Source organism: Pseudomonas sp. Root329 (genome assembly GCF_001424925.1).
GTDB lineage: Bacteria > Pseudomonadota > Gammaproteobacteria > Pseudomonadales > Pseudomonadaceae > Aquipseudomonas > Aquipseudomonas arabinosi.
On the sequence record NZ_LMCV01000002.1, the window covers coordinates 340,413 to 396,779 of the forward strand.

General features: G+C 59.2%; 55 protein-coding genes and 2 pseudogenes (2 of these 57 running past the window's edge). 36 read left to right on the forward strand and 21 right to left on the reverse strand.

Annotated features, from left to right (window positions below):
• Window positions 1-83, reverse strand: the 5' portion of a protein-coding gene (locus ASC74_RS04570; protein ID WP_056739565.1) for an IclR family transcriptional regulator. 676 nt of this gene lie to the left of the window's left edge; 83 of the gene's 759 nt are visible here — the first part of the coding sequence; its start codon is at window positions 81-83; its stop codon lies beyond the left edge, outside the window.
• A 248-nt stretch (window positions 84-331) separates the two neighbouring features.
• Between ASC74_RS04570 and ASC74_RS04575 the strand changes: the two genes are divergently transcribed.
• The 15 genes from ASC74_RS04575 to ASC74_RS30790 all read left to right on the forward strand — a co-directional run bounded on the left by ASC74_RS04575 (window position 332) and on the right by ASC74_RS30790 (window position 15,487).
• A complete protein-coding gene (locus ASC74_RS04575) occupies window positions 332-1,873 on the forward strand; it encodes an acetolactate synthase large subunit (RefSeq protein ID WP_056739567.1) in 1,542 nt (513 codons plus the stop codon).
• A gap of 11 nt (window positions 1,874-1,884) precedes the next feature.
• Complete coding sequence (locus ASC74_RS04580) at window positions 1,885-3,375, forward strand: aldehyde dehydrogenase family protein (protein WP_056739568.1); 1,491 nt, start codon at window positions 1,885-1,887, stop codon at window positions 3,373-3,375.
• Window positions 3,376-3,401: 26 nt separating this feature from the next.
• A complete protein-coding gene (locus ASC74_RS04585) occupies window positions 3,402-4,196 on the forward strand; it encodes an SDR family NAD(P)-dependent oxidoreductase (protein WP_056739570.1) in 795 nt (264 codons plus the stop codon).
• A gap of 12 nt (window positions 4,197-4,208) precedes the next feature.
• A complete protein-coding gene (locus ASC74_RS04590; RefSeq protein WP_056739572.1) occupies window positions 4,209-5,249 on the forward strand; it encodes a VPS10 domain-containing protein in 1,041 nt (346 codons plus the stop codon).
• Window positions 5,250-5,260: 11 nt separating this feature from the next.
• Complete coding sequence (locus ASC74_RS04595; protein ID WP_056739574.1) at window positions 5,261-5,728, forward strand: VOC family protein; 468 nt, start codon at window positions 5,261-5,263, stop codon at window positions 5,726-5,728.
• 10 nt (window positions 5,729-5,738) lie between these two features.
• Window positions 5,739-6,341, forward strand: a complete 603-nt coding sequence (locus ASC74_RS04600) for an amino acid synthesis family protein (RefSeq protein WP_056739576.1) — start codon at window positions 5,739-5,741, stop codon at window positions 6,339-6,341.
• Window positions 6,342-6,403: 62 nt separating this feature from the next.
• Window positions 6,404-8,011 (forward strand): bifunctional 3-(3-hydroxy-phenyl)propionate/3-hydroxycinnamic acid hydroxylase, encoded by a 1,608-nt coding sequence (locus tag ASC74_RS04605; RefSeq protein ID WP_056739577.1) that lies wholly within the window; start codon window positions 6,404-6,406, stop codon window positions 8,009-8,011.
• Window positions 8,008-8,787, forward strand: coding sequence for a 2-keto-4-pentenoate hydratase (locus ASC74_RS04610; protein ID WP_056739579.1), 780 nt, complete (start codon window positions 8,008-8,010; stop codon window positions 8,785-8,787). The genes ASC74_RS04605 and ASC74_RS04610 overlap by 4 nt, the downstream gene beginning before the upstream one ends.
• Window positions 8,788-8,862: 75 nt before the next feature.
• Window positions 8,863-9,804, forward strand: coding sequence for a helix-turn-helix domain-containing protein (locus ASC74_RS04615; protein ID WP_056739581.1), 942 nt, complete (start codon window positions 8,863-8,865; stop codon window positions 9,802-9,804).
• Window positions 9,805-10,017: 213 nt separating this feature from the next.
• Complete coding sequence (locus ASC74_RS04620; RefSeq protein ID WP_056739583.1) at window positions 10,018-10,845, forward strand: AraC family transcriptional regulator; 828 nt, start codon at window positions 10,018-10,020, stop codon at window positions 10,843-10,845.
• A 337-nt stretch (window positions 10,846-11,182) separates the two neighbouring features.
• Window positions 11,183-12,322: a tyramine oxidase subunit B gene (locus ASC74_RS04625; RefSeq protein ID WP_056739585.1), complete on the forward strand. Its 1,140-nt coding sequence runs from the start codon at window positions 11,183-11,185 to the stop codon at window positions 12,320-12,322.
• A 34-nt stretch (window positions 12,323-12,356) separates the two neighbouring features.
• Window positions 12,357-12,779: a RidA family protein gene (locus tag ASC74_RS04630; RefSeq protein ID WP_056739587.1), complete on the forward strand. Its 423-nt coding sequence runs from the start codon at window positions 12,357-12,359 to the stop codon at window positions 12,777-12,779.
• 57 nt (window positions 12,780-12,836) lie between these two features.
• A complete protein-coding gene (locus ASC74_RS04635; RefSeq protein WP_056739589.1) occupies window positions 12,837-14,150 on the forward strand; it encodes an NAD(P)/FAD-dependent oxidoreductase in 1,314 nt (437 codons plus the stop codon).
• A 12-nt stretch (window positions 14,151-14,162) separates the two neighbouring features.
• Window positions 14,163-15,011: an alpha/beta fold hydrolase gene (locus tag ASC74_RS04640; RefSeq protein WP_056739591.1), complete on the forward strand. Its 849-nt coding sequence runs from the start codon at window positions 14,163-14,165 to the stop codon at window positions 15,009-15,011.
• 71 nt (window positions 15,012-15,082) lie between these two features.
• Entirely contained in the window at window positions 15,083-15,487 is a 405-nt protein-coding gene (locus ASC74_RS30790) for an MFS transporter (RefSeq protein WP_269084613.1), read from the forward strand.
• A 37-nt stretch (window positions 15,488-15,524) separates the two neighbouring features.
• On the opposite strand, the gene ASC74_RS04650 is transcribed toward ASC74_RS30790, so the two are convergent.
• Window positions 15,525-16,526, reverse strand: a complete 1,002-nt coding sequence (locus tag ASC74_RS04650) for an aminotransferase class III-fold pyridoxal phosphate-dependent enzyme (protein ID WP_236713225.1) — start codon at window positions 16,524-16,526, stop codon at window positions 15,525-15,527.
• A gap of 117 nt (window positions 16,527-16,643) precedes the next feature.
• Between ASC74_RS04650 and ASC74_RS04655 the strand changes: the two genes are divergently transcribed.
• The 10 genes from ASC74_RS04655 (at window position 16,644) to ASC74_RS04700 (ending at window position 26,923) form a co-directional block, all read left to right on the forward strand.
• Window positions 16,644-18,143 (forward strand): aldehyde dehydrogenase family protein, encoded by a 1,500-nt coding sequence (locus ASC74_RS04655; RefSeq protein WP_056739595.1) that lies wholly within the window; start codon window positions 16,644-16,646, stop codon window positions 18,141-18,143.
• Between the two features lie 29 nt (window positions 18,144-18,172).
• Window positions 18,173-18,580 carry a hypothetical protein gene (locus ASC74_RS04660; RefSeq protein ID WP_056739596.1) on the forward strand — a complete coding sequence of 136 codons (408 nt, stop codon included), beginning with the start codon at window positions 18,173-18,175 and terminating at the stop codon, window positions 18,578-18,580.
• 60 nt (window positions 18,581-18,640) lie between these two features.
• Window positions 18,641-19,627, forward strand: a complete 987-nt coding sequence (locus tag ASC74_RS04665; RefSeq protein WP_056739598.1) for a fumarylacetoacetate hydrolase family protein — start codon at window positions 18,641-18,643, stop codon at window positions 19,625-19,627.
• A 34-nt stretch (window positions 19,628-19,661) separates the two neighbouring features.
• Complete coding sequence (locus tag ASC74_RS04670; protein WP_056739600.1) at window positions 19,662-20,210, forward strand: VOC family protein; 549 nt, start codon at window positions 19,662-19,664, stop codon at window positions 20,208-20,210.
• A 235-nt stretch (window positions 20,211-20,445) separates the two neighbouring features.
• On the forward strand, window positions 20,446-21,483 hold the full coding sequence (locus ASC74_RS04675; protein WP_056739602.1) for an ABC transporter substrate-binding protein: 1,038 nt from the start codon (window positions 20,446-20,448) through the stop codon (window positions 21,481-21,483).
• A gap of 32 nt (window positions 21,484-21,515) precedes the next feature.
• Window positions 21,516-22,754, forward strand: a complete 1,239-nt coding sequence (locus ASC74_RS04680) for an ABC transporter permease (RefSeq protein WP_056739733.1) — start codon at window positions 21,516-21,518, stop codon at window positions 22,752-22,754.
• 8 nt (window positions 22,755-22,762) lie between these two features.
• On the forward strand, window positions 22,763-23,581 hold the full coding sequence (locus ASC74_RS04685) for an ABC transporter permease (protein WP_056739604.1): 819 nt from the start codon (window positions 22,763-22,765) through the stop codon (window positions 23,579-23,581).
• A gap of 58 nt (window positions 23,582-23,639) precedes the next feature.
• Window positions 23,640-24,731, forward strand: coding sequence for an ABC transporter ATP-binding protein (locus ASC74_RS04690; protein WP_056739605.1), 1,092 nt, complete (start codon window positions 23,640-23,642; stop codon window positions 24,729-24,731).
• A 133-nt stretch (window positions 24,732-24,864) separates the two neighbouring features.
• On the forward strand, window positions 24,865-26,229 hold the full coding sequence (locus tag ASC74_RS04695; protein ID WP_156400791.1) for an aminotransferase class III-fold pyridoxal phosphate-dependent enzyme: 1,365 nt from the start codon (window positions 24,865-24,867) through the stop codon (window positions 26,227-26,229).
• 64 nt (window positions 26,230-26,293) lie between these two features.
• The gene (locus ASC74_RS04700; protein WP_236713228.1) at window positions 26,294-26,923 is read left to right on the forward strand and encodes a malonic semialdehyde reductase; all 630 of its coding nucleotides are present in this window, start codon (window positions 26,294-26,296) and stop codon (window positions 26,921-26,923) included.
• 64 nt (window positions 26,924-26,987) lie between these two features.
• Here ASC74_RS04700 and ASC74_RS04705 read toward each other — a convergent pair whose 3' ends face one another.
• Window positions 26,988-27,812, reverse strand: a complete 825-nt coding sequence (locus ASC74_RS04705) for a helix-turn-helix transcriptional regulator (RefSeq protein ID WP_162247429.1) — start codon at window positions 27,810-27,812, stop codon at window positions 26,988-26,990.
• A gap of 426 nt (window positions 27,813-28,238) precedes the next feature.
• A complete protein-coding gene (locus tag ASC74_RS04710; protein ID WP_236713229.1) occupies window positions 28,239-28,649 on the reverse strand; it encodes a class I adenylate-forming enzyme family protein in 411 nt (136 codons plus the stop codon).
• A gap of 46 nt (window positions 28,650-28,695) precedes the next feature.
• Between ASC74_RS04710 and ASC74_RS32530 the strand changes: the two are divergent.
• The 5 genes and pseudogenes from ASC74_RS32530 to hpaR (ASC74_RS04730) all read left to right on the forward strand — a co-directional run.
• A pseudogene (locus tag ASC74_RS32530) lies at window positions 28,696-28,878 on the forward strand (MaoC/PaaZ C-terminal domain-containing protein); the annotation flags it as partial.
• 27 nt (window positions 28,879-28,905) lie between these two features.
• Window positions 28,906-29,070: pseudogene (locus ASC74_RS31755) on the forward strand (GDSL family lipase); the annotation flags it as partial.
• Between the two features lie 611 nt (window positions 29,071-29,681).
• Window positions 29,682-30,851 carry a p-hydroxyphenylacetate 3-hydroxylase oxygenase component gene (locus tag ASC74_RS04720; protein WP_056739612.1) on the forward strand — a complete coding sequence of 390 codons (1,170 nt, stop codon included), beginning with the start codon at window positions 29,682-29,684 and terminating at the stop codon, window positions 30,849-30,851.
• Between the two features lie 76 nt (window positions 30,852-30,927).
• The gene (locus ASC74_RS04725) at window positions 30,928-31,869 is read left to right on the forward strand and encodes a p-hydroxyphenylacetate 3-hydroxylase reductase component (RefSeq protein ID WP_056739614.1); all 942 of its coding nucleotides are present in this window, start codon (window positions 30,928-30,930) and stop codon (window positions 31,867-31,869) included.
• 135 nt (window positions 31,870-32,004) lie between these two features.
• Window positions 32,005-32,427 (forward strand): homoprotocatechuate degradation operon regulator HpaR, encoded by a 423-nt coding sequence (hpaR, locus tag ASC74_RS04730; protein WP_056739617.1) that lies wholly within the window; start codon window positions 32,005-32,007, stop codon window positions 32,425-32,427.
• 63 nt (window positions 32,428-32,490) lie between these two features.
• Here hpaR (ASC74_RS04730) and ASC74_RS04735 read toward each other — a convergent pair whose 3' ends face one another.
• The 9 genes from ASC74_RS04735 to ASC74_RS04775 form a co-directional block, all read right to left on the reverse strand.
• Window positions 32,491-33,951 carry an NAD-dependent succinate-semialdehyde dehydrogenase gene (locus tag ASC74_RS04735; protein WP_056739618.1) on the reverse strand — a complete coding sequence of 487 codons (1,461 nt, stop codon included), beginning with the start codon at window positions 33,949-33,951 and terminating at the stop codon, window positions 32,491-32,493.
• A 17-nt stretch (window positions 33,952-33,968) separates the two neighbouring features.
• The gene (hpaI, locus tag ASC74_RS04740) at window positions 33,969-34,769 is read right to left on the reverse strand and encodes a 4-hydroxy-2-oxoheptanedioate aldolase (protein WP_056739620.1); all 801 of its coding nucleotides are present in this window, start codon (window positions 34,767-34,769) and stop codon (window positions 33,969-33,971) included.
• Between the two features lie 15 nt (window positions 34,770-34,784).
• Window positions 34,785-35,588 (reverse strand): 2-oxo-hept-4-ene-1,7-dioate hydratase, encoded by an 804-nt coding sequence (hpaH, locus tag ASC74_RS04745; protein WP_056739622.1) that lies wholly within the window; start codon window positions 35,586-35,588, stop codon window positions 34,785-34,787.
• A gap of 12 nt (window positions 35,589-35,600) precedes the next feature.
• Entirely contained in the window at window positions 35,601-36,890 is a 1,290-nt protein-coding gene (locus tag ASC74_RS04750) for an MFS transporter (protein ID WP_056739624.1), read from the reverse strand.
• A gap of 50 nt (window positions 36,891-36,940) precedes the next feature.
• Window positions 36,941-37,333 (reverse strand): 5-carboxymethyl-2-hydroxymuconate isomerase, encoded by a 393-nt coding sequence (locus ASC74_RS04755; protein WP_056739626.1) that lies wholly within the window; start codon window positions 37,331-37,333, stop codon window positions 36,941-36,943.
• Between the two features lie 44 nt (window positions 37,334-37,377).
• Window positions 37,378-38,235, reverse strand: coding sequence for a 3,4-dihydroxyphenylacetate 2,3-dioxygenase (hpaD, locus tag ASC74_RS04760; protein ID WP_056739628.1), 858 nt, complete (start codon window positions 38,233-38,235; stop codon window positions 37,378-37,380).
• A 141-nt stretch (window positions 38,236-38,376) separates the two neighbouring features.
• Window positions 38,377-39,837 (reverse strand): 5-carboxymethyl-2-hydroxymuconate semialdehyde dehydrogenase, encoded by a 1,461-nt coding sequence (hpaE, locus tag ASC74_RS04765; RefSeq protein WP_056739630.1) that lies wholly within the window; start codon window positions 39,835-39,837, stop codon window positions 38,377-38,379.
• Between the two features lie 5 nt (window positions 39,838-39,842).
• Window positions 39,843-40,613: a fumarylacetoacetate hydrolase family protein gene (locus ASC74_RS04770; RefSeq protein WP_056739632.1), complete on the reverse strand. Its 771-nt coding sequence runs from the start codon at window positions 40,611-40,613 to the stop codon at window positions 39,843-39,845.
• 11 nt (window positions 40,614-40,624) lie between these two features.
• A complete protein-coding gene (locus ASC74_RS04775; protein ID WP_056739634.1) occupies window positions 40,625-41,284 on the reverse strand; it encodes a fumarylacetoacetate hydrolase family protein in 660 nt (219 codons plus the stop codon).
• A gap of 180 nt (window positions 41,285-41,464) precedes the next feature.
• On the opposite strand from ASC74_RS04775, the gene hpaA reads away from it, so the two are divergent.
• Window positions 41,465-42,370: a 4-hydroxyphenylacetate catabolism regulatory protein HpaA gene (hpaA, locus tag ASC74_RS04780; RefSeq protein ID WP_056739637.1), complete on the forward strand. Its 906-nt coding sequence runs from the start codon at window positions 41,465-41,467 to the stop codon at window positions 42,368-42,370.
• Between the two features lie 250 nt (window positions 42,371-42,620).
• Window positions 42,621-43,043 (forward strand): homoprotocatechuate degradation operon regulator HpaR, encoded by a 423-nt coding sequence (hpaR, locus tag ASC74_RS04785; protein ID WP_056739639.1) that lies wholly within the window; start codon window positions 42,621-42,623, stop codon window positions 43,041-43,043.
• A 218-nt stretch (window positions 43,044-43,261) separates the two neighbouring features.
• Here the strand turns inward: hpaR (ASC74_RS04785) and ASC74_RS04790 are convergent, their stop codons facing one another.
• Genes ASC74_RS04790 through ASC74_RS04805 form a run of 4 tightly spaced genes read right to left on the reverse strand, consistent with a single transcriptional unit; the run spans window position 43,262 to window position 46,475 of the window.
• A complete protein-coding gene (locus ASC74_RS04790; protein WP_056739640.1) occupies window positions 43,262-44,311 on the reverse strand; it encodes a dihydroorotate dehydrogenase in 1,050 nt (349 codons plus the stop codon).
• Window positions 44,312-44,336: 25 nt separating this feature from the next.
• Window positions 44,337-45,269, reverse strand: coding sequence for a DUF6282 family protein (locus ASC74_RS04795; RefSeq protein ID WP_056739740.1), 933 nt, complete (start codon window positions 45,267-45,269; stop codon window positions 44,337-44,339).
• Window positions 45,270-45,315: 46 nt separating this feature from the next.
• A complete protein-coding gene (locus ASC74_RS04800; protein ID WP_056739642.1) occupies window positions 45,316-46,086 on the reverse strand; it encodes an HpcH/HpaI aldolase family protein in 771 nt (256 codons plus the stop codon).
• Entirely contained in the window at window positions 46,083-46,475 is a 393-nt protein-coding gene (locus ASC74_RS04805) for a cupin domain-containing protein (RefSeq protein WP_056739644.1), read from the reverse strand. The genes ASC74_RS04800 and ASC74_RS04805 overlap by 4 nt, the downstream gene beginning before the upstream one ends.
• Window positions 46,476-46,738: 263 nt before the next feature.
• Between ASC74_RS04805 and ASC74_RS04810 the strand changes: the two genes are divergently transcribed.
• The 4 genes from ASC74_RS04810 to ASC74_RS04825 all read left to right on the forward strand — a co-directional run bounded on the left by ASC74_RS04810 (window position 46,739) and on the right by ASC74_RS04825 (window position 52,218).
• On the forward strand, window positions 46,739-48,169 hold the full coding sequence (locus ASC74_RS04810; RefSeq protein ID WP_056739645.1) for an NAD-dependent succinate-semialdehyde dehydrogenase: 1,431 nt from the start codon (window positions 46,739-46,741) through the stop codon (window positions 48,167-48,169).
• 31 nt (window positions 48,170-48,200) lie between these two features.
• On the forward strand, window positions 48,201-49,793 hold the full coding sequence (locus ASC74_RS04815) for a GMC family oxidoreductase (protein ID WP_056739647.1): 1,593 nt from the start codon (window positions 48,201-48,203) through the stop codon (window positions 49,791-49,793).
• A 70-nt stretch (window positions 49,794-49,863) separates the two neighbouring features.
• Window positions 49,864-51,207, forward strand: a complete 1,344-nt coding sequence (locus tag ASC74_RS04820; RefSeq protein ID WP_056739649.1) for an MFS transporter — start codon at window positions 49,864-49,866, stop codon at window positions 51,205-51,207.
• A gap of 189 nt (window positions 51,208-51,396) precedes the next feature.
• On the forward strand, window positions 51,397-52,218 hold the full coding sequence (locus ASC74_RS04825) for an IclR family transcriptional regulator (protein ID WP_056739651.1): 822 nt from the start codon (window positions 51,397-51,399) through the stop codon (window positions 52,216-52,218).
• A 39-nt stretch (window positions 52,219-52,257) separates the two neighbouring features.
• Here the strand turns inward: ASC74_RS04825 and ASC74_RS04830 are convergent, their stop codons facing one another.
• The 4 genes in view from ASC74_RS04830 to ASC74_RS04845 are tightly spaced (at most 9 nt apart) and all read right to left on the reverse strand, a layout consistent with a single transcriptional unit that may run on beyond the window.
• On the reverse strand, window positions 52,258-53,886 hold the full coding sequence (locus tag ASC74_RS04830) for an AMP-binding protein (protein ID WP_082555762.1): 1,629 nt from the start codon (window positions 53,884-53,886) through the stop codon (window positions 52,258-52,260).
• A gap of 9 nt (window positions 53,887-53,895) precedes the next feature.
• Window positions 53,896-54,654, reverse strand: coding sequence for an enoyl-CoA hydratase/isomerase family protein (locus ASC74_RS04835; RefSeq protein ID WP_236713231.1), 759 nt, complete (start codon window positions 54,652-54,654; stop codon window positions 53,896-53,898).
• Window positions 54,651-55,892 carry a CaiB/BaiF CoA transferase family protein gene (locus tag ASC74_RS04840; protein ID WP_056739653.1) on the reverse strand — a complete coding sequence of 414 codons (1,242 nt, stop codon included), beginning with the start codon at window positions 55,890-55,892 and terminating at the stop codon, window positions 54,651-54,653. The genes ASC74_RS04835 and ASC74_RS04840 overlap by 4 nt, the downstream gene beginning before the upstream one ends.
• Window positions 55,889-56,367 carry the 3' portion of an enoyl-CoA hydratase/isomerase family protein gene (locus ASC74_RS04845; protein WP_056739655.1) on the reverse strand. Its footprint extends 268 nt past the window's final position, so the window shows 479 of its 747 coding nt (coding positions 269-747); the start codon falls outside the window, past its right edge; the stop codon is at window positions 55,889-55,891. Before ASC74_RS04845 ends, ASC74_RS04840 begins: the two co-directional genes overlap by 4 nt.

Below are 56,367 nucleotides of genomic sequence, written 5' to 3' on the forward strand. Positions count from 1 at the left end.
TCGGCAATGGTGTCGGGGTCGATCTTCAATGTCTGTGGACCGAACAGGTCCAGGATACTCAGCAATTTGCTCAGGCTGCTCATTTCGTTCCTAAAGACGGGGGGAGGGCGCGTGCTTCGTTCCGGCTTAGACCAGACATCCCGCCGCAGCGCCAAGCGCTGGCGCAACACTACCTCAGTGAGAGAAAAACGCAATCTCGGAAGCCATTCTGGTTCGATTAAGTGTGCATAAATCTCAATAAATGAGATAAACACTATTTTAAAGCTTGTTAAAATAATCTTTGCATGCGATAAATCTCACTACTGCAAATGCTCAAGCAAGAGGGCTGAAAATGAATGGTGCGCAACTGATAGTGAATGCGGCAGCGGCAAGCGGTATCGAATACTGCTTCGCCAACCCCGGAACCACCGAGATTCCTCTAGTGGCCGCCATGGCCAGCGCACCTGCTCTCAAGCCGGTGTTGTCGCTATTCGAAGGGGTCTGCACGGGCGCGGCGGACGGCTATGGCCGGATCGCCGGAAAGCCGGCGATGACCCTGACCCACCTGGGCCCTGGGTTTGCCAATGGCATCGCCAACCTGCACAACGCGCGTCGTGCCAATACCCCCATCGTCAACGTGATCGGCGATCACGCGTCATGGCATGTCAACTACGATCCGCCGCTGGCCAGTGACATCCAGGCCTTGGCCGGGACTGTCTCCGGTTGGGTGCGCACCTCGCGCACGGCGTCGGGTATCGGCGAAGATTTGCAGGAAGCGGTGCGGGCGGCTTGGCAGGCCAAAGGGCAGATCGCCAGCCTGATTTTGCCTATGGACTTGCAAGCCAGCGCAGTGACGCACAACGGTGTGTTCGCCCCGATGCGGGCGCCGGTTCGCCGGTTTGCTGGTGACCGGGTCGAGACGGTGGCGCAGGCACTGCGTGACGGGCAGCGCCTGGTGTTTATTGTTGGGGACGAGGGGTTGTCGGTCGCCGGTCTTGAAGCCGCTGGGCGCTTGGCCCAACTGCCTGGCGTACGAATGTTTGCCGAGACCTTTCCACGGCTCAGCTACCGTGGCGGTGGTTTGCCGGACCTGGATCGCCTGCCATATTTTCCAGAAGTGGCTATTGAAATCCTCGAGCAGTACGACCAAGTCGTGTGTGCCGGGGTGACGGAGCCCATCAGTTATTTCGGCTACGAAGGCATACCGTCGCGCCTCGCCGAGCGCGAGCGTCTGCTGACGTTGGCGGATGTCGGTGACGATGTAGCCGGCGCGCTGACGGCATTGGCCGATGCCCTCAATGCACCGGCTTACGTGCCGACACCGATGGGCATCGAACTGCCGCCGGGTCATGCCGAGCTCACACCTCAGTCCATCGGCCAGGTGCTGGCCGCATCGCTGCCGGACGACAGCATTGTCTCCGTGGAAGGCGGCACCTGTGGCTATCCGTTTTTCACCGCGTCCGCTGGCGCCGCACGGCACCGGGTGTTGACCAATACTGGTGGCGCGATCGGCCAGGGCATCCCTGTCGGGTTCGGCGCCGCCTTGGCGGAGCGGGGCAATCGTGTGTTTTGCCTGCAATCCGACGGCAGTGCCCAGTACACCATTCAAACCCTGTGGAGCATCGCCCGTGAGCAGTTGCCGGTGGTGATCCTGATTGCCGCTAACCATCGCTATGCGATTTTGCAGAACGAGCTGCGTCGTTTCGGCATGACCGAAATGGACCCGCAAGCCCTGCGTCTAACTGTGCTCGACAGCCCGCGCATTGACTGGAAGGCCCTGTCCAAAGGCTACGGCGTGCCGGCCTGCACGGTGCAAACCAATGCCGAACTGCAACGGGCGCTAGCCAATGCCAATGCCGACGGTGGCCCGTGCCTGATCGAAATGGCGCTGTGAAGGAGTCGATGATGAAACAGTTCGAAGTGCTACCTGCTGTGCAACACTTTTTGTCTCAGCCCGGACGCCTGTTTATCGGTGGCAGTTGGCAGGACGCCGCCGCTGGCCGGCGGTTTGCCGTTGAAAACCCGGCGACTGAAGAAACCCTGACGGAAGTGGCCCAAGGCGACGCACGTGACGTAGATGCGGCCGTTGCGGCAGCCCGCACAGCGTTCAACGGCGCCTGGGCACTGCAGTCACCCGCCCAGCGAGGTCTGCTGCTGTTTCGACTGGCGGATCTGCTGGACCAGCATCGCGAGGAGCTGGCGCAGTTGATCACGCTGGAGAACGGCAAACCCATCTCAGCCGCTCGAGGTGAAGCGGCCAGCGCGGCGACCATCATTCGCTACTTCGCCGGCTGGCCGACCAAGATCGAAGGCAGCACGCTGCCCGTATCGCCGGCCAGCGGTGCGCCCATGCTCAACTACACCTTGCGTGAGCCGGTGGGTGTGTGCGCGCTGATCGTGCCGTGGAACTTCCCGTTGAACATGTGCGTGTGGAAGCTTGGCCCAGCGTTGGCGACGGGCTGTGTCGCGGTGCTCAAGCCCGCCGAACAAACGCCGCTGGTCGCGATTCGACTGGTGCAGTTGATCGAGGCCGCCGGGTTTCCAGCGGGGGTGGTCAACCTGATCACCGGTCTTGGCGCGGAAACGGGCGGACCGCTGGCGCAGCATCCCGACGTGGACAAGATCGCCTTCACCGGCTCGACCCATGTCGGCCGGCTGATCGCTCAGGCGGCCACCAGCAACATGAAAAAGGTCTCGCTGGAACTGGGTGGCAAGTCGCCAAACATCATCTTGCCGGACGCCGATATCGTGCGCGCCGCCAAAGGCGCGGCCGATGGCATCTTCTACAACCAGGGCCAGGTGTGCACGGCTGCCTCGCGGTTATACGTGCATGCCAGCGTGCTTGATCAGGTGTTGGAAGAACTTGAGCGGCATGCCACCGCACACGTGCTCGGTAATGGTTTGGACCCGGCCACCAGCATGGGCCCACTCGTGTCGGGCCGCCAATTGAGCACGGTCAAAGGCTACCTGCAACGAGGCCAGGAGGAGGGCGCCGAACTGATCTGCGGTGGCGGCCGTCCCGACCACCTGGAACGCGGCCACTTCATTGCGCCCAGCGTGTTCCTTGATCGCGCCGAGCGTGCCTGTGTCGCCCGCGAAGAGATCTTCGGTCCGGTGCTGACCGTCATGAGCTGGACCGAAATCGACGACCTGGTGCTGCGCGCCAACGATTCGCCTTATGGCCTAGCGGCGGGTCTTTGGACCCGCGACCTGCGCTCGGCGCATCGCGTGGCGGCGCAACTCAAGGCGGGCTCGGTCTGGATCAACTGCTGGAATGTGGTCGACGCGGCTTCGCCGTTCGGCGGGTACAAGCAATCCGGCTGGGGCCGGGAAATGGGTAAAAACGTGATCGATGCCTACACCGAGACCAAGAGCGTCTTCGTCGATCTGGCCTGATTCGAATAATCAAAAGAGGAAATGCTATGGATCTGGAATTGAAAGGCCGCGTGGCCATCGTCACCGGCGGCGGTATGGGTATCGGCAAGGAAGTCGCACGTTTTCTGTCCGAAGAGGGCTGCAAGGTGGTGATCTGCGCACGCCGCATGGAGTTTCTCCAACAGGCTGCCGAAGAGATCACGGCTCAGACCGGCAACGAAGTATTGCCGCTGTACTGTGACACCAATCAGATGTCGGCCGTGTCTGACATGGTCGAAGCGGCGCACAAACACTTCGGCCGCATCGACATCCTGGTCAACGGTGCCGCAGCGCCATCCGGAGTGGTGCGCAATGACATCGAACATGCCGGCGACGATGAGTTGCTGTCGGATCTCAACACCAAGGTGATCGGCTACTTCCGTTGCGCCAAGGCTGTGACTCCGCACATGAAGGCCGGCGGTTTCGGTCGCATCATCAACATCGGCGGCCTCACCGGGCGCAGCAGCAAAGTCCTCTCGGGGATGCGCAACCTGGCGATCGCCCACATGACCAAAACCCTCTCCGACCAGTTGGGCCCTTCGGGCATCACGGTCAACCTGATCCACCCCGGTGTGGTGGACACCCCGCACATTCAGGAGCTGTACGAGCGCGAAGCGATCAAGCAAGGCAAGACCGCTGAACAGGTTGAGCAGGCCTACATCGACGCGACGCCGATTCGCCGCACCCTGGCACCGATAGAAATGGGCTGGCTGATTGGTTTCCTGGCGTCGCCCAAGGCGAGTGCAGTGACCGGCGAATCCATCGGCATTGATGGTGGACTGACCCGTGGCATCTTCATCTGAGGAGCAACAGCGATGAGTAACGGAACCCTTTTAGTGGCCACCGTAGGTCAAGCGGTGATCCGCAGCGCCGACGATGGCCGTACCTGGCATCGCCTGGGCCTCGGGCAGGATCTCGAGTTCGACGCGATCACCCGATCCTTGAGTGTGCACCCCGACGAGCCTGAGGTGATCTACGCCGGTACGGACGTAGGTTTGTGTGTCAGCCGCGACACTGGCGGCCATTGGCAGCGGGTCGATTCGCCGTTCAACGGGCAGACGGTCTGGAAAGTCGCCGTCGATCCGCAGGACGCGCAACGGATTTTCATCGGCACTGGCGCACCTTCGCGCGCCGTACTGTGGCGGACCCTGGACGGCGGTCTCAGTTGGGATCGTGCACCGGTGGAGATTCCGGAGTTCTGCGACGGGGTCAGCCGCCCACGGCTGCTGGCTTTCGCCTATGACCCGACCGACCGCAACCAGCTATGGTTCGGCCTTGAAGAGGGTGGGTTATTCCACTCCCGTGACGGTGGCGACAGCTGGACGCGCGTCGATGATCGGCTGCTGTGGGACTACAACTCGGATGTCCACAACATTCTGGTACTGCCCAATCACGGCCAGAAAGTCATCGTGGTGGTCTGCGTCAACGCCGTCTACCGCAGCCTGGATGAAGGGCTGACCTGGACCGGCATTATCGGTCGAGAAGTGTTCGGCCTGTATTACATGCGCGCCATGAACGCGCCGTTGGGCACGCAAAGCGACCTGTACCTGAGTATTTCCGATGGCACGCCCGGTACCACCAGCAAGATCCTGGTGTCCCGTGATGCTGCGCTCAGCTGGGAAGTGCTGCCCCTGTCGCAACAACCCAATTCCTGCGTCTGGGCCCTTGCCTTCAACCCAAAAAATCCGCGACAGATCGTTGCGGGGACCAAGTATGGGCATTTGTTCACCTCCGATAATGGCGGTGATGGCTGGCAGAAACAGTGGCGCGAATTCAGTGAGATCGCTGACGTGCTCTGGACCCCCGCCGTGGCGCAGATCAAGGCAGGGCATCAATCCGTGGTCAAAAAAAGCTGAGGTATCACGCGATGAAAGTCGAAATCCTTCGTACTCACTTATCGCTCTCGGTAAGTGATCCTGATGTGTCGGCACGTTGGTACGCCGACATCCTGGGCATGCATGAAAGTGCCCGAGGCGAAAGCTGGGTCATGATGGCGTTTGGCACCAAACATCACGACATCGCCTTGCTTCGTGCAGAGCCCGGCGCCCATCAGGGCGGGCTGGGGTTGCAACACTATGGATTGGAAATCGCCGGGGACATGACCACCTTGCGCCAGCTCTACGGCATGTTGCTGGGCAAGGGCGTCGAGGTGGTGAAGATCACCGATCACGAAATCGGCCATGGTGTGTATTTCAACGATCCTGACGGTAATCGCATGGAATTTTTCCTTGAGACCGAACACGACGATGCGCGCGGCAAGGCCCGGTTCAAGGCCGCTGGCGCGCCAAGCCGACATTTCAATCTGGATCCACTAGATCCACCAGACCCGCTCTGAGGCAACCCTGATGAAAACCGCGAATTTTGCTTCGTATCACATCCGCAAGTGGTACAGCTTTGTCGAAGAAACCCTGGCCAATGAAAGTGGCCAGTTGGCCGATGGCGAGCCGCTGTTCAAATATGCCGTCGCCGCCGTGATCGCCAACCCCTTTGCCGGTCGCTACAGCGTGTCGCTGACAGAGTTGGTAGAACCGTCGCCGCTGTTGGGCGAAGAGTTCGGTCGTCGCATTCAGGCGCTGGCCGGCTCGCGGGATATTGTCAGCTACGGTAAAGCTTGCATGGTGGGCAGCCAGGGCGAGTACGAACACGGCAATGCGTTCCTGACCAACCCGGCTGCCGATCCGGTGCGCCTGGCGCTGGGCGGGGGCAAGTCCTGGGTGCCGTCCACCGGCAAACGGGGCGGCCCGGGTTCAACCATCGATGTGCCGTTGGCCCACAAGGATGCACTGTATGTGCGCTCCCATTACGACAGCATGTCCCTGATGTTTGGCGACGGCCCTGCGCCGGATGAGGTGATCGTGATCTGGGCCTTCGCCACGCGTGGGCGCTTGCATGCGCGACTGGGCGGTCTGCAGGCAGCGGACGTCAAAGGTATTGATGGGTTGCACTGATTTCAGGCGTATGGCATTAGCGGCGTCGGATTAAAAACACAACAAGAAAGCGGTGAATAGTGATGAAGCAGGAGAAGACCCAAGTTGTCATTGTCGGCGGCGGTCCTAACGGGATCACGGCCGCGCACTATATGGGGATGTACGGTATCGACTGCGTCGTCCTTGAACTTGCCGACGGCGTACTGCCTTACCCGCGCGCAGTGGGCATGGATGATGAAGCACTGCGCGTGCTGCAGGGGATCGGCATTGCCGAACTCGCTGTGCGCGACATGATCTGCGATGTACCGCTGCGGTATTACAATGCTCGCGGTGTGTGTTTCGCCGAGGTCAAGCCGAGTACCGCCCATTACGGCTGGCCAATGCGCAATATCTTCATGCAGCAATTGCTGGAAGGTACGTTGCGCGAAACCCTTGGGCAGCGTGCCAGCGTTGTGTTGCGCCAAGGCCATGAAATGCTCGAACTCGAGCAGGACGGGCAGGGCGTGACATTGCAGGTGCGCGATGCTCAGGGCGAGATTTATCAATTGCGGGCTGACTATGTAATCGGCGCCGATGGCGGACGCTCTACTGTGCGTAAAAAGCTCGGTATCGAGCTGTCGGGGCTGACACATGCGCGCAAATGGGTGGTGGTCGATACGGCCAATGACACCCTCGATGCACCCTACACCGCACTGCATGCCGACCCGGAACGGCCCTTCGTGTGCATCTATCTGCCGTACCAGCAACGCCGCTGGGAGTTCATGCTCCTGGAGGGCGAAGATGAGGCGAGGATGTGTGAGGAGGGCACCATTCGCGACTTGATCCGTGGGCACATCGGCAACGCGGTCGATCAGTTGAACATCATCCGCATCCGAGCCTATACCCACCACTCCCGGGTCGCGGCGCGGTTTGTCGAAGGGCGTGTGGCCCTGGTGGGCGATGCCGCGCATATTTCTCCACCCTGGGCCGGGCAGGGCCTCAATTCCGGGCTGCGGGACGTGGCCAACGTGGCCTGGAAACTGGCGGCGATCATCCAGGGCCGTGCCTCGCACTCGATCCTCGCAAGCTACGATCAGGAGCGCCGTGGGCATGCCACCGAGCTGGTGGCCCTGGCCGACAACATGGGTGCGGTGCTGGGAATGACCAACCCGCTGATGGCCGGCGTGCGCGACTGGTTGTTCCAGGCGGTGAACACTGTCGACAATCTGCGCTCACACCTGCTGGAGTTCAAATTCAAACCCAAGGCCACCATCACCAAGGGCCTGGTCTATCACGAGCGTGCCGAGTTGCGCGAGGACGATCTGGTCGGCCAGCTGTTTGTTCAGCCGCATATCGAAGACGCCCAGGGCCAGCGTTGTCGCCTGGATGAGGTGCTTGGCAATTCCTATGCGGTGCTGGGTTATCGGGTGAACCCGCGCGAACAACTCAGCGAGGAAATGGCCGCTTATTGGGCGCGCTGGGACACGTGTTTTATTCAGGTCAATCGTTCGCGCAGTGGCATCGGACGTGGCCAGCCGTTGACGGCCTCGGACGCCATCAGCGTGGAGGATGTGGATAATCGCCTGGGTGAATGGTTCTCCAAGGTACGTGACTGCATCGTAGTGGTGCGTCCGGACCGATTTGTCGCCGCCATTACCACACCAGAGAGGCTTGAAGGTGTGCTGCGCAAACTGGCGGAGCAACTGTCATGAACAGCGGCAACGCGCTGCTAAACCGGCTACATCAGGCGACGCGCACGGTGCAAGCCATTGCGCCACTGGTCCCCGAGGCGATAGATCGGCTTGCGGGTTATGCGTTGCAGCGCGAAGTGCTGGACCACCGCCAAGCCGCAGGCGAGCGACTGAGCGGGTGGAAGGTCGCCTTCGCCGGCAGCGCCGCGCAAAAACGCTTTGGCCTTGACGAACCGGTGTATGGCGGCCTGATGGATACCATGATCGTCGAGCCGGATACGGCAGTGGCGTTCTCGCGGTTGATCCAGCCTAAGCTGGAGATCGAATTGGCATTTGTGCTGGGGTGTGCCCTGGTGCCGGGGGACTACCGTGACGAGGATATTCTGGCAGCCATCGGCGACGTAGCGCCCGCGTTCGAGATCGCCGACTGCCGTTGGCAAGGCTGGGATTTCGGCGTGGGCGCCTTTCTTGCCGACAATGCGGCGGCGGGGCTTTATTGTCTCGGACCGCGCATCCCTTTCGATCCTGTACACCACGTCAGCATAGCGTATCGCCTGGAGTGCGACGGCGCGCCCTGCGGCAACGGTGATACGCATGATCGAGAGGACAGCCCGCTGGCCAATCTGTGCTGGCTGATTCGGCGTCTGTTGGCCGATGGTCAACGTGTGGAGGCTGGGCAGGTCGTGCTGTCCGGAGCGTTGTTGCCTCCGATGAATATCCAGCCCGCCACGTACTGCCTGCACATGCTTGGCATGGAACTGGCTTTGGTCTTCACGGCGGACGCCGCCCCTGTGTGAACGATAGCTACCGTCATGGATGACTGAGTCCCTTTCAGGCCGATAAACAAACGGGGCCACCGAGGAACGACGACCATGCTCGCTGAAGTTCGAACCTTCAATGACCCTCAACAACACGCTGGCTCCATCCAGGGCTGGCGGCAAGTGTATGACCAGCTTGGCCGTGGCTGCCTGACCAGCGAGTTGCGGCAGTTGTCCGCCGACCGCTTTCAAATCTTCCAGGAAGTGCTGGACAAACGCGTGGTGCAGCGCGGCTATGCGCCGAAAGGTCGGCTGTGCGCGGCCATGTCGTTAGGCCGCGCGCCGGTGGTGCAGGGGCAACAGGTGGGCACTCACAGCGTGGTGCTATTGCGCGACGGCGAGGAGTTTGTGTTGCACGCCCCTGAAGGCATGCACTTCTTCGCGCTCAATGTCGACGCGGTACGCTTCGCCAAACTGGCGGCCTTCGAATTGTCTGGCGATCAGCTCAAGCGCCTGAAGACCACGTCCCAACTCAGCGCGGATGACGCGTTACTGTTGCGAATACGTCAGCGTATTCAGCCCCTGTTTCGCCACCTTTTGGAACAGACGGACGCTATCAACTCAACCGCCGAGAAAATGCTGGAGGAAGAACTGCTCAACGCCTTCCTCGATTTGTTCAGCCACGCCACCGACGAGGTACGTTGTCGTCGCGGTAATTTCGCCGTAAGTGCTTACCTGGTGAAGCGTTGCCAAGAGCTGATCGATGCCAGTGGTGATACACCACTGAGCATTCTCGACCTGTGTGAACATTTGCGGGTGAGTCGCCGGACCCTGCAGAACAGTTTTCAGGCAGTGACCGGAATGCGTCCGGTCGAATACCTGCGCAATCTACGCCTCAACGCGGTGCGACGCCGCTTGATCACAACCTCTGCCTGCACTCACAACATCAGTGAGATCGCGATGACGATGGGCTTTTTTCATCTGAGCCACTTTGCCGCGCATTACCGACAATTGTTTGGCGAGTCACCGTCCGAAACGCTCAGGGCAATGCGGTAAAAAGACCTTGAGCGGTAGCGACAGGCGACCGATTCGACGGGCCCTGTATTCACGCGTTTGCCGCCAGGATACCGATGGACAGGAAGGCAATCGCCTCACGCTCCGATAGCCAAATCCACAACTGCCACCGCATTTGATAGTGATGGCCAAAGCAATAGTTGGCGCAATTAATGCGTGAAAACTCCCGTATCGCTGCCTATCGAAGGTGCAACCATGATCAAACAGCGCGCGCCGACTCCCCGCCACCACACTGCGAACGAACAACCCTGGTTCGTGCTCAACTCTTCACAGTATTCGGTCATGCCCTCCGAACACCCGGCGATCTCGCATTTCTATGCCTTCGATGTGGCTCAATCGGCCAACCTGCTGGCCGTGCCGGACGGTTGCGTGGATATTGTTTTCGACTGTGATGCAACACGCCCTACTGCCCGGATCTGTGGCACGCCGCTGGCTGCCCAAGCGGTCGAGTTACATCAGAACCATCACTACTTCGGCGTGCGCTTTTCTCCGGGCGTCATTCCCGGATTTATCAATGTGCTGGCCGAAGAATTGACCGAACGGGAACTCGACCTGCTGGAGGTCTCGAGGTTCGCCCAGCGCATCTTCGAAAATATCGTTCAAGCACCGCTGCTGGGCGATCAGATGCGGCTGTTCAACGACTACCTCGCCCCCCGCCTGATGGGTAAAACGTCAACACTCACGGCCATGGTCATTCAGCAGGCGCTGCGCCACCGCGGTGATATTCGTATTCAGCAACTGGAAGACCTTAGCGGGTACACCAGTCGCACGCTGCACCGACAGTTCAGTCAGGACACTGGGATGTCACCCAAGACCTTTTGCCGAATTATCCGCTGCCAGGCGGCTCTGGACACCCTCAATACCCAACACGATGTATCGTTTTCGGAGCTGGCCCTCGACCTGGGCTTTTCCGATCAATCGCATTTCCTGCGCGACTTCAAGAAACTGGTCAGTACAACGCCTTGCGACTATCAACGCAAAATGGCCCAGAACGCCTATACCGACCGGATCAACTACGCCTGACCCTCCCTTTCAAAAACAAACGCGCTCCTCCATCGTTTTTTCCTAAAGCCTGCCCATCATCGCCCCTCGGTAATTCCCTGTGCCTGGAATGCGGAAAGGCATTTCCAGGGAGCCGAGTTGCTAGCTTCGCGCAACGAAACCAACAATTTCATGAGCGCTTGAATATCAGCCTGGAAAAGGAAATCAGGCGGGTGGAAAGCGTCGGCCGCACAGCGCGCCGGCCAACCGAGCATGTCCGAAATTTACAATACCGCCGAAAAACGCGCCCTGATACTCGACGTCGACAGCGTGGAGCTGTGCCTACCGCAGCGATCTCACCTTCAGCCCGAGAACAACTATGTCTACAAATACAAAAATCGACTTCATCTACCTCTCCGAGCAGGACATGATCCGCGCGGGCGTGACTGACATGCTGGCGTGCGTGAACACCATGGAAGAGATGTTCGGCCTGCTCTATGCCGGTGACTATCGCATGGCCGGTCCGAACAATGACTCTCATGGCGCGATGGTGATCTTCCCGCAGGATTCGCCCTTCCCGAACATGCCCAAGCCCACGGCTGACCGGCGCATGATGGCCATGCCTGCCTACCTGGGCGGCAGCTTTTGTACCGCAGGCGTGAAATGGTACGGCTCCAATATCGCCAACCGCGAAAAAGGCCTGCCGCGCTCCATTCTGATGTTTACCCTGAACGACCCCGACACCGGCGCACCGCTGGCCCATATGTCGGCCAACCTGCTGTCCGCGTATCGCACCGGTGCGATTCCCGGCGTGGGCGCGCGCCACCTGGCACGCAAGGACTCGAAAGTCGTCGGCCTGCTCGGCCCCGGGGTGATGGGCAAGACCACACTGGCGGCATTCATCGCGGTATGCCCGCATATCGACACACTGAAGATCAAAGGTCGTGGCCAGAAGAGCCTCGATAACTTTATCGCCTGGGTCAAGGAAACCTATCCGCAGGTAACCACGATCGAAGTGGTCGACACCCTTGAAGCGGTGGTTCGTGACTCCGACCTTGTGACTTATTGTAGCTCCGGTGAGGTGGGTGATCCCATGACCTACCCAATTGTGAAGCGCGAATGGGTCAAGCCAGGTGCCTTCCTGGCGATGCCTGCATCCTGCTCCCTTGACGACGGGATGGAACAGCGCGACGTACGCAAGGTGCTGGACAACACCGGTCTCTACCAAGCCTGGTTTGAAGAACTGCCCAAGCCTGCGCATCACTGCGTGCCGGTGATTGGCGTGCGCTTCATGGACATGATTGCCGAAGGCAAGATGCAACTCGATGAAGTTGAGGACATCGGCAAGATCATTGCCGGGGCTGCGCAAGGCCGTAGGAACGATGAAGAAATCATCATCATGTCGGTGGGCGGCATGCCCGTGGAAGACGTGGCCTGGGGCACGGTGGTGTACCGCAACGCCATCGAAAAAGGCATCGGCGTTACCTTGAACCTGTGGGAAACCCCGGTTCTGCGTTAAGCCATCCATCACATATTTTGAAGAGGCATTCCACATGACAAAAATCATCAAGCTCAAGACCGGTTCCCCGTTTGAAGAACAGGCCAGCTATTCGCGCCTGGTGGTCGTGGACAACTGGATCTACGTATCCAACACCGCAGGCCGCAACCCGCAGACCAAGCTGATTCCGGAAGATATCCTCGAACAGACGCATCAGGTATTTGCCAACATCGAGGCGGCCCTGGCGGCGGTCGATTCGAGTCTGGCTGATGTGGTGTGTTCGCGGGTGTTCATTCAGGACCCCAAGGACGTGCCGGCCGTAATGACCCTGATCGGCGAAAAGTTTCGCGGCGTTGACCCGGCCAGCACCGTCACCTGTCCGCCCTTGGGGTCGACGGTTTACAAGGTGGAGCTGGAAGTGACGGCGTATCGCAACGCGTCGAAGGCGCAAGTTGAAGTCATTCGTCTTTCGCAGTGACCGTCACGCGGCCGTGCGCATGCGCGGCTTACCTCATTCGCTTACCGAGTCTTGATCATGGCACCGACTATAGCGCCCGTGAAAACGTCTACCGTGTTTCCCTCCGCAACCTCCGTCGTCATCATTGGCGGCGGGATTATCGGCCTGACCGCTGCGTTGACATTGGCCGAACGTAATATCGCGGTGGTGGTGCTGGAAAAAGGCCATATCGCCGGTGAGCAGTCGTCACGCAACCTGGGCTGGGTACGCAAGACCAGCCGCCACGCGGCCGATATCCCCCTGGCCCTCGCCGCGGACCGCTTGTGGGCGCAGATGCCTGAGCGGGTAGGGGCGGATGTCGGGTATCGCCAGGAGGGAATCATGTTTGTGGGCCGCAATCCATCGCAGATGGCAATGCATGAGGGATGGCTCAAGTCGGTGGAGCATTTGTCGCTGGATTCACGGCTGCTCAGCAAACGCGAAATTGGCGAGCTGGTGCCAGGTGGCGTGGGTGACTGGGCCGGCGGCATCTTTACCCCATCCGATGCGCGTGCTGAACCGACACTGGCAAGCAGCGCGATCGCCAAGGCTGCCATGGACTTGGGTGTGGTGATTATCGAGCACTGCGCGGTGCGTGAGCTGCAGATGTCCGCCGGTGTGGTCAGTGGCGTGGTCACGGAGAAAGGCGAGATTCGCTGTGATCATGTGCTGCTCGCAGGTGGGATGTGGTCACGGCGCTTTCTGGGCAACCTCGGTGTGTCGTTGCCGACCTTGCCCTTGACTTGCTCGGTGCTGCGTACCCACCCAATGGAAGGGCCGACTGAAATCGCTGTCGGCGCACCGGACTTTTCGTTTCGCAAGCACCGGGACGGCGGCTTCATCATTACTCAGCGCGGCAAACTTGATGCCTTCCTGACACTCGATCACTTGTTGCTCGCCAAGCAATATATGCCGCAGTTCCGTGCGCAACGTAGCGTTCTGAACGTGTCGTTGGGCAAGCCTTTTTTCAATGACCTGGCACTTGCCCGGCGCTGGAATTCCGACAGCGTCAGCCCGTTCGAGCGCGTCAGGGTTCAGGACCCGGCCGCCAACCCGCGGCTTAATAACGACGCGATGAACAACCTCATGGCGGCCTGGCCGGTGTTTGAGCACGCGCGGATCGCCCAGGCCTGGGCAGGCACTATCGACGTCACGCCGGATTCGAATCCGGTCATAGGGCCGGTCGCGCAGATACCGGGGCTAACCGTGGCCACCGGCTTCTCGGGACACGGCTTCGGCACCTCGCCGGCGGCAGGTCACCTCGCGGCGGATCTCATCAGCGGTCATGCGCCGATCATTGATCCAAGCCCTTATCGGTTCGATCGTTTCCAGGTCGGTCGAAGCCACGAATAAAGGAACCAACCGATGCCATCTGAAAGCTGTTTCTTTACCAACCGTTCTGGCTTGCGCCTGCACTTTCTGCGCTGGGGCGAATCGACCGGTGTTCCCCTTGTGCTGTTGCATGGCTTGCGGGCTTATGCACAAACCTGGGAATCGCTGGTGCAATCTCTGGGTGCGGGCTACTGCATCTATGCCCTGGACCAGCGCGGTCGAGGACTGAGTGACTGGGCCACGCCCGGCAGCTACCACACGCAGTCGTATGTCGAGGACCTCGAGGACTTTGTCGCCCATGTTGGCTTGCCGCGTTTTGTACTGCTGGGGCACTCATTAGGGGGCGCCAACGCCCTTGAATATGCGCGGCAAACCCCGGGGCGATTGATAGGCTTGATGATTGAGGACATTGGCCCCGGCTCCTCAACCCAGGGCGATGGCGCCGCACGCATTCGCCGCGAAATGAGTCAGACGCCTTTGCAGTTCGACAGCTGGGAGGCGGCTCGCGCATTCTGGCAGGCTTCACGCCCTGGATTGTCGGAGCAGGGCCTGGGATCAAGGCTCGCTCATTCGATGAAAGAGAGCGACGGGGTTATCAACTGGCGCCATGATCAGCAGGGTATTGCCGAGGCGCGCCTGAGTATCGAGCCGACAGACCTGTGGCCGGCGGTGCGCGCGCTGGATTGCCCGACCCTGTTCATTCGCGGCGGTCGCTCGGACTTTCTGCCGCCCGCGATGCTGCAGGCGATGTGCGCCAGCAATCCGCACGTCCAGACGGTAGAGGTCGCAGGCGCCAGCCACTATGTACACGATGATCAAGGCGATGTGTTCAACGCGCTGGTCGCAGGCTTTCTAAAAAGCCTTGCGCTCCCGCGCCAATGAAACCCTCGGCCCGTCTGATCGCACTGCTGGCATCACTGACGGCCTTTGTGCCGTTTTCCATCGATGCCTAGCTGCCCAGCCTGCCGCAGATCGCCACTGACCTGTCGAGCAGCACAGCCCAGGTGCAACACATGATCAGTGCCTTCCTCGCCGGGTCGTGCCTGGGCATGCTGTTCTATGGGCCGCTGTCGGACCGTTATGGGCGTCGTCCACTGTTGCTGGGCAGTCTCGTGCTCTATGGCCTGGCGACCCTTGGCTGTCTGTTTGCCGAAAGCATCGAACAACTGACTGCATGGCGATTTCTCCAGGCCCTTGGCGGGGCCGGTGCGCTAGTCCTGGCGAGGGCCATTTCCAGAGGATCAGCCAGCAGGCGTGCAAGAAGCCAAGCATCTTCAAGCCCCTGCCCCGTGTCGTCTTCAGGGGGCGAGCACCCAATGGAGGAAACAACGCACCACACACCGCAGCGCCGACGGTGATGCCTGCCCAATCGTCCTGAGTCCATGCGAGGGGAGGCTATCCGTTGTTGGTTTTAGCCTCCTTGCTTTGGATTGATGGTTTCTCACCCGCGCTAGGCCCGGTCAGCGGTCGACTCGGGGCCATCACCAGGGTGTCGCCCAGTGCGCGCAGCAGGATACCGTTGCGTTGCAGCACATCGCTGACCTTGCTGGCCACTTTGAATTCGGCGGGGAAGGGTTCACGGGTCTGTTTGTCAGCGACGAACTCCAGTGCCGCCATCAGACCGATGCCGCGTGCATCGCCCACCAGTGGATGATCGACAAAGGCTTTGATGCCAGCCTGGAAGGCCGGGGCAACCTCGGCACCGTGTTCGACGATAGCCAACTCGTCGTACATGCGCAGGGTTTCCAGTGCAACGGCTGCGGCCACCGGATGACCTCCGTAGGTGTAGCCGTACCCCAGGCCACCAAGGGTATTGCTCTGATCGGCGATGACCTGATAGACCTGATCGCTGAGCAGCAAAGCCGAGATCGGCTGAATCGCTGCGGACAAACCTTTGGCACAGGTCAGCATGTCCGGCTGAATGCCCGTTGCCTGGCAGCCCCAGTAATAGCCGGTGCACCCGAAGCCACAGATCACTTCGTCGGCCACCATCAGAATGTCGTACTTGCGCAGTACCGCCTGAACCTTGGCGAAATACCCGGCTGGCGGAAGGATCACGCCACCGGTGCCCATTACAGGCTCAGCGAAGAAGGCGCCAATGGTTTCTGGGCCAGCGTCGAGAATGGTCTGCTCCAACTCCTCGGCGAGGCGGGTGGAGAACGCTTCTTCGGTTTCCCCGGGAAGGCCTTGGCGATAGAGGTGTGGGCAACGCACATGGATAACGTCGGCCAGGGGCTCGCCCCAACCTTTATGCATGTTGGGCAAACCGGTGAGGCTGGCGGCGGCCAGGGTGGTGCCATGGTAACTGCGGTGACGTGCAATCAGGCGTGTCTTGTATGTGAAGCATGTCGATTTGGATGAGGCTAGCCAGTAATGACTACGCCCGTCAAAAGTCACGACTTCACGGACGAGCCGGTGCAGGGGTCACCTTGGACGGGTATAGGCCGATCTTCTACTGCTTCCTACTATGGGGTCATGTTCAATGCCCCATTGGGGTAACAGGAAGCCTGAGTCATGGCGATCGACAGTAATGATTATTCACGCCTGAGCCCTGCAGCTCGTGCATTTATCGAGCACACACACGGTCACTTTATTGATGGGCAGTGGCAGGCGCCCACCGCCAGCATTGCTGTGCTCGACCCCTCCAGTGGTCATCAGATCAGTGCTATCGGGGCAGGCAATGCCGCGGATATCGACGCCGCTGTGCAGGCTGCTCATCGTGCGTTCAATCAGCCATCCTGGCGCGGACTTTCGCCGCTGGATCGTGAACGCCTGATCCTGCGCCTGGCCGATCTGATCGAAGCCAATATGGCACTTCTGGCTCAAGTCGAAAGCGTCGATAACGGCATGCCTTTGGGCTTTGCCGAAATCAACGTTGGCGGCGCCGCTGGCGTTTTGCGCTATATGGCCGGCTGGCCGTCGAAGATCGTCGGCGAGACGGTCGATGTGAAGATGCCGTTTCCCGGTAGCCAGTTTTTTGCCTACACTGCTCGTGAAGCTGTGGGCGTGGTTGGGGCTATCGTGCCGTGGAACGTACCGTTGATGATGGCGATCTGGAAGCTTGCACCGGCATTGGCAGCCGGTTGTACGGTCGTGCTGAAACCCGCTGAGGATGCCTCGCTGACTGCGCTGATCCTGGCTGATCTAATCCAGCAGGCCGGTTTTCCAAACGGCGTGGTAAACATCGTGACGGGCTACGGTGCTGAGGCAGGTGAAGCCTTGGTGCGCCATCCCCTGGTGGCGAAGATTTCCTTTACCGGCTCCACTGAGACCGGCAAGTACATCAATCGTCTGGCTACTGACAGTTTGAAGAAAGTCACCCTCGAACTGGGCGGCAAGTCGCCGACTATCGTGTTCGATGATGCAGATATGGAGCAAGCCATCCGCGGTGCGGCCAGTGCGATTTTCACCAACTCAGGGCAGATCTGCGTCGCCGGTGCGCGTTTATATGTGCAACGCCGGGTGTATGAGCAGGTCCTGGAAGGGGTCGCCCGGCGGGCTGACAGTCTGCAGCTCGGGGCCGGGCTCAATGCGGGTAGCCAGATGGGGCCATTGATCAACGCTCGTCAGTTCGAGAGAGTGCAAGGCTACGTGCAGCGAGCGGTGCAGGGCGGTGCGAGCCTGATCACTCAAGGGCGTTCTCCTCAAGGCGAGGGCTTCTTTGCGGCACCTGCGGTACTTGCCGACGTCAAGCAAGGGGATGCCCTGGTGCAGCAAGAAATTTTCGGCCCGGTCCTAGCCGTGTTGCCATTCGATGAGCTCGAAGAGGCGGCAATGCTTGCCAATGACACGGCCTATGGCTTGGCGGCGAGTGTCTGGAGTCGCGACTTGAGCCGCATTCATCGGCTGGTTCCGCTGCTCAAGTGCGGCAAGGTGTCGGTCAATACCGAGGGTTTCCCTTATCCGGCGTTACCGGAAGGCGGTACCAAGCAATCCGGGTTTGGCCGTGATCTTGGCCGTGAGGGGCTGGACGGTTATCTGGAAAGCAAAACCGTGCTGGTGCGGGTTTCCTGATCAGTCTGGGTTCTGCCGGAGGTTTGCCAATGCCGCATTTCATCGTCGAGTACAGCGCCAATCTGGAGAGCGAGCTGGACCTCGACTGTTTGTTCGCCAAGGTTCATCGGCAATTGATGGAGATGCAGCTGTTCCCCACGGGCGGGATCCGCAGTCGGGCACGGCGGATCGAGCACTATCGTTTTGCCGATGGTCTAGGCGATTACGCCGGGATTCATGTCGAGCTCAAACTCAGTGCCGCCCGCCCGCAGGATCTGCGTCAGTCGATAGGTCAAAACGTTTTCGCCACCCTTCAGGCTCATTTCGCCGCTCTGCAGGCGCGTCGCTATCTCGCGCTGTCGATGGAAGTGGGGCTGTTTTATCCAGAGTCGTTCTTCAACTCAAACAATTTGCATGCGCTGTTCGGTCCCCCTCTGGAGGTGGGGCCGAGCGGCTGAGCCATCCCTATCCCGGGCTCCCGGGGTAGAGCTGCCTGTCCACTGAATGGAGTTGGAAACATGAAACTTGCGTCACTTAAATCTGGCCGCGATGGTGTGTTGCTGGTGGTCAGCCGCGATCTGCGCCAAGCCGTGAAAGTCGGTGAGCTGGTGCCCACGCTGCAGTTTGCTCTGGACAACTGGGATTCGCTCGAAATCCCATTGCGTGAGCTGTACGACGCCTTGAATACCGGGCCGGTCGAGGGGGCTTTCGCCCTTGATATGACCGCGCTGGCGGCGCCTCTGCCACGCAGCTATCAGTACCTGGACGGCGCTTGTTATCTCAGCCATATCCAGCGTAATCGTGCGGCACGAGGTGAAACTTTGCCGGCCGATATATTGGAAAAGCCGCTGGTATATCAGGGGATTTCCCATGGCTTCATGGCCTGGAACGATCCGATATGCCTGCCTGATGAAGCACTGGGTATCGACTTTGAAGCGGAAATAGCCGCTGTCACCGGTGATGTGCCCATGGGGGTCTCGCCGGAGCAGGCGACCAGCTACATCCGTTTGTTCGTGCTGCTCAATGATGTTTCATTGCGCGCGCTGATTCCCGCCGAGCTCAAGCGCACCTTTGGTTTTGTCACCAGTAAATCGGCTTCCAGCCTGGGACCGATCGCCGTCACGCCCGATGAACTGGGTGAGCTTTGGGACGGCAAGCTGGTGTCTGGAAAGATGAAGTGCTGGGTTCGCGGTGAGCTCTTCGGCGATATCGAAACCGGTATCGATACACCCTTTCACTATGGACACATGATTGCTCATGTGGCACAGACCCGTGACTTCGAACCCGGAAGTCTGGTGGGGCTTGGCACGGTCTCCAATGAGGATGACCGTGTCGGCTGCGGCTGTATCGGCGAGTGGCGCGCGCTGGAAACCATCAAGACCGGCCAGGCCACGACCCCGCTGCTGAAGTTCGGCGAGCGCGTCAGGATCGAGCACTTCGACCGCGAAGGGCATTCGGTTTTCGGTGCCATCGATCAGCTGGTTGCACAACGCAAAATCAACTGACCCAGACACTAAATTCTAGAAGCGGGAGTTCATCATGCTCTGCAAAAGTCTTCATCACGCCGCCTTTCGTTGCAAGGATGCCCGGGAAACCGTCGAGTTCTACACGAATGTCCTCGGCTTGAAATTCATTCACGCGATGGGCGAAGACCATGTCCCGTCGACGGGCCTCTACAGCCCGCATATTCATATCTTTTTCCAGATGGAGGACGGCAGCTGCATCGCCTTCTTCGAACTGCCCAATGATCCCGGCGCCGTTTCCGGGCGCGATCCGGAGACTCCAGGCTGGGTCCAGCATTTCGCTTTTCGAGTCAAGGATGTCGAAACACTGGTGCAGGCCAAGGCTGACTTGGAGTCCAAGGGCATCAAGGTGTTGGGACCGGTCAATCACGATGATTTTCTGCTTTCAATCTACTTTTTCGACCCTTCGGGACATCGCCTTGAATTGGGGGTACATACGGCGACCCCGACCATGGACGAAGAGTACGAACGCGAGGCCAAAGCAGTGCTGATGCACTGGGATGAACGTCACAACTGGTCTGAGCGCGAGCAGATTTTCGGCGCTGCCCAGGGTTACAAACACTAGATTCAAACGCGTAGCGTGCGGGTTTCATTGCCGCCGGTTCCTGATAGGGACTGGCGGCTTTTTTGTGTCCGGCAGTGCGTCTTGAGGCGGCCGGGAGCACTGGCCGCAGGGGGCGGCGAGGGTCACCTATCGAGGTGATGTGAGGCGAGTCTCACGCGCGTAATGTTGAGATATGGCGGGGCGGTGAAAACAACATTCCGATACTTCTGACCGCCTGCACTGTGAGGGTACGTCCATGAACCAAAAGTTGTCTTTGAATATCTGCGGCTTGCTGGCCGGGGTTGTCGTGGCGAGCAATGCTTGTGCGCAGGTCACCCTGGTGTCCTGGGGTGGCGTTTTTCAGGATGCTCAGCGCGAAGTCTTCTTCGATCCCTTGCGGGCCGAGGGCCTGAAGATTAATGAAGACAGTTGGGATGGCGGTATTGGTATCTTGCGTTCGAAGATCCTGGCCGGCGATTCCGGGTGGGATCTGGTGCAGGTCGAGCCCGAAGAAATGGTACTGGGTTGTGAGGAGGGTTTGTATCAACCGCTGGACTTCGCCCGTATCGGCACGCCTTCGCAGTTCATTCCCGGGGCCGCCAGCGAGTGCGGGCTAGGCGCGAACGTCTACAGCATTGTGATTGCCTACGACGGCAATACGTTGAAGGCCGGTCCTCAATCCTGGGCCGATTTCTGGGATGTGAAGAAGTTTCCTGGCAAACGGGCCCTGCGCCAGGGTCCCAAGATGAATCTGGAATTCGCCCTGATGGCCGATGGCGTCGCGCCTGACCAGGTCTACAAAGTATTGAGTACCCCGAAGGGCGTTGATCGTGCATTTGCCAAGCTGGATCAACTTAAGCCGAACCTGATCTGGTGGTCGGCGGGCAACCAGCCGATGCAACTGCTGGGCTCCGGTGAAGTGGTGATGACCACCACATACAATGGCCGGGTATCCGCTGCCAATGAGTCGGACAAGCGCAACTTCAAAGTAGTCTGGAATGGCGGGATCTTCATGGTCGATTCCTGGGTGCTGCTCAAGGGCAGCAAGAATCAGGACGATGCCTACCGCTTTCTCAAATACTTTGGCGATGCCCGGAACCAGGCGCGCTTCCCGCTGAAAATCCGTTATGGGGTGGCGAACAAAAACGCCAATCAGTTGATCCCGACCGAGATTCAGGCTCAGCTGCCGAGCTCGCCGGAGACCCTGGCCAAATCGGTGCCTTTCGACGCTGAGTATTGGTTGGAGAACATTGATTCACTGACTGAGCGATTCTCCGCATGGTCGGCAAAATGAGGGTCATGGGCTCGCGCAACGGTACTTCTGGCATGAGTACTGCCGTTGTCAGTTCGGATGCCAGGGCGCTGCGCACGGTTTGCCCTCAATTGCGCAGACGTCAGGGCATGGCGTTGTTGTTGATCGCGCCGTTGTTCCTGTTTCTGCTGGGGACTTTCATCATGCCGTTGAGCGGCATGCTCAAACTGGCGGTAGATGACCGAGAGACCGCCATGTTGTTGCCTCGCACACTGGTCGCTTTGCAGGACTGGGATCAGCGGTCATTGCCCTCCGGTGTAGCGTTCGAGGCCCTGGTGGCCGATTTGCGCCAGGCCCAGGAGGATAAAACCGTCGGGACCCTGGCGCGGCGCCTCAACTACGACACGCCGGGGCTGCGCAGCCTGATCAGTAACAGTGCGCGCAAGTTGTCCGCTGTCCAGGCGGACGCTGGTGGCTGGCAGCAACGATTGATCGCGATTGATCCGCAATGGGCGCAGTTGGAACCCTGGATCGTGATCGAGCGTGCTCGTGGTCCGACCACCAGTCTCTACTTGCTGACGGCTTTGGACCTCAAACGCGACGCGCAAGGAAAGATTGTCCGGGTCGACGAGGGACAATCGAACTACCTGGACATTCTTGCGCGCACGTTCGGTATTTCGTTGTCCGTGACCTTGATCACCTTGTTGCTGGCGTTCCCGGTGGCGCAATACATGACGTCTGCTTCACCACGCCTGAGCGGGGTCATCATGCTGCTGGTGCTCCTGCCGTTCTGGACCTCGGTATTGGTACGGACCATGGCCTGGGTAGTGGTGCTGCAAGGCAATGGGCTGGTCAACAGTTTTCTGCAAACGTTAGGTGTGATCGAGAACCCGCTGCAGATGCTCTATAACCGCACCGGCGTGCTGGTGGCGCTCAGTCATGTCCTGTTGCCCTACATGATCCTGCCGTTGTATGGCGCCATGCGTGCGGTCCCGGCCGCACAGATGCGCGCAGCAGTGTCGCTGGGCGCCGGGCCGGTCATGGCCTACCGCAGGGTGTACTTGCCGCAACTGCTGCCGGGTATAGCAGCGGGCTCGCTGCTGGTCTTCATTCTTGCTCTTGGCTACTACATCACACCGGTGTTGATCGGTGGTTCGAATGATCAACTCATCAGCTACTACATCGCATTTTACACCAGCGGCACGATCAACTGGGGGTTGGCGGCGGCGTTGGGCGTGGTCTTGCTCATCGCAACGTTGGTGCTCTATCGGGTGTATGTCGGTCTGGTTGGCGTACAGCGCATCGGTCGCTAGGAGGACGTATGCAAAGCACTCTGTTTTGGCGTTATTTCAACCGCTGTGCGGCCTGGTTGGTGTTGATATTCCTGATGGCCCCCATCCTGGTGATCATCCCGTTGTCATTCAATGGTGGCAGTTTTCTCAGCTACCCATTGGATGGCTGGTCATTGCGCTGGTATCAGCAGGTGTTCGCCTCGCCTCAATGGCTGTTTGCACTCAAGAACAGCCTGATGATCGGAGTCGCCAGCATGAGCCTGGCAACGGTGCTCGGCACGCTGGCGGCGCTGGGTCTCAACCTTGCCGATTTCCGCATGAAGCCTTTGCTGATGGCGGTGTTGTTGTCGCCGATGATCGTCCCGACGGTGATCACGGCGGTCGGGATCTACTTCCTGTTCTCCACCCTCGGGCTGGCCAGTACCTACCTCGGCATGGTGCTGGCGCATACCGCCCTGGCGACACCTTTTGTGCTGATTGCGGTGAACGCCACGCTGCAAGGGCTCGATCGCGGTTTGCTGCGGGCGGCGGCGAGCCTTGGGGCCGGTCCTATCCGGACGTTTCGCAGAGTCACCTTGCCACTGATTCTGCCGGGCGTGGCAAGCGGCGCTGTGTTCGCCTTTGCCACCTCGTTCGATGAGGTGGTGGTGTCGCTGTTACTGGCAGGCCCAGAGCAGCGCACCTTGCCCAGAGAGATGTTTTCCGGAGTGCGCGAAAACCTGAGTCCATCGATCACCGCCGTGGCGTTCCTGCTCACGCTGTTGTCGACGCTGTTCCTGCTGACCCTCGGCTGGTTACAGCGCTATGCCGCGCGCATGGCTGGCAAGAGTGCTGTGTCCGACGCTTGATATCGGTTGCGACAGGTTCGCTGCCAACTATGCCATTCACTCGAGAGCGTGTGACTTCATGTCAAAGAATAATGATTCCTACGTCAGGTTCGCTGGCGTGAAAAAAAGTTATGACGGCCAGAATCTGGTGGTCAAGGATCTCAACCTGAATATCCGTGAAGGCGAGTTCATGACGCTGCTCGGCCCCTCGGGTTCAGGCAAGACCACCTGCCTGATGATGCTGGCCGGTTTTGAAACCGCCAGTGAAGGGGAGATCTATCTGGATGGTCAACCGATCAGCCGCATTGCCACTCATAAACGCAACATCGGCATGGTGTTCCAGAACTATGCCTTGTTCCCGCACATGAGCATCGCCGATAACCTAGCCTTTCCATTGCAGGTACAGCGTTTGGATAAAGCGCAGATTCGCAGCCGGGTAGGGCGCGCGTTGGAGATGGTGCACCTGCAGCACCTGGCGGCGCGAAAACCGGCCCAGCTGTCCGGTGGCCAACAACAGCGGGTGGCGGTGGCTCGCGCGTTGATCTTCGAGCCCAAACTGGTGTTGATGGATGAGCCGTTGGGCGCGCTGGACAAGCAACTGCGCGAGCAAATGCAATATGAAATCAAACGCTTGCATAGCCAACTGGGCATCACCATGGTCTACGTCACCCACGATCAGGGCGAGGCCTTGACCATGTCCGATCGCGTGTCGGTGTTCAACGACGGGGTGATTCAGCAACTGGCCAGTCCGGGCGAGCTTTACGAGCGTCCGGCAAACGCCTTCGTCGCGCAGTTCATTGGCGAGAACAACCAACTCAAAGGCACCGTGCAGAGCGTGCAGGACGAGTGCTGTGTGATCCGCATGGACACGGGCCAGCAGATCAGGGCGATGAGCTCGCCGGGCTTGACGATGGGACAGCGCTGTTGCCTGGCACTGCGTCCGGAACGGGTCAGCTTTCTTCGGCCGGGGGTCGAGCTGAGCAACAACTTCGATGCCGAAGTCTGTGAAGTGATCTACCACGGTGACCACCTGCGCACTCGCGTCAAGATCTGTGGACATGACGACTTCATCATCAAGATGCCCAACGTCCAGGGGCTGGTTTCGGCCGCTCCAGGTCACCGTGTGCGGGTCGGCTGGCATCTGCAGGATTGTCATGCGCTGCGCGTCTGAAGTACGCCGTCGCGAAGTTCGCGGCTCACCTGTTGAGGGTAGATACGCATGCTGCGACTGCCCTTAGAGTCAAGCCCAAGGATCCCACTTAGCAGTGTGTCCTCTGCCCAAATGAATGACCTGGAGTGACAGTATGAATAGCACGAAAAAGGCCTGGCTTAAAGAACACAACACGGTGCACCTGATGCACCCGATGCAAGATCCGAAAGCGCTGCATGACCACCGGCCGTTGATTATCCAATCGGGTGAGGGCGTGCATATCACCGACATCGACGGGCGCAGGTTCATTGATTGCCAAGGAGGACTGTGGTGCGTCAATGCCGGTTATGGTCGCCGCGAAATCATTGATGCGGTGACTAAGCAGATGGAGGAGTTGGCCTACTACTCGTTGTTCCCGGGTAGCACCAACGTACCCGCCATTGCACTGTCGCAGAAGTTGACGGAAGTGGCCGCCGAGGAAGGTATGGTCAAGGTTTCCTTTGGCCTTGGCGGCTCCGATGCAGTAGAAAGTGCACTGAAGATCGCCCGTCAGTATTGGAAACTCGAAGGCCAGCCCGACAAGGTCAAATTCATCTCGCTGTACAACGGTTATCACGGCCTGAATTTCGGCGGTATGTCCGCATGTGGTGGCAACGCCTGGAAAAGCAGCTACGAACCCTTGATGCCAGGATTCTTCCAGGTCGAATCACCGCACCTATACCGCAACCCCTTCACCAATGATCCTGAGGAACTCGCCGAGATCTGTGCGCAGATCCTCGAGCGGCAAATTGAAATGCAGGCACCCGGCACTATTGCGGCGTTGATCGCCGAGCCGGTCCAGGGTGCTGGCGGCGTTATCGTGCCACCTGCTTCCTATTGGCCGCGTCTGCGCCAAATCTGCGACAAGTACGACATCCTGCTGATCGCCGATGAAGTCATAACCGGGCTTGGTCGAAGCGGTTCGTTGTTCGGCTCCCGTGGTTGGGGAGTCAAGCCGGACATCATGTGTCTGGCCAAGGGCATCAGCAGCGGTTACGTACCGCTGAGCGCAACCCTGGTCAATTCACGTGTGGCCCAGGCTTGGGAGCGCGATGCTGGTTTCACCTCGGTTTACATGCATGGTTACACCTACTCCGGGCACCCGGTTTCCTGTGCTGCTGCACTGGCCGCCATTGATATCGTACTGGATGAAAACCTGGCAGAGAACGCGCGGGTGGTCGGCGATTATTTCCTGGCGAAGCTGCTGGGGCTCAAGGAAAAGCATCGTGCCATTGGCGATGTTCGTGGCAAAGGGCTGATGTTGGCGGTCGAGTTGGTCAAGGACCGTACTACCAAGGAATCGTTCGGCCCCGCCGACGCGTATCCGCTGGCGATCTCCGAGGCCTGTGTGAATAACGGGGTGATGATCCGCACCATTGTCAACAAACTGATCATTTCTCCACCGCTGACCTTTACCAAAGAGCACGTTGACGAAGTGGTCGAAGTGCTCGATCGCGCTTTCGTCGCGAACCCCTGGTAAGCCACTGCCGACCAGCATTCACGGATGCTGGTCATTATCCGCCTGCCTTGAGTGTGAGTGCCCCATGAATTCAACGCTGGAAATGGCGAATGAGCTTCGCCAACGTTTATCGAGCCTCGATGACGCTAGTCTCGACCTGCTGTTTCGCGAGGGACGCAGCCACAATGGCTGGCAAGCGCGTCCTGTCAGCAGGTCGCTTCTCGAGGAACTATGGGCCTTGGCTCAGTTTGCACCGACTTCCGTCAACTGCATGCCGGCGAGGTTGGTGTTCGTCACCAGCGTTTCGGGCAAGCAACGTTTGCAGCCGTGCCTGAGCCCGGGCAACGTCGAGAAAGTGCTGAGTGCACCGGTCACGGTGATCATCGGTTTTGACATGGATTTCTGGCAGCAATTGCCCAGGTTATTTCCCCATGCCGATGTGCGCGATATGTTTCGCAACGATCCGGTGGCGAGCGAAGAATGCGCCTTGCGTAACAGTTCCCTGCAAGCTGCCTGGTTGATGCTGGCCGCCCGTGCGCTAGGTCTGGATTGCGGGCCAATGTCGGGTTTTGATAGCCAGGCACTGGATGAAGCATTTTTTGCCGACAGCACCATTCGCAGCAATTTCCTCTGCAATTTGGGCTATGGCGATGCCAGCAAGCTGCATCAACGCTTGCCGCGTCTGTCTTTTGATGAGGTCTGCACGTTCGCCTGATAGCGGATGGAGCAGATCAAACAACGGTAGTGCCCGCTGTCGACGGCGGGCACTGATTCTGTGATCAGTTCAGGTTCCGCGCCTCATCCCTATTGTCGTAATAGCGCGCGAACAGTTCGTTCTGGCAGGAAATGCCGAGCTTGGCATAGGCCCGTTTGCGATGGGTCGCCACTGTATTGATCGAGATCCCTAGATTCAGACCGATCCCCAGGGTGGTATAGCCTAAGGCGATGGAGGCGCAGATCTGCGCTTCGCGTTGTGTCAGTCCGCCGGCCGCCTTGAGCAAGGTGTTGCGCAAGTCTTCATACATCCTTTCCCTGCGCTCCAGACTCAGTATTGCCGGTTCTGTCTGCGGCGTTTCATGACGGTGGCCGAGCTCAAGCAATTGTGTGTGCTTGCTCAATGTCTGCGCCAGGAAACTGCCCAGATACTGGAGCCGGAGCGTGTCCTCATGGGCAAAGTCTTTTTGCTCATCGCTGCGATAAAAACTGCAGTACAGGGTGCGATCGTTGATCGACGTCACCAGAGCCAGTTCCTGACGCACCAGCGCGTCATGATAAAAGCGTCGACGGTAGCCCGGATCGCGGATATGCGCGGGAGACACGCAACGTACCAGCATTGGGTGGTTAGGCGTCAGGGCGGCTTGTCCCAAGGTGATATTCGGGTCCCGGCGGAAGGCTCCCTCGGTGTATTCCTGAGCGAGAGTGCGAGTCACGTTACGGGCCTGGCTGTGCAGGGCTTCGGCAATGAGGCAATGTGGATTACCCTGGGGATCGAAGCTGAACACCGTGCATTGGTCCATGTTCAGTTGATCATGGCAAAAACTGAAGAAACTCTGCGAAAAGTGGCTGTCGCCAATTCCGCCCACCAGGTTCGCGATTTCATTCATGCCAGGGATCATGTGGGGCTCTCCTAACACAGAGCTTTTTTTGTTCTGTGTGGATGTGGATGCGGCATTTGGCCGGGTTTTCAGTGCTGATTTCAGTGTGTAGTCGTCGCGCGCAGTTCCTTAAAGTGTAGGCAAAACACAGGCCGTGAGTGCTGGGCGTGGAGTCTTTCGTGGTTCTTCAGGCATATTTTGCTGTTTTCAGCGACAGCTTCAGGGGAAATCCCTGATCAGGCTTTGGCGCCCGCCAATGGCGGGCGAAAGCGCTCCCGAGACCTACGGATTTTGCGTGTTATTGCACCTGATCAGGGCACAACCGGGACGGGGAATTGACACGACTCGCGGTTTCCGGCTCGGGCGGATCGAGCCAGTAACAACAGTGCTTGTCCATTGGTAACACTTTTGTAGTAACTGCCCAGTCTGCAGCACTCAGGCCAGTCCGAGTTGGCGTATAGCAAAGTCGCGCAATCGGTTTTTCTGGATTTTGCTTGAGCCGGTCATACCGATGCTTTCAAAGTCTTCGACAATGGACAGATAACGCGGCACCTTGAAATTCGCACAGCTTGCCTTGCAAAAAGCAATCAAGTCTTCACTAATGGTGGTGGCTCCCTGCTTGAGGGTGACATAGGCCGCAGGGACCTCTCCCAGTCGCGGGTCCGGCACGCCGATCACTTGCGCCAACTCGATAGCCGGGTGTTTGAGCAGCACCTGCTCGACTTCCAGCGGCGAGACATTCTCGCCACCGACACGGAACATATCCTTGAGTCGACCGATGAACTGCAGGCGTCCATCCGCGGACAGTGTCCCAAGGTCTCCGATATGCAGCCAGCCCTCGCGCAAGGTGGCGGCTGTAGACCCGTCGCTGGAAGTGGAATGAGTAAAACTGTTGCATGGCGAGCAGACGTTCACAATCCTCCGGCCGCTGGAAGCCGGCAAAACTTACATTGGTCACTACCGCGTGCGCGATGTCCTGGACAAAGGCGAAGGTAAAGGTGCCTTGGTCTCTCTGGAAAAAGAACTGCGAGAGAAAGAAACCAATGAAGTGGTCAGTCTGGTTACATCGACCTATGTCTTGCGCGGCGACGGCGGACATGGCGGCACGAAGGATCTGGATACCCCGTGCCAAGTCACCTATCCGGACGTCAAGACCGTGTGTGAAAATCCAGATACCCATTACTACTGGGATGAATGGTACCCGACCCGCAAAGTCCACACCCTGGCCGCCGAGGCGATGCTTGAAACGCTAAAAGCTAGCCGTTGAGGTTCTCTATCAGGTCATAGCCGGTGAGCGCGCACAGGGCTGTGCGCGCAAATAATTGTCAAGGCAGCATCTTTTCTAGCTGAGGTGCCCAGTGCTCCGCAACTAAGTGGTCAGCTCCGGGGCCGGACCGGCGAACTGGATGCTGCTGTGATGTTCGGCGAGCCAGTAATGATGGTAATCAAGTTCGTCACCTGATGCGAGTCACCTCCAAACGATCCAGAGACGACCTCCATGCCAGTGCAACTCACTGTGATTGACCAAACACCTGTTCACGGTGATCGCCCCGCTCAACAGGCTCCGTACACCTCGCTGGAACTGGCGAAAGCAGGTGCCAGATTCGCCATTTCGACGTGTCGGACCGTTCGCGGGAACGGCATGGTTATAGGCGTTTGCCAGCGCTGCAAGCGCTACAAATACCCCTCTATGGAAAGTGCAATCTTCCATCTGGAACGTGCATTTTTCTTCCGCGTACTGGCTTTCATACTGGGCTCGCATTCTTCAATGGTTGTCTCGCAACACCCCAAGTGACCAAGGGCCCATGCCCTCCAATCGTCACGACTGTGTTGGTCATGAGCGATCGCTACGCACCCAATAATAAGCAGAGTCGAACCATGAAAAAGCCTAACCCCTTGCTCGAAGATCTCAAGTCTCTTTTGCCGACCATCGCTGCCAACGCTTTCCAGGCCGAAGAGGACCGTCAGGTCCCGGCGGAAAACATCGAGTTGTTGAAAAGCATCGGGATGCACCGGGCGTTTCAGCCGAAAAAATTTGGCGGCATGGAAATATCCTTGCCGCAGTTCGCCGATTGCATTGCCTTGCTTGCCGGCTCCTGCGCGAGCACGGCCTGGGCCATGAGTCTGTTGTGCACCCACAGCCACCAACTGGCGATGTTTTCGGCCAGGCTGCAGGAAGAGGTCTGGGGTGACGATCCGCACGCAACCGCCAGCAGCAGCATCGCGCCTTTCGGCCGGACTGAAGAAGTCGACGGCGGCGTCACGTTCAGCGGTGAGATGGGTTGGAGCAGCGGTTGTGATCACGCCGAATGGGCAATCGTGGGCTTCCGTCGCAAGAACGCCGAGGGTACTCAGGATTACTGTTTCGCAGTGCTGCCTCGCAGTGATTACGAGATCCGCGATGATTGGTACGCCATCGGCATGTGTGGCAGTGGCAGCAAGACCCTGATCATCGACAAGGCCTTCGTCCCTGAGCACCGTATCCAGAAAGCCAAGGACATGATGGAAGGAAAATCCGCCGGGTTCGGCCTATACCCAGACAGCAAGATTTTCTATTCGCCGTACCGTCCGTACTTCGCCAGCGGGTTTGCCACTGTGAGCCTGGGTGTGGCCGAACGCATGCTTGACGTGTTTCGCGAGAAGACCAAAAACCGCGTTCGCGCTTACACCGGTGCGTCCGTGGGCGCGGCCACCCCGGCGCTGATGCGCTTGGCGGAATCCACTCATCAGGTGGCCGCGGCGCGCGCTTTCCTGGAAAAAACCTGGCAAGAGCACGCCGAGCATAGCGAGGCGCACGTGTATCCGAGTTCTGAAACCCTGGCGTTCTGGCGCACTAACCAAGGCTATGCCACCAAGATGTGCATCCAGGCCGTCGATCGTCTGATGGAAGCCGCTGGCGGCGGTGCCTGGTTCAAAACCAATGAGCTGCAGCGATTGTTCCGCGATTCGCACCTGACCGGCGCTCATGCCTACACCGACTACGACGTCTGCGCGCAGATTCTCGGCCGCGAGCTGATGGGCCTCGAACCTGATCCGACCATGGTCTGATCGTTCCTCAACAAGCGTCGCGCTACTTACATAACAACAATCAGGGTTGCCGTTCAGCGCAACCCGGGAGACTCACATGTCCGCAGAACTCGATACCTCCTTCGACAACCGCGCCTTTCGCCGTGCCCTGGGTAACTTTGCAACCGGGGTGACCGTTGTCACCGCCGCCACGGCCAGCGGGCGCAAAGTGGGTGTGACCGCCAACAGCTTCAATTCGGTGTCCCTGGACCCTCCGTTGATCCTCTGGAGCATCGACAAACGCTCGAGCAGCCATGAGGTGTTTGAAGAGTCCAGTCACTTCGCCGTGAACGTTCTGGCAGCCGATCAGATCGACCTGTCCAATAACTTCGCTCGACCCAAGGATGATCGTTTCGCCGGTATCGAATACGATCCGGGCGAGGGTGGTTCGCCGGTGTTCGCCGATTGCTCGGCACGTTTTCATTGCGAGAAATTCCAGCAGGTCGATGGCGGAGATCACTGGATCATGATCGGCAAGGTCGTTGCGTTTGACGATTTCGGACGCTCGCCGCTGTTGTATCACCAAGGTGCCTATTCGATGGTGCTGCCGCACACGCGCATGACCCAGCGCGAAGAAGGCCAGGCACCGAGCAGTCACTTTCAGGGGCGTCTGAGTCACAACCTTTACTACCTGATGACCCAAGCCCTGCGCACTTATCAGGCCGGCTATCAGCCGCGGCAATTGTCCACCGGGCTGCGCACCAGTGAAGCGCGCATGCTGATGGTGCTGGAGAATGACGCCGGTTTGAACATGGCGGATTTGCAGCGAGAGGTGGCGATGCCGGCTCGTGAGATTGAAGAGGCGGTCTCTAATCTGAAGCGCAAGGGCCTGGTCGATGATGAAGGCGATCGCGTGCGCCTCACCCTCAAAGGCATCGACGAAACGGAAGGGCTGTGGGCAATCGCCAAAGAACAGCAAGACAAGGTGTTCGGCCAGTTCAGTGATGAACAGGTCGAGCATTTCAAATCAGTACTCAAAAGCATTATTCAAGCGAGCTGATGCATCACTGACCCTTGTAGGAGCGAGCTTGCTCCTACAAGTAAGCCGTACCCGTGATGACGCAAGCAATCAACGACCGACGATGGTAGAATTTTAGTTAATAGATTAACTAAATCGAGTCTTGACAGTATCCCTATGCCCAAGCCGCGCCAATCATTGACTCTGACATTGCTCCAGGCTCGCGAAGCGGCCATGGGGTTTTTCCGTCCTTCTCTGAACCAACTCGGCTTGACCGAGCAGCAGTGGCGAGTTATTCGAATTCTGAGTCAACAGGGCGAACTGGAGATCAATCGCCTGGCTGAGTTCGCCTGCATCCTCAAACCGAGTATGACCGGCGTACTCGCGCGTATGGAAGTGGCGTGCATGGTTGAACGTCGTAAGTCTGAGCAAGATCAGCGGCGGGTTCTGGTACGACTGGCTGAAAAAGGCGAGGAATGCTTCAACTCGATGAGCCAGAACATGGAAGAGAACTACCTGCACCTTCAGGCGCAATTGGGGGAGGAGAAACTGCAAACGCTGCTGTCGTTACTCAATGACTTGAAAGCGCTCAAGCGCTAACCGTTTGCACGGCGACTGAGGGCACGATGAGCCAGGATCGCTGGCTCATCGTGATGCTCATTGTCAGGCTGTACCGATCCCCAGGCACATGTACTTCTGCTCGATGTAATCATCGATGCCGTACTTCGAACCTTCGCGTCCCAGCCCCGACTGTTTGATGCCACCAAACGGCGCCACTTCGGTCGAGATCAGTCCTTCGTTCACACCCACCATCCCATACTCCAGCGCCTCGCTCACGCGCCATGCACGCCCCAGGTCGCGGGTGTAGAGGTAAGACGCCAGTCCGAACTCGGTGTCGTTGGCCATTGCAATCGCCTCGACCTCGGTCTCGAAGCGGAACACCGGCGCCAACGGGCCGAAGGTTTCGTCACGCGCGACCAGCATCTGCGGGGTCACTTCACCGAGCACGGTCGGCTGGAAGAAATTGCCGCCCAGCGCGTGGGTTTCTCCGCCGGCCAGCAGGGTGGCACCTTTGCTCAAGGCATCGCTGATATGTTCCTCGATCTTGGCCACCGCTTTAGCATTGATCAGCGGTCCTTGTTGCGCGTTATCCACGTCAGCGGCGCCGACCTTGAGTTGATTGACCGCAACCACGAGGCGTCGAGTGAATTCATCGTAGACACTGTTCTGCACCAGAATTCGATTGGTGCAGACGCAGGTTTGCCCAGTGTTGCGGAACTTCGAACCCATGGCGCCTTCGACCGCTGCATCGAGGTCGGCATCGTCAAACACGATGAAAGGCGCATTGCCGCCGAGCTCTAGGCTGACCTTCTTGATGGTCTCGGCGCATTGCGCCATCAGGGTTTTGCCGATGCCGGTAGAACCGGTGAACGAAACTTTCTGAACAGCAGGATTGCCCGTCAATTCGGCGCCGATTTCACGGGCACGGTTGCCAGTGACGATGTTGAGTACACCGGCAGGGATCCCCGCACGTGCGCCCAGTTCAGCCAAGGCCAGTGCCGACAGCGGGGTTTCCGACGCGGTCTTGACCACGACCGTGCAACCTGCGGCCAATGCCGGACCGACTTTGCGGGTAATCATCGCATTGGGGAAATTCCACGGCGTGATCGCGGCTACAACGCCGATGGCTTGCTTGATCACCACCAGGCGGCGGCCCTGCTTGTCATGGGGGATCACGTCACCGTAGACGCGCTTGGCTTCTTCGGCGAACCACTCGATAAAACTCGCACCGTAGGCAATTTCGCCACGGCTCTCGGCCAATGGCTTGCCTTGCTCGAGGCTGAGCAAACGGGCGAGGTCCTCCTGGTTGACCATGATCAAGTCAAACCATTTGCGCAGGATGGTGCTGCGCTCCTTGGCGGTCTTGCCGCGCCAGGCGGGCAGGGCAGCCTGGGCCGCGGCGATGGCGCGCGCGGTTTCGGCCTGGCCGAGGGAACTGACTTCGGCTATGACTTCGCCATTCGCCGGGTTGGTCACCGGGAAACGATTGCCGTCATCGGCTTCGATCCATTGGCCATTGATGTAAGCCTGTTCGCGCAGCAGTTTCAGATCATTCAGTTTCATCGGACTTCTCGAAAAAATCAGTACACGCCGCCGGAGCTGGTGGGCGCCGGAGCATCTTTGAAGGTCGCGGCGAGGGTTTGCAGGCCGCGCATCAGGACCGTGGTGTCAACGCCAACGGCAACGAACGCCGCGCCCAATTCGATGTAGCGCTTGGCCAGATTCTGGTCCGCGCTGAGAATGCCGGCCGCTTTGCCGGCCTTCTGAATGCGTGCGATCGCATCTTCGATAGCCGCCTGCACGTCGGGATGCCCCGGGTTGCCGCGGTGGCCCATCGAGGCACTCAAATCCGCCGGGCCGATAAAGACCCCGTCAACGCCGTCGACCGCCGCGATGGAATCCAGGTTGGCCAGACCTTCGCTGTTTTCGATCTGCACCAGCAGGCACATTTGTTCATCGGCTTTGTCGAGGTAGCCGGGAATGCTGTTCCAGCGCGATGCTCGTGCCAGCGCACTGCCGACACCGCGAACACCGTGGGGTGGATAGTGGATCGCTCTCACCAGTTCCCGCGCCTGATCCGCGCTTTCGACCATTGGTACCAACAACGTCTGCACGCCGATATCGAGCACTTGTTTGATCAGTGCTGTGTCGCCAATGACCGGGCGAATGATCGGATGGCTCGGGTAGGGCGCCACGGCCTGGAGCTGACCGAGCATCCCGCGCAGATCGTTGGGCGCATGTTCGCCGTCGATCAGCAGCCAGTCGAACCCGGCATTGGCGGCCAGTTCTGCGCAGTAGGGATCGGCCAGACCCAGCCATAGACCGATCTGCGCTTCACCGCTTTTCAGGCGCAGCTTGAAGGTGTTGACAGGCATATCCATGGGCAAGACCTCCGATCAAACGAAACGACAGGCGATTGAGCCGAGCATGTCGTAATCGACATGGAAGGTATCGCCAGGGTTTGCCGCCACAGGACGGGTGAAAGAACCGCCGAGGATGATTTGTCCTGGCAGCAGGCCGACGTCATAGGCCGCCAGTTTGTTGGCGAGCCAGGCCACGCCCTTCGCCGGGTGGTTGAGTACCGCTGCGGAGACGCCGGATTCTTCGATCACACCGTTGCGGTAGAGCACGGCGGGCACCTTGCGCAAATCGATCTCTGTGGGGCGCACGGCACGGCCACCCATGACCACGCCGGCGTTGGCGGCATTGTCGGAAATGGTGTCGAACACCTTGCGCGTGGCTTTGCTGTGCGGGTCGACCTGCTGGATGCGCGCATCGATGATTTCCAGCGCCGGGATCACCCATTCGGTGGCGTCCAGCACGTCAAAAATCGTCACGTTCGGGCCTTTCAAAGGCTTGCCCAGGATGAACGCGAGCTCGACTTCAACCCGTGGCACGATAAAACGCTCAAACGGAATGTCAGTGCCTTCGTCGAAGAACATGTCATCCAGCAGCGCGCCGAAATCCGGCTCGGTGATATTCGACGACACTTGCATGGCCCTGGAGGTCAGGCCGATTTTATGCCCAACCAACTTGCGGCCGTCCTTGATTTTTTGTTCCACCCAGGCGCGTTGAATGGCATACGCGTCTTCGATGGTGATCTCTGGATGGTCCAGGGAAAACTGACGCACTTGCTCGCGTGAGCGCTCGGCGTGGTCGAGGCGGGCGGCGGCTTGTTGAATGAGCTGTTGATCAAGCATGACGATGATCTCTTACTGAGGGTTGACGATGGAGGACTGGGTGCGCAGCACCAGAAAACCGCCGAGCGCGATGAACAGCGCAAGCAGATAAAGGGCCAGGCTGGCACTTTGGGTTGTGTCGCGCATCCAGCCGATCAGATAGGGCGCAAAGAACGCGGCGATGCTGCCAAAGGAACTGATCAGGGCAATCCCGGCAGCCTGGGTGCGGTTGGACAGGAACGCGGGGGGCAGTTGCCAAAACATTGGTAGCGCTGCGCAGGCACCCATGCCGGCGAGGATCAGACCGCCCAAAACCATTGTCGGATTGGTGGGTATGAGCCCGGCAATGGCGATGCCGGCAGCCGCCATCAGCAGTGGCACACAGAGGTGCCAGCGGCGTTCATGGTGGCGATCGGACGAACGTCCGCAGCCGATCATGAAAAAGCAACCCGCCAGATACGGAATGGCGCTGAGCAGACCGACTTTACCGTCACTGCCGATACCGGCACTGTGGATCAGCGTCGGCATCCAGAACGCCAGGGTGTTGACGGCCAGCATCACCGCGAAATACACCGCCACCAGCAACCAGACCTGTGGGTTCTTGAGGATCGCGGAGAACGAGGTGATCGATTTGCGCTGTTCTTCATTGTTCAACTGCTCGCGCAACTGTTGCTTCTGCTGCGGTGCCAGCCAACTGACCGTTTCGAAGCTGTCTGGCAGATACTTGAGCACCACCAGCCCGAGCAGGATCACGGGCACGCCTTCGATCACGAACATCCACTGCCAACCGCGCAGGCCCGCCACATCATGGAAGCTTTCGAGGATGCCACCGGACAATGGGCCGCCAATCACGCCTGCCATCGGTACCGCAATGGCAAACAATGCGGTGATCTGCGCCCGACGATCAGCCGGGTACCAGCGATTCAAAAACACCAGAATGCCCGGAAAAAACCCGGCCTCGGCGACGCCCAGCAGAAAGCGCAAAACGTAGAATCCGGTCGAGCTGTCGATCAAGAACATGCTGGCCGACAGCGCGCCCCACACCACCATCAGCGTTGCGATCCAGCGCCGTGGGCCGACGCGATCCAGCGCCATATTGCTCGGCACCCCAAACAGCGCGTAGGCAATGAAGAACAACCCGGCGCCGAAACCATAGACCGTGTCGCTGAAATTCAAGTCAGCGCTCATCTGCATCTTGGCGAAGCCGATGTTGATCCGGTCGAGATGGGCGAAGAGGTAGCAGATCAACAGCAACGGCATCAGCCGCCACGTGATGGTGCTGTGAGTTCGGTCGCGTGCGACGGCGGTATTGGCTGTGCTCATGGTTTTATACTTTTTGTCTGAGAGGCCGATAAAAAAAGGGCAGGAGTGCCTTAACTGGCCTGCGCCTTGAGGAAGGCGTGCACGTTGTTTTCCTTGAAGTTGAGTTGTTCGTGCAGCTCGATCATTTCGAACGACAAGGCCAGCAGGCGCTGGCCCTGAAGGTCGGCGAAATGCCGGGCAATCACTTCGAAGAGTTGTTCGGCGACTTTCTGCCGGGTCACCAGATCGCGGCCATGACCGACCTTCAAGGTCATGTGGACGAAGGCGTAGTCATGCTTGCCGTCGGCCATGCGCCAAGTGTCCAGGCGTACGCCTCGGCTGCGGATACCTCCGAGGGGAAACACGCCACTGTCGCCCAGCGTTTGGTGGACTTTTTCGAACAGGCCAGGCAGGTCGGCTTGCTGTTCAATGTTGTCGGTGTATTCAGCAATGAAGTGAGGCATGGACAGCTCCTTCAGGCCGCGCGGGAATGCCGTGCGGCCGTATGTCAAACAGGGAAAATGGCGTTGATCTGACCGGTACCCGAGCTACCAAAAGGCTGCGTGATGATTTCCGCGGGTTTGTCGTAATCGGGGCCGCCGAGCAGACCGAGGAGCATGGCGGTGTCATGCATTTTGCCTTCGCCGAAACAGTGCTCGGCGTAGTCCGGGAGCATGGCGCAGAATTCTTTCCAGCGGCCCTGACGCCAAAGTTCCACCACGTGCAGATCGACCTGTTTGTCGAATTCGCGCGTCCAGTTATGGATATTGGCTTCGGCATTGCGGTCATCGGAAAAACGGTGCGAGAGCGAGCCGGATGCCAGCACCAATACTTTGCGATCACTCTTCTGGATTGCCCGGCGTACCGCGGCACCGAAGGTGAAGCTGTCTTGCAGACGATGCCACGCGCACCAGGCGGCAATCGAAACGACTTTCAATTTCTGATCGTCCGGTACGCCCATGTGCATATAGCGCATCGGCACCAGCGTGCCGTATTCCAGCTCAAGGCTCGGGATGTTGTGGGCCAGGGTGCGCACGTCGGCGGCGTTGGCCTCGGCGGCGATCAGTTCGCCCAGCTCTGGACAGCCCGGGTACTCGTACTCCATGTCTTTGATGAAGTGCGGCAACTCATTGCTGGTGTAAATACCTTTGAAGTGCTCGCCACTGTTGACGTGATAGGCGCTGTTGACCAGCCAGTGAACGTCAAACACCACGGCGGTATCGGCGCCCAGTTCGCGAGCCCGACGACTGATCTCCTTGTGGCCGGCAATCGCCGCTTCGCGGCAGCCGTGATGCTTGCCAGGGAGTTCCGACAGATACATCGAGGGAACGTGGCAGATTTTTGCAGCCAGAACGACTTCGCCCATGATGATGCTCCTGAAAAAAAGTTCTTGTTTGAATCTCGGGTAACCGGTGAATCACCGCCTGATGCCAGGATGGATCACAGCTATTGTGGCGAGGGGATAAATCCTCTCACCACAGGGTTCATCACCAGGTTTTAGCGATGTTTACACCCCCCACCGCGGGATGTGATGGCTGCCCATCGAGATGCAAATATTCTTGATCTCGGCGAATACTTCGAAGCTGTACTGGCCGCCTTCACGGCCGGTGCCGGAACCTTTCACACCGCCGAACGGCTGACGCAAGTCACGCACGTTCTGACTGTTGATGAACACCATGCCGGCTTCGATGCCATAGGCCAGACGATGCGCCTTGCCGATGTCTTGAGTCCAGATATAGGAGGCCAGCCCGTATTCAGTATCGTTGGCCAGTTGCAAGGCTTCGGCTTCGTCTTTGAACGGAATCAGGCAGACCACCGGGCCAAAGATTTCTTCCTGGGCAATGCGCATCTTGTTGTTCACGTCGGCGAATACCGTCGGCTGAATGAACTGGCCTTTGCTCAAGTGCGCAGGCAAGTTGGCCGGGCGCTCCAGGCCACCGGCGAGCAGCGTGGCGCCTTCTTCGATGCCGATCTTGATGTAGCCAGTGACCTTGTCGTAGTGGGCCTGGGTGATCATCGAACCGACCTGGGTTTTCGGATCCTGTGGGTCACCGACAATCAGGCGTTTGGCGCGAGCAGCAAACTCGGCGACAAACTGCGGGTAAATGCTTTCCTGAATGAAGATCCGGCTGCCGGCGGTGCAACGCTCACCGTTCAACGAGAAGATGGTGAACAGCGCAGCGTCGAGCGCGCGTTCAAGATCCGCGTCTTCGAAGATCAGCACCGGCGACTTGCCGCCCAGCTCCATGGAGTACTTTTTCAGGCCGGCGGTCTGCATGATTTTCTTGCCGGTGGCGGTGCCGCCGGTGAAGGAAATCGCGCGGACGTCGGGGTGGCGAACCAGCGCGTCACCGGCAGTGGCACCGTAGCCCTGGATGACGTTGAGCACCCCCTTTGGAATGCCGGCCTCTACAGCCAAACGACCGAGTTCGTTGGCGGTCAGAGGCGACAGCTCGGACATCTTCAACACGGCGGTATTACCCAGCGCCAGGCACGGTGCGGTTTTCCAGGTGGCGGTCATGAACGGCACGTTCCATGGCGACACCAAGGCACATACGCCCACCGGTTGGTAAAGGGTGTAATTGAGCATCTGGTCGTCGACCGGATAGCTGTGACCGTCCATACGCGTGCAGACTTCAGCGAAGAAATCGAAGTTGTGCGAGGCACGCGGGATCAACACATTCTTGGTCTGATGAATAGGCAGGCCCGTGTCCAGGGTTTCGAGTTCAGCCAGGCGCGGGACGTTTTGCTCGATCAGTTCGCCCAGCTTGCGCATCAGCTTGGCGCGTTCCTTGGCCGGGGTCGCCGCCCATTTCGGGAATGCTTCCTTGGCGGCCGCTACCGCTTGAGCGACTTCCTCGGCACCGCCGCTGGCGACTTCACCGATCGCCTCTCCGGTGGCCGGGTTGTAGTTGACGAACACGTCTTTGCTTTCGACCTCACGGCCGTCGATCCAATGTTTGATCATGCTACTCAAGCCTCTTTCCGGGCGGAGAAGAATTCCGCTTCGCTGACAATTCGATTAACCAGGCGGCCTACGCCTTCCACTTCCACAATTACCTCATCGCCCGGTACCACATCGGCCAGACCTTCCGGCGTGCCCGTGGCGATCATGTCGCCGGGTTGCAGGGTCATGAAGCTGGACAGGTATTCGATCAGGTAAGGGATGTCGAAAATCATGTCCTTGGTGCTGCCTTCCTGACGCAACTCACCGTTGATCCAGGTGCGCAGTTTCAGGTTGCTCGGGTCCGGCACGTCGGCGACGTCGACTATCCATGGGCCGACGGGTGTCGTGGCGTCGCGGTTTTTCACCCGCAGATTGGGCCGGTAGTAATTTTCCAGGTAGTCGCGGATCGCGTAGTCGTTGCAGACCGTGTAGCCGGCCAAGTAGTCCAGGGCATCTTCACGTTTGACGTTGCGCGCCGGCTTGCCGATGACGGCTACCAATTCGCACTCGTAGTGCATGTAGGCGACGTTATCCGGGCGCCAGGTCAGCTGATTGTGGCCGGTGTAAGTCCCCACAGATTTGATGAATGCCAGCGGCTCGGTCGGTGGCTTGAAAGCCAGCTCGGCGGCGTGGTCGGCATAGTTCAAGCCCAGGGCGAACATGTTGCCGGTCACCGGTGGTAGCCACTCCACTTGATGCTCGGCAAGCCGGCGCCCATCGGCCAAACGGACCTGATTATTGTCTTCAACGGTGACGGCGTGGATTTCGCCTTCAAAACGAACACGTGCGTGTTTCATGGGAGCTCCTGTTACTGGGCCGCGATGTGATTGACTAGGCGGCCCAAGCCGCTGATTTCAACTTCTACGCGGTCGCCTGGCGCCACGTCGACGCGGCCTTCAGGGGTGCCCGTGATCAGTACATCGCCGGCATGCAGCGTCATGAATTCGCTGATTTCGGCAATCAGTCGTGGAACATCGCGAACGAAGTTGGCGGTGTTGTTTTGCTGACGAACCTCGCCATTGACGTACAGCGTGATGGCGAGGCTGTGCGGGTCGGCGATCTGCGCGGTCGGTACCAGCTCAGGCCCGATGGCGCAGAATCCATCACGGCATTTCGCTTTGACGGCGGGGCGGTAATAGCTGTCTTCCGGCAGGCTGAACTCATTGACGATGGTGTAACCGGCCACGTAGTCGAGTGCCTCGGCCGCGCTGACCCGGCTGATGTTTTTGCCGATCACCACACCCAGCGCCGGACCGGGTTGCAGACGCAGGCCGTTGCCTGGATGCACCACCTCGGCGCCATGCTGATTGCGCGTGTTGGGCGTCTTGATGAACAGCACCGGTTTGACCGGCGGCTTCTGATACGGCGGTTGTTCGAATTCGGCGAGGTGCTGCTTCAACAGACCCTGGTAGTTCAGCGCGACACCCAAAAGGGTGCCGGTCGCGACTTCATGCAAGGCACGGCTCATTGCATTTCTCCTGACAGAGCTGGCAGGCTCTGGAATTGTTAATGTGTTAACAGTTATAGTTAATATGTTAATCATCGTCAAGCGTGACTGAAGCGCAGGGCAGTGGTTGTCACCCCGAATTAGGTGCAGGATGAAAGCGCCTGCCGCATATGAGTCAAAATAAAAAACGAGTAAGCCGCGATGATTGACCGTCAACCCATTCCCAACATCAACATTGGCCAGGTCTACGACCAGCGCTACAGCGACGCGGAAGTCCATTACGACAAACTCTGTAACCTGGCCGGTTTCTTCGGCCGGAACATGCCCGTGCACCGCCACGACAGATTCTTCCAGGTGCACTACGTAAAAAGCGGAACGGTGCGGGTGTATCTGGACGATCAGCAGTACGTCGAGTCGGGGCCAATGTTCTTCCTCACGCCGCCCACCGTCCCGCACTCGTTTGTGACCGAGGCCGACAGTGACGGGCACGTACTGACGGTGCGTCAGCAGTTGGTGTGGCAGTTGATCGAAGCGGATTCCAGCCTCGCGCCCGCTGGCGCACAACTGCCGGCGGCCTGTGTCGCGCTGGCGCATCTGGGCCCGGAATATGCGAGCGAGGTGCGACGTCTTGATTATCTGTTCGAGGAGTTGAGCGAAGAGGTGGTGAGCGATCGGCCGGGACGTAGCGCCGCGTTGGACAGCCTGACGCGACTGATCATGATCAGCCTGCTGCGCCTGTGTTCCAACTCGCTGGAGGCGAGGCCGGCCAGGCATGAAGATCTGAAAATCTTCCGACGCTTCAATGAATTGATTGAAGTGCATTACCTGCAACATTGGCCGCTGTCGCGTTACGCCGACGGTATCGGGGTTACGGAGGCGCGACTCAATGATGTGTGCCGACGGATCGCCGACCTGCCGTCCAAGCGCCTGATCATGGAGCGCCTGATGCAGGAAGCCAAACGCTTGCTGTTGTTCACAGGGAGCTCCGCCAACGAAATCTGCTATCAGCTCGGGTTCAAGGACCCGGCCTATTTCAGTCGTTTCTTCCAGCGCTACGCACAGGTCACTCCAGGTGAGTACCGCCAGCGGCAGTCGGGTTTGCGTTGAGCAGGGCATAGGTTTATTGGCTGCAGTGTTGTTGATCTTGTGCTGATCATCATGGTCACGGCGCCGGCGTAGCAGAATGGCTTTTACGAGGAACGGATTGCACTTTTCACAGGGCCGTTGCGGCGTGATGCGAGGTTGTCTTGACCTTCAACAGGTGCTCAGTGTCGGAACAATCGTGTATTGCTCTGCGGCTTGCACCCGCCTGCTGGCGACACTAAGCTGCCGACTCGTCCCTTCAAGTATTTTGATAATGGCTAATCCCAGACCTTCACTGACGCTGACTTTATTGCAAGCCCGCGAAGCCGCAATGGCCTTCTTCCGGCCAGCGCTTAACAAGCATGATCTGACGGAACAGCAGTGGCGGGTCATTCGGATACTGCGCCAGCAAGGCGAGCTTGAAAGCCATCAGCTTGCACACCAGGCCTGCATTCTCAAGCCAAGCATGACAGGTGTTCTCAGTCGCCTGGAACGCGACGGCCTCGTGCGTCGGCAAAAGTCCAGCCAGGATCAGCGGCGCGTTTTTGTTGCGTTGACGGAGCGCGGCCAGCAGTGCTTCGTCTCGATGAGCGAAGGGATGGAAAGCAACTACCAGAAGATCCAGGAGCAGTTTGGCGCGGAGAAAATGGAGCAACTGCTGGCCTTGCTTAATGAGCTTAAAAATATCAAGCCTTGATCGCTGTCATACCAGCATCAGTCGCCACGATTCGACGATTTCACGGCCGATACGCCGTAGCCTGGACAACCTCCGTCCCTTGATCGCAACGTGTCGGCAGATACGGTCGGGGGTGACTGTCCCCGATAGCCGTCGCGCCACTTCGGGTGCGATCCATTGCCAGCGCGGCGTGCTTGAATCGTTGCTGTCCATACGCTTGGTCCTCGGTTCAGGTTGGATCACTCAGTGTCAGGCGCGAAAGCTTGCCAGTAGTCCTGACGGCTGACTTGCTCCTGATAGGTCTGTACGTGATCCGCTGCCACGCCCAGCAACTCGCTGACGGTACGACCGCGACTGGCCACATAGCGGTCGAGTTCGTCGATGGCGCGCTCCAGCACCGGGTAGCCACCGGTGAACACGGCAGAGGTCATTTCTGTTGCACAGGCTCCCGCCAGCAGGAAACGCGCTACATCGAGCCCGTTGCGTGCGCCATTGGTGGCGATCAGCGGGAAGTCCGCACCGAGCTTCTTACGGGTCAGCATCAGCCAGCGGGCGGTCAGCGGCAGGGCCCAACCGCCGCCAATTGCCGCCGATGTACCGAGTAGCGGGCGTTCTGTTTCCAGGTCGGGCAGAAATCCCATGAAGCGCCCCATCATCACTACGCTGTCGGCGCCACCCCGGCGAGCGGCTTCGGCCATGCCGACAACGTCTTCGCTTTGCCCGGTCAGCTTGATCCACAGCGGTAAAGTCGTCGCCTGACGAAGTCTGCGCACGATCTTTTCGATCCGGTCGGTGCCGCGCTCCAGCACGATGGCGCCTTTGGCGGCTTCTTCGCCGTGGGGCGCGCCGATGTTGAGTTCCAATACACGCAATCCGGCTTGCTCGATCTGTTCGGCGAAGCTCGCGCATTGCTCAAGGTCGCTCAAAATCAGGCTGGGAATGACATAGGCGTCCCGGGTTTTCGCCTGGCGATCCAGCACGGCCAGTTCATCGATCCAGCCCTCGAAGTCACGCTGTACCAGGCCGGAGCGTCCGAACAGGCTGGCGTCGGCGGGCGGATTGAAATTCCACGGCAGCCGATTCCATTGGGCGTCGAGCAGGGCATAGTCGGTTTTGTCCAACTGCTGCTTGGCGGCCACTGACTCGTTGGTGGATTTGGCGACCACCGCGCCGGCGCCGGTCGCCAGCGCCTTTTTGATGGACGCGCTGTTCATGGTCTGCTCACCGGCACCGCAGATCACCGGGTTTTTCAGGGTCAAAGACCCAATGTGCGTCATCAGACGGCTCATGCTGTTGCCTCGATTGTTGACCCGGTCAAATGTTCATCAGGCGTGCGGCATTGAGTGAGGTCATCTTGCGCACATCGTCCTCGCTGTAACCCAGGTCAAGGACGGTACCGATCACGTTGCGGAAGCCGTCGACGATGGTCGGGTTGCCTTGCTGGCCGAGATCCGAACCGAGAATGGTCAGGTCCACGGTGCCGGCTTCGATGACCTGCGCGAGGAATTCACCGTCGTAGAATTTGAACTTCGAACCCGGTACCCACATGCACATCGAATGCTCCATGTACACACCTTCACTGGCGAGTTGGCGCATGTCATCGAGGGTGGCATCGACCACGTAGGTCGGATGGTTCACCAGCAGACGCTTGACCCCGCGTTTGCGCGCCTCTTCGAACAGCGGCCAGATTTCCCTGATGTTCAGGTGCCCGGCCGAAAGCACGACATCTTCGGCGGCGATCAGGTCGAGGATGCCTTTGACTTCTTCGCGCAACTTGCCGTCGTCGTCGAGCACCGTGAGCGGAATCGGTTGCAGCATGCGCTGGGTGGTCTGCGGGAATTTATCGACGAACTTCACATCCTGATGATGATGGGCAATGTGATTGGCCGAAGAGAAAGTCGGCATCCACACCAGCTTCGCGCCCAGCTTCAGACCGTGCTCGACGGCATGAATGTTCAGGCCTCCCACCGAGTTGTTAAGCGGTACGCCGGACAGCATCTGCACGTTGAGTTCGGAGAAATGCTTGTTCAAAAGGGTCGTGACCGGCGTGCAGGAATAGTAGTGATCCTTGAGCAGAACCGCTTTCAGGCCGGCTTCGGACGCTTCCTGCATGGCTTCGATATGGTCGCAGTAGCGGGGCATGACCGAAGGGCCGCTGTGGCAGTGCAGATCGATTGCGCCGCGCACCAGGCTGTCAATCCGGGCGTCACGATCTACTGAAGAGGAAGTTTGAGCTTTGGCGTTCATCAGGGGCACCTTGTTTGGGTGGTTGTTCTTGTTGAGTGGGTTCACGTCAGCGTGACGAAGCGTTGCGAAACAGCTGCACCTGTTCGGTCCAGCGCGTACGCAGGACGGCCTGGTCCGAACCGACGATGAAAAAGGTCGCGCCGTGGGCGGCGTAGCGTTCGACATCGCCGACGTCCGCCACGAAAATGCCGGCGGCCTTGCCGGCCCGGCGCGCGGCCTGCAAGGTCTGGACGACGGCTTGCTCGACAGTTTCGTGGTCGAGGTCAAAGCAGCGCAGCGACACGGCCAGGTCTGCGCGGCCGACGAACAGGCAGTCGACGCCGTCAACGTCGGCAATGGCGTCCAGATGATCGAGGGCGGCGGCATCTTCGATCTGGCAAATCACCGCTGCCCGGCCATCGTGGAAATCAATGTGCCGCGCCAGCGACATGAGCCCATAACCGCCCGCGCGTGGTGAGTTGGAGAAACCGCGTTGTCCTTCCCGATAACGGGTTGCGGTAACAATGTCGCTGGCTTGGGCAGCGCTGGTGACATGCGGCAGCACCAGTCCGGCGGCCCCCAGATCCAGAGCCTGGAGCAAGGTCGCCGGCCGGTTGTCGGGCACGCGGACCAGACCGGGGAGGGCGGCCGCCTGGCAAGCCAACAGGCCGATATCCAGGCTGGTGCTGGAGAAGCCGGCATGCTCGGCGTCCAGCACCACGGCATCCAGACCGGCGATCCCGGCAATCTCAATCGAGGCGTGGGCGGGGGTCTTGATAAAGCTGCTCAGCAACCGTTCGCCCGCCAGCAACCGCTGGCGCAAGGTTGGGCTGCTCATGACGCGCTCTTCGCGGTGCCAAACTCGTTGGCCTGATATTCAACGAGATGCTGGTAGTCCTCGCGCAATGGGGAAAACACGTCAAGGTTCATCACCACTTCATCCCCCAACGGTTCGGCGTAATGCACCACATGCGGCGGGATGCGCAGCATGCTGCCGGGGCCGCCTTCGACCACTTCGTCTCCCAAATGAAACCGCACGCGGCCCTGCACGATGATCACCAATTGTTCGAAGGTGTGGCTGTGGGGGAACACATCCATGCCCGGGGTCAGCCAGTTCATCACACAAATTGTGTCATCACCCCGGAAGCCGACGCGTTCGACGCCTTTGCGCACGGTTTCGCGGGGCAGGTCGTTCCAGTTGTGTAGCAGGGCCTGGGCCAGGTTCATGGTGGAAATCCTCGGTTGCCGAGACAGTGATGGAACTGTCTGGATTGTTATTGTTGTTTCTCTGTAGAGAACATAATTTCGTCTGTAGATAAAAACTACTCCCGCCAAATGCCTGCCGTCAACTCCTCTCGGCAGAACTTTTTGCAGCGGGGGAATGACTTGACACAGGCGAAATCCCGGCCCTAGGATTGTGTCTTGTAGAAAAACAATATTTCGTACAGAAGAACGACAAGATAAGTATCTCCACACCGCGAGGATCCACAATGCGTGTTATCGAATCCATCTTGATTGACGGTCACTGGTCCCGAGGCAGTCATGAGCAGCTGGGCGCCGTCTTCAATCCCGCCAATGGCGAACACATCGCCGACCTGGGTTTTGCCAGCCACGCTGATTTGGATCGAGCCCTGGTTGCAGCGGCCAAGGGGTTCGAGGTCTGGCGCAAGACGTCGGCGTATGACCGTTCGAAAATTCTGCGGCGGGCGGCTGATCTGGTGCGTGAGCGCTCGGACGCGATTGCCGAACTGATCACCCTTGAGCAAGGCAAGCCTCTGGCCGAGGCGCGCATGGAAGCCTTTGGCGCTGGCGACCATATCGATTGGTATGCCGAAGAAGGCAGACGGGCATACGGTCGAGTTATTCCGCCTCGTGCACGTGGAGCCCGGCAGATCGTGTTGCGCGAGCCCATCGGCCCGGTCGCGGCATTCAGTCCGTGGAATTTTCCGGTCAGCCAGTTGGTTCGCAAGATCGCCGGCGCCCTGGCGGCAGGCTGTTCGATCATCGCCAAGGGGCCGGAAGAAACACCGTCCTCCTGCATCGAGTTGTGCCGTGCATTCCAGGACGCCGGGGTGCCGCCCGGTGTGCTCAATCTGGTGTTTGGTGTCCCGGCGGAGATCTCCGATTACCTGATCCGCTCGGACGTCATCCGCAAGATATCGTTCACCGGTTCAGTCCCGGTCGGCAGGGCGCTCGGGGCATTGGCCGGGCAACACCTCAAGCGCTGCACGCTGGAGCTGGGCGGGCATGCGCCGTTCATTGTCTGTGATGACGTGGATGTCGAGGCGGTCGCGGCGCTGGGTGCCGGTTTGAAGTTTCGCAACGCCGGGCAGATCTGCGCATCGCCCACGCGCTTCTTTGTTCAGCGCGGGATCTATCAATCATTCGTCGACGCATTCAGCAAGGCCAGTGCCGCGTTGCGGGTGGGGGCGGGTGACGCTGCCGGCACACAGATGGGGCCATTGGCCAATCCTCGCCGGGTCGCGGCGATGCAGGCTTATGTCGATGACGCATTGGCCGTTGGGGCGACCCTGGCCGTGGGTGGACAGAACGCTGCGCAACCGGGCTTCTTCTTTCCGCCAACAGTACTGGCGGACGTGCCGGACAACGCGCGCGTCATGCACGAAGAACCCTTTGGCCCGATTGCATCCATCGTCGCCTTCGATGATCTGGAGGAGGTGATCGGCAAGGCCAACGCGTTGCCGTTCGGTCTGGCGGCGTTCGCCTTCACCCGCTCTATCCAGCGCGCCACGTTGCTGGCGGACGAGTTGCAAAGCGGCATGGTCTCGATCAATCACTTTGGTATCGCAGCACCGGAAACACCGTTTGGCGGCATCAAGGACAGCGGCTATGGCAGCGAAGGTGGCAGTGAAGGGCTGGACGCTTACCTGACCACCAAATTCGTCAGCCAGGTCGGCTGATCCCGGCTGATCTCCATGGAGTAAGGACGCTATGGACACCTGTGACTTTATTGTCATTGGCGCTGGATCGGCCGGCTGTGCACTGACCGCAAGGTTGGTGCAGGCCGGCAAATCGGTGCTGCTGTTAGAGGCCGGTCCCAAGGACAATCACCCCTTCATTCATATCCCCGCGACCTTCAATCGCGTGCATGGCACCCGTCGCACCTGGATGTACAAGACCGAGGGTGAACCCTTTATCAATGGCCGGCAGATCTATATCCCCCAGGGCCGGACATTGGGCGGTGGCAGTTCGGTGAACGCCATGATCTATATTCGCGGCCAGCCCGAGGACTACGAACACTGGCGTGATTCCGGCTGCAAGGGCTGGGGCTGGCAGGACGTCTTGCCGGTATTTCGCCGTTGCGAGGCCAACGCCCGATTGGGCGGCGAGCTGCATGGCAATCAGGGGCCGTTGAGTGTCAGCGATCCGCGCCATCGTCACCCGCTGAGCGAGGCCTTTGTCGCGGCGGCCCGGCAAGCGGGCGTGCCACTCAATCAGGACTTCAACGGTGCCCGGCAGGAGGGGGTGGGGTTCTATCAGACCACCACGAAGAATGGGCGGCGCGCCAGTTCTGCGGCGACCTACTTGCACTCGGTCCGGCGTAATCCGCTGCTGAAGCTGATCGCCGATGTCCATGTTACCCGGCTGTTGTTCGACGGACTCAAGGTCACCGGTGTCGAAGCCCGTAGCGGAGAGGGAACGCTGCTGCGTTTCGCTTGCAATGCCGAAGTCATCCTCTGTGCCGGGGCTATTGCTTCGCCAAAGATTCTCATGTTGTCCGGCATCGGTCCGTTGGAGCATCTGCAGGAAATGGGCATCAAACCGGTATTGGGCCTTGATGGCGTGGGACGTAATTTTCAGGATCATTTGAGTGCTTCCGTCTACGGTCAGACCCGCGACCCCATCAGCCTGCTCGGGCAAGACAAAGGCTTCAAGGCGCTACGCCATGGCCTGCGTTACCTGACTGGCCGCAGGGGGTTGCTGAGCTCCAATGTGGTCGAGAGCGGCGGCTTCGCCGATACGCGCGGTTGCGGGCGCCCCGATGTGCAGTTTCATGTGGTGCCAAGCCTGGTGGGGGATGTCGATCGCCTGCCGCCGTCCGGTCATGGCATTTCGGTCAATCCCTGTGCCCTGCGTCCCAAGTCACGCGGACAATTGAAACTGCGCAGCCATAACCCGCTCGACGAGGTGTTGTTGCGCGCCAACTACCTCAGTGATCCGGACGACATGCTGACCATGATCGCCGGGGTCAAGCTGGCCCAACGGATTCTGCGCGCGCCGGCACTGGCTGGATTACTGAGTGGTCCGTTGCTGCTGCCGGATCGCGACGATCTCCCCGAACAGGACTATGCCGACTACGTGCGCAGTGTCGCCAAGACGGTTTTTCACCCGGCCGGCACCTGCAAAATGGGGGGCGACGAGCAGGCGGTGGTCGCGCCCGATCTGCGGGTGCACGGGATTGACGGTTTACGGGTTGCCGATGCGTCGGTGATGCCAAGCATCGTCAGCGGCAACACCAACGCGCCGAGCATCATGATCGGCGAGCGTTGCGCCGATTTCATCCTGGAGCGTCCGGCCGCCTGAATCGCCATCAAATGATCGGGCGACGGCGTTCGCCCTGCGGCTCTCTACAACAACAATAAAGAGAACACCGATGAAACTACTCTCGCGCAGCACCTTCCAGAACGAAACGGACTGGTTGCTCTATAACAAGATCGCCTGGCGCATCCTGCCTTTTCTGTTCGTACTCTATGTGATTGCGTTTCTCGATCGGGTCAATGTCGGTTTTGCCAAACTGCAAATGGCCGCCGACATCGGTTTGGGAGACATGGCATTCGGCTTTGGCGCCGGGGTGTTTTTCATCGGTTACTGCCTGTGCGAAATTCCCAGCAACATGCTGCTGCAGCGACTCGGCGCGCGATTCTGGATTGCCCGGATCATGGTGGTCTGGGGGCTGTTGTCGATTTCCATGATGTTCATCAAGACGCCGACGGCTTTCTATGTGCTGCGCTTTTTGCTGGGCATGGCCGAAGCCGGATTCTATCCGGGGGTGGTGCTCTACATGACGTACTGGTTCCCCTCTTATGCGCGCTCCCAAGGCATGGCCTATTTCAACCTGGGCATCGCCATCGCCGGTGTCGTCGGGAGCCCATTGTCCGGCTGGATCATGCAGAATTTTGCCGGTGATCTGGGCCTAGCCGGGTGGCAGTGGCTGTTTCTGCTGGAGGGGCTGCCAGCCGTGATCCTGGGCTTTGTGGTGTACTTTTACCTGGATAACGGCCCGGGACGCGTCAACTGGCTAAGCCCGGTGGAAAATCAACGGGTGGTGAGGCAGTTGGCCGATGAGCGCCAGCACCATGAAAGCGCAGGGGCGGACCATCGCTTTCGCGCGGCATTCGTCAACAAGGGCATCTGGTGTCTGATTTTCACCAACTTCGCCTTGCTCTGCGGTACCTACGGGGTATCGTTCTGGATGCCACAGATCGTCAGGAATCTTGGAGTCCAAAGCCTCTTGGACACCGGTTTGATTGCGGCCATTCCTTTCGCTGTCGCCTCGGTGTGCATGATTGCAGTCAGCAAACATTCCGATAAAACCCGTGAGCGCCGTTGGCACGGAACGCTTTGCGTCGTGGCCTCGGCTTGCGGACTGATCTTCAGTGCCTGTTTTCACGACAATCCCTACCTGTCCCTGGCCGGTCTGAGTCTGGCGATGTCCGGCGGCCTGGCGGGTTTTTGCGTGCTTTGGGCTTTGCCAGGAGTGCTGTTGACCGGAACGGCGGCCGCTGCCGGTATCGCGCTGATCGCCACCATCGGCAATCTGGGTGGCTATGCCAGCCCCTTCATGATGGGGTGGATCAAGGAAAGCACAGGGCATCTGGAGTACGGCTTGTACGTGTTGGCCGCCATTACCCTGCTCGGTGCGGTGACGATGTTCGCCGTTCCGCAGCTACGCAAGGGGGGTGTTGCCGGCAGTGTCACCGAACCCTTGAGCGTCTGATTGCCTGCGGCGGCTAGCGTGTCGCCTTGCCATCAATGTCCTCACCCGGGCCACCGCTTTCCGATGAAAGAGAGGTTGTCCGGGTGAAGTTCGTTATGCGTTTGAGTGTTTCTTTAAGCGATACGATAGGTAAGAATAGCGAAACGGAAAAAAAGCCGTAATCAAGGTTCGGAACCACAGAGGTGAGCAGTGAAAGCAGAAGACAAGGACCCAAAAGAGGCGGCTGCCACCGGACCGGTTTTGCTGGAGTCGGTCGAAATGGTTTTCCGGTTGCTGGATGAACTGACAGCGGCGCGGCGCCCATTGGGGGTCACCGAGCTGGCGCAGCTGATGCAAACCGCCAAGCCACGCACCTATCGCCATCTGGCGTCGATGCGACAGTTGGGCATTCTCGAGCAAGACCCGAGCACCGAAAAGTACCTGCTGGGTGCGCGCCTGGTCGCCTATGGCGAAGCCGCCAGCGAGCAGTTTGACCTGCGCGCGCTGGCCGATCCGTACCTGACGCGGATTCGTGATAACACTGGCCAAAGTGCGTTGCTCTCGGTGGCCCAGCATGACTCGGCGCTGGTGGTTTCCTGTGTCGAGTCCAAGGCCAATGTCTGCATTTCGGTCAAGCCGGGCAATCGGGTATTGCCTTACTGTTCGGCGCAAGGACGCACAGTCTTGGCGTTCGCCGATGCGGCAACCCAGCAGCGGGCGATGCGGCGCAAGATGCCACGTCTGACCGACAAAACCATGTGCGATCCTGAAGCGCTGGCGCAGCGTCTGGCGCTGATTCGCGAACGGCTGTATGACGACGCCGATGGCGAAATCACGGTCGGAATCAATGCGCTGTGCTGCCCGATCTTCCGTGAGAACGACGTGATCGTCGGCACCATTGGTATCGTCGGGCCGAGCTCTGCGATTCCAGTGCCACCGCCGGCCAACATGCTCAAGGAGCTGCAAGCGGCGGCTGCCGAAATCAGTGAGCGATTGCATGCTGCAACGTATAACAGGAAGGCGACTTGGTGAAGCTTGTCCCGGTCGGACTTCTCAGTGAGCAGACAGTCGTCAGGCGAGGCCAAGTTCGCGAATGGCGTATTCGCGCAGTCGGTTTTTCTGGATTTTGCTCGAACCGGTCATGCCGATGCTTTCGAAATCTTCGACGATGCACAAATAGCGTGGCACCTTGAAATTGGCACTGCGCGCCTTGCAGAACGCGATCAATTCTTCGCTGCTGGTGGAGTCTCTTTGCTTGAGGGTGACATAGGCTGCCGGGACTTCACCCAGTCGTGGGTCCGGCACACCGATTACTTGAGCCAACTCGACAGCAGGGTGTTTGAGCAGTACCTGTTCGACTTCAAGTGGCGAGACATTCTCGCCACCGACGCGGAACATGTCCTTTAGTCGACCGATGAACTGCAGGCGGCCATCCTCGGAAAGTGTTCCAAGGTCGCCCGTATGCAGCCAGCCGTTACGCAGGGTTGATGCGGTCTGTTCAGGCAGCTTGTAGTAACCCTTCATCAGACTCCAGCCGCGGGCACAGATTTCACCTGGTTGGCCTGGCGGCACTGGCTGATCGCTGGCGGGGTCGCGGACCTGGATGTCCAGGCCGGAGTGGGTGGTCATGGAGCCGCTGAGACGCAGGTCCAACGGCTCACGATAGTCGGAGAAGACCAGGTTCGGCGAGGCTTCCGACAGACCGTATGCGTTGCAAATGTCCTTCGCGCCCATCTTCTTGACGACGTCATGAAGGATCTGCGGACTGGCCGCCGCCCATCCACCACGAAGGCACAATTGATGCGTTTCGAAGTCGGGCTCGGCCAGCATCATCAGAAACATGGTGTCGTTGCCTGAGGTCAATGTGCATTGCTCTTGCGCCATGATCGCCAGTGCCTGAGCCGGATCGAAAGTCGCGGCAGTGACCAGGGTGGCGCCATGAACCAGTGCGACCAGCAATGACATGGTACTGCCAGCCACGTGGTAGAACGGTCGAGGACTAAAGTAGCGATCCTCCGAGTGCACGCCCATGCGAACGGCCACGCACTTGGCTATCCCGAGCATCGACGCGTGGCTGAGCATCACCCCTTTGGGAAAGGCGGTAGTGCCTGAAGTGAACTGGATCAGCAGGGTGTCGTCGGGCTCGACTCGCGAGCGCGCTACCGCCAATTCCGCAGGCTGAACTTTGGCTCCGAGTTGAAGAAAGCCGGCCTCGCTCAAGCCAGCGCCAGGGACTCTTTGACCAAAAACCACCAAATGCTGCAACAGCGGCAGATCGATCCCCGGCAGCGTGGTGCTGATCGCAGGTTCGACCTCCGCGAGCATGCCGATGAAGTCGATCTTGCCGAGGAAGGTATCAACGCAGAACAGGGCTCGTACATCTTCGTGGGCCAGGCCATAACCGAGCTCTTCACTCCGGAAACGGGTGTTGAAAGGTACGCAGACCAGACCGAGCGAAGCCGCTGCGTACCACAGCACTGCCCATTGCACGGAGTTGCCCATCAGCAGACCGATATGTTCACCCCGTTGCAGGCCCAGGCCCACCATGGCGCGTGCAGTGCTATCCACCTGTTCGAGTAATTGGCGATAACTCAGACGACCGTCTTCGGCAATCACGGCGTCGTTGTCGGGGTAGCGATGAGCAATGTCGTTCAATACCGTCCAAAGCGGACCGGGCAGTGGAGAAGTCGATACAGTCATGGGTAGTCCTCAGACGAAAGATGTCATGCCGGCACGCCAGGTGCCTTCGGTCAGGTTGTCCTCGATGGCGAGGATCTCGTGGGCCAGTGCGCCAAAGCGACTGTCATCGGCGCCCTTGTCGATGGTGCGTTTTGCACTGCGGATGGCTTGCGTCGGTGCCGAGGCGATCTCCTTTGCCAGGTCTTCGACATAGTGGTCGAACTCAGCGTGAGGGAGCACTTGATTGACCAGACCGATGGACTTGGCTTCTTCTGCACTGACTTCACGCCCTGTGAACATCAACTCCTTGGCTACTCGCCTACCGACAATGCGTGGTAGCCGTTGAGTCGCCCCAACGGTGCCCCAACGGGCCTCCGGATAGCGGAAGCTGGCCTGGTCACTGGCGACGATGAAGTCGCAGGCGCTGGCAATTTCGCAGCCAGAGCCCACGGCCGGGCCCTGGATAACGGCAATCACCGGTATCGGCAAGTCTTCCAGCGCGGCATACAAGGCGAAAGCCTTGATGCGTCGCGCGCGGATCTGGTCTTCATCCATGCCCTTGCGCTCCTTGAGATCGGCACCTGCACAGAACACCGGGCCGTTGGCGCGCACCAGCAGCACATGGATATCCGTGCGTTTGCTGACTTCACGGATGGCCAGGTGCATTTCAAGGCACAGTTGTGTATTCAGGGCGTTGCGAGCTTGTGGCCGATTCAGGGTCAAAGTGGCGATATATTCTTCCACCGTGAAGATGACAACAGAAGGCAGGTCGGACGGGGTCATGGTCATACCGCTCCGGAACGATGCAAGGCGTAGATGGCCTGGGGGTTGTAGCCCAGGTCTCGGAGCACGTGATCAGTGTGTTCACCTAACAGAGGCGGGCGACTTGCCGTAGGGTTGTCGTAGCCGCTGAACTGAAATGGCAACTGGATGGCCGGGAAGCGACCGCTCTCCGGATGCTCGAAGTCAGCAAATACGCCTCGTGCACGCAAGTGCGGATCGACCACGACTTCGTCGAGGGTTTTCAGCGGCCCGGCGGGCACACCCGCTGCGTCGCACGCAGCGCAGAGCTGATCGCGGGTGAGCAGGGCGATCGCGGCCGTCAAGGCGGCCATCACTTCATCACGGTGCAATACGCGGCCACTGTTGTGTTGCAAGCGTGGATCCGCTGATAACGCTTCCAGGCCGAGCAAGGCGCAAAGCGGATGCCAGTGCTGGTCAGCACCCGTGATATGCACGTAACCGCCGTCGGCACACAGGAAGCTGGCTGAAGGCACGCGGCCGGGATGCTCGGTACCCAGACGCTCTGGCACTTCATCCAGAGCAAAATAACGGGCAGCCGCCAGGGCCAACAGACTGATTTGTCCATCGAGCATGGAGAAGTCGAGATAGGCTCCGGTGCCTTCCTTCTGTCGACCTTGAAGCATGGAGACGATACCCAGGGCGATCCACAGTCCGGAACTCAGGTCCGATACGGGTATTCCGGGTTTCACCGGGCCGCCATCTTTCTCGCCAGTGAGACTCATGATGCCACTCATGGCCTGGAACACGGTGTCGTAACCCTTGCGGCAAGCATAAGGACCTGTTTGACCAAACCCGGTGCAGGAGACGTAAAGCAACCGCGGATTGAGCTCCTTGAGCACAGGCCAATCCAGGCCGTAGCGCTTGAGCGTGCCAACTGGAAAATTTTCCAGTATCACGTCGGCTTCGCCGGCCAGTTTTCGGACTATTTCCTGGCCTTCGATTGTGCGCAGGTTGACGGTGATCGATTCCTTGCTGCGATTGAAAGCATAGAAATAGGCGCTGCGTTCACGTCCCAATGCTTCGGCCTGAGCATCCTCGTCGAGGTGGTCAACCTTGTCGTCAGCCTGACGTACAAAAGGCTCATAGCCTCGGGTCTCGTCACCGTCTCCCGGCTGTTCGACTTTGATCACTCGAGCACCAAGTTCCGCGAGAATCATGCCGGCGAAGGGGCAAGCCAGGACGCGCGCCAGTTCCACAACCGTTACACCTTCCAGGGGTTTCATGCTGGCGACTCCGTTTGGCGAAAGGCACGCATTTGGGCATTCAATTGCTGTCCGATTTTCAGACCTTCACTGAAGGGCAATTCAGTGACCCGGTGAAAAATGCTCTTGGTCGCCTGCATCGCCCGGAGCGGATGGGCGGCGATCAACTGCGCCAGTGCTTGGGCTTCGCCAAGCAGATCGGCGTCGGCCATAACACGATTGATCATGCCCAGCTGCTGTGCCTCATGAGCATCTAGAGTGCGCCCCGTGGCGACCAGATCGAAAGCGGCCTTGCGCCCGACATGCTCGACCAGCCCGGCCATGACAATCGCGGCGACGATCCCGTGCTTGACCTCTGGATAACCGAACCGCGCACTTTCGCCAGCCAGCGCCAGATCGCAGGACAGTGCGAGCCCACTACCGCCACCCATGGCGTAGCCATTGACGGCGGCAATCACGGGTTTACTCATCTGCTTGACCAGTCCTTGCAACTCGG

Bases quoted from the DNA above. Each gene is read 5' to 3' on its own strand.
- ASC74_RS04595 (WP_056739574.1), top strand. From the start codon at position 5,261: ATGAAAGTCGAAATCCTTCGTACTCACTTATCGCTCTCGGTAAGTGAT.
- ASC74_RS04665 (WP_056739598.1), top strand. From the start codon at position 18,641: ATGAAACTTGCGTCACTTAAATCTGGCCGCGATGGTGTGTTGCTGGTG.
- ASC74_RS04770 (WP_056739632.1), bottom strand. From the start codon at position 40,613: ATGAAACACGCACGTGTTCGTTTTGAAGGCGAAATCCACGCCGTCACC.
- ASC74_RS04800 (WP_056739642.1), bottom strand. From the start codon at position 46,086: ATGAGCAGCCCAACCTTGCGCCAGCGGTTGCTGGCGGGCGAACGGTTG.
- ASC74_RS04705 (WP_162247429.1), bottom strand. From the start codon at position 27,812: ATGAATGAAATCGCGAACCTGGTGGGCGGAATTGGCGACAGCCACTTT.
- ASC74_RS04835 (WP_236713231.1), bottom strand. From the start codon at position 54,654: ATGACCATGACCCCGTCCGACCTGCCTTCTGTTGTCATCTTCACGGTG.
- ASC74_RS04815 (WP_056739647.1), top strand. From the start codon at position 48,201: ATGGACACCTGTGACTTTATTGTCATTGGCGCTGGATCGGCCGGCTGT.
- ASC74_RS04685 (WP_056739604.1), top strand. From the start codon at position 22,763: ATGCAAAGCACTCTGTTTTGGCGTTATTTCAACCGCTGTGCGGCCTGG.
- hpaR (WP_056739617.1), top strand. From the start codon at position 32,005: ATGCCCAAGCCGCGCCAATCATTGACTCTGACATTGCTCCAGGCTCGC.
- ASC74_RS04680 (WP_056739733.1), top strand. From the start codon at position 21,516: ATGAGTACTGCCGTTGTCAGTTCGGATGCCAGGGCGCTGCGCACGGTT.
- hpaE (WP_056739630.1), bottom strand. From the start codon at position 39,837: ATGATCAAACATTGGATCGACGGCCGTGAGGTCGAAAGCAAAGACGTG.
- ASC74_RS04610 (WP_056739579.1), top strand. From the start codon at position 8,008: ATGAACAGCGGCAACGCGCTGCTAAACCGGCTACATCAGGCGACGCGC.
- hpaH (WP_056739622.1), bottom strand. From the start codon at position 35,588: ATGCTTGATCAACAGCTCATTCAACAAGCCGCCGCCCGCCTCGACCAC.
- ASC74_RS04575 (WP_056739567.1), top strand. From the start codon at position 332: ATGAATGGTGCGCAACTGATAGTGAATGCGGCAGCGGCAAGCGGTATC.
- ASC74_RS04790 (WP_056739640.1), bottom strand. From the start codon at position 44,311: ATGAGCCGTCTGATGACGCACATTGGGTCTTTGACCCTGAAAAACCCG.
- ASC74_RS04660 (WP_056739596.1), top strand. From the start codon at position 18,173: ATGCCGCATTTCATCGTCGAGTACAGCGCCAATCTGGAGAGCGAGCTG.
- hpaI (WP_056739620.1), bottom strand. From the start codon at position 34,769: ATGGATATGCCTGTCAACACCTTCAAGCTGCGCCTGAAAAGCGGTGAA.
- ASC74_RS04840 (WP_056739653.1), bottom strand. From the start codon at position 55,892: ATGAAACCCCTGGAAGGTGTAACGGTTGTGGAACTGGCGCGCGTCCTG.
- ASC74_RS04700 (WP_236713228.1), top strand. From the start codon at position 26,294: ATGAATTCAACGCTGGAAATGGCGAATGAGCTTCGCCAACGTTTATCG.
- ASC74_RS04585 (WP_056739570.1), top strand. From the start codon at position 3,402: ATGGATCTGGAATTGAAAGGCCGCGTGGCCATCGTCACCGGCGGCGGT.
- ASC74_RS04690 (WP_056739605.1), top strand. From the start codon at position 23,640: ATGTCAAAGAATAATGATTCCTACGTCAGGTTCGCTGGCGTGAAAAAA.
- ASC74_RS04735 (WP_056739618.1), bottom strand. From the start codon at position 33,951: ATGAAACTGAATGATCTGAAACTGCTGCGCGAACAGGCTTACATCAAT.
- ASC74_RS04590 (WP_056739572.1), top strand. From the start codon at position 4,209: ATGAGTAACGGAACCCTTTTAGTGGCCACCGTAGGTCAAGCGGTGATC.
- ASC74_RS04720 (WP_056739612.1), top strand. From the start codon at position 29,682: ATGAAAAAGCCTAACCCCTTGCTCGAAGATCTCAAGTCTCTTTTGCCG.
- ASC74_RS04775 (WP_056739634.1), bottom strand. From the start codon at position 41,284: ATGAGCCGTGCCTTGCATGAAGTCGCGACCGGCACCCTTTTGGGTGTC.
- ASC74_RS04615 (WP_056739581.1), top strand. From the start codon at position 8,863: ATGCTCGCTGAAGTTCGAACCTTCAATGACCCTCAACAACACGCTGGC.
- ASC74_RS04580 (WP_056739568.1), top strand. From the start codon at position 1,885: ATGAAACAGTTCGAAGTGCTACCTGCTGTGCAACACTTTTTGTCTCAG.
- ASC74_RS04755 (WP_056739626.1), bottom strand. From the start codon at position 37,333: ATGCCTCACTTCATTGCTGAATACACCGACAACATTGAACAGCAAGCC.
- ASC74_RS04675 (WP_056739602.1), top strand. From the start codon at position 20,446: ATGAACCAAAAGTTGTCTTTGAATATCTGCGGCTTGCTGGCCGGGGTT.
- ASC74_RS04695 (WP_156400791.1), top strand. From the start codon at position 24,865: ATGAATAGCACGAAAAAGGCCTGGCTTAAAGAACACAACACGGTGCAC.
- ASC74_RS04630 (WP_056739587.1), top strand. From the start codon at position 12,357: ATGACAAAAATCATCAAGCTCAAGACCGGTTCCCCGTTTGAAGAACAG.
- ASC74_RS04620 (WP_056739583.1), top strand. From the start codon at position 10,018: ATGATCAAACAGCGCGCGCCGACTCCCCGCCACCACACTGCGAACGAA.
- ASC74_RS04670 (WP_056739600.1), top strand. From the start codon at position 19,662: ATGCTCTGCAAAAGTCTTCATCACGCCGCCTTTCGTTGCAAGGATGCC.
- ASC74_RS04655 (WP_056739595.1), top strand. From the start codon at position 16,644: ATGGCGATCGACAGTAATGATTATTCACGCCTGAGCCCTGCAGCTCGT.
- ASC74_RS04605 (WP_056739577.1), top strand. From the start codon at position 6,404: ATGAAGCAGGAGAAGACCCAAGTTGTCATTGTCGGCGGCGGTCCTAAC.
- ASC74_RS04820 (WP_056739649.1), top strand. From the start codon at position 49,864: ATGAAACTACTCTCGCGCAGCACCTTCCAGAACGAAACGGACTGGTTG.
- ASC74_RS04805 (WP_056739644.1), bottom strand. From the start codon at position 46,475: ATGAACCTGGCCCAGGCCCTGCTACACAACTGGAACGACCTGCCCCGC.
- ASC74_RS04795 (WP_056739740.1), bottom strand. From the start codon at position 45,269: ATGAACGCCAAAGCTCAAACTTCCTCTTCAGTAGATCGTGACGCCCGG.
- hpaD (WP_056739628.1), bottom strand. From the start codon at position 38,235: ATGGGCGAAGTCGTTCTGGCTGCAAAAATCTGCCACGTTCCCTCGATG.
- ASC74_RS04725 (WP_056739614.1), top strand. From the start codon at position 30,928: ATGTCCGCAGAACTCGATACCTCCTTCGACAACCGCGCCTTTCGCCGT.
- hpaA (WP_056739637.1), top strand. From the start codon at position 41,465: ATGATTGACCGTCAACCCATTCCCAACATCAACATTGGCCAGGTCTAC.
- ASC74_RS04750 (WP_056739624.1), bottom strand. From the start codon at position 36,890: ATGAGCACAGCCAATACCGCCGTCGCACGCGACCGAACTCACAGCACC.
- ASC74_RS04625 (WP_056739585.1), top strand. From the start codon at position 11,183: ATGTCTACAAATACAAAAATCGACTTCATCTACCTCTCCGAGCAGGAC.
- hpaR (WP_056739639.1), top strand. From the start codon at position 42,621: ATGGCTAATCCCAGACCTTCACTGACGCTGACTTTATTGCAAGCCCGC.
- ASC74_RS04810 (WP_056739645.1), top strand. From the start codon at position 46,739: ATGCGTGTTATCGAATCCATCTTGATTGACGGTCACTGGTCCCGAGGC.
- ASC74_RS04830 (WP_082555762.1), bottom strand. From the start codon at position 53,886: ATGACTGTATCGACTTCTCCACTGCCCGGTCCGCTTTGGACGGTATTG.
- ASC74_RS04640 (WP_056739591.1), top strand. From the start codon at position 14,163: ATGCCATCTGAAAGCTGTTTCTTTACCAACCGTTCTGGCTTGCGCCTG.
- ASC74_RS04635 (WP_056739589.1), top strand. From the start codon at position 12,837: ATGGCACCGACTATAGCGCCCGTGAAAACGTCTACCGTGTTTCCCTCC.
- ASC74_RS04600 (WP_056739576.1), top strand. From the start codon at position 5,739: ATGAAAACCGCGAATTTTGCTTCGTATCACATCCGCAAGTGGTACAGC.